At 61.8% G+C, this 55,807-nt stretch carries 56 protein-coding genes (2 of these 56 only partly in view); 17 read left to right on the forward strand and 39 right to left on the reverse strand.

All coding sequences use genetic code 11. From position 1 onward, the window contains the following. Both poxB and CWR53_RS15105 read left to right on the forward strand, forming a co-directional pair. A protein-coding gene (poxB, locus tag CWR53_RS15100; protein WP_100851973.1) for a ubiquinone-dependent pyruvate dehydrogenase crosses the window boundary here: on the forward strand, window positions 1-37 show its final stretch. It extends 1,688 nt beyond the left edge of the window; the window shows 37 of its 1,725 coding nt (coding positions 1,689-1,725); its start codon lies off the left edge, out of view; it ends in the stop codon at window positions 35-37. 126 nt (window positions 38-163) lie between these two features. Further along, entirely contained in the window at window positions 164-775 is a 612-nt protein-coding gene (locus CWR53_RS15105) for a TetR/AcrR family transcriptional regulator (protein WP_100851974.1), read from the forward strand. 81 nt (window positions 776-856) lie between these two features. Here the strand turns inward: CWR53_RS15105 and CWR53_RS15110 are convergent, their stop codons facing one another. Further along, window positions 857-1,297 carry a heme-binding protein gene (locus CWR53_RS15110; RefSeq protein ID WP_078478866.1) on the reverse strand — a complete coding sequence of 147 codons (441 nt, stop codon included), beginning with the start codon at window positions 1,295-1,297 and terminating at the stop codon, window positions 857-859. A gap of 246 nt (window positions 1,298-1,543) precedes the next feature. Between CWR53_RS15110 and gcl the strand changes: the two genes are divergently transcribed. The 5 genes from gcl (at window position 1,544) to pyk (ending at window position 7,959) form a co-directional block, all read left to right on the forward strand. Next, on the forward strand, window positions 1,544-3,319 hold the full coding sequence (gene gcl, locus CWR53_RS15115) for a glyoxylate carboligase (RefSeq protein WP_100851975.1): 1,776 nt from the start codon (window positions 1,544-1,546) through the stop codon (window positions 3,317-3,319). Between the two features lie 49 nt (window positions 3,320-3,368). Further along, on the forward strand, window positions 3,369-4,151 hold the full coding sequence (hyi, locus tag CWR53_RS15120) for a hydroxypyruvate isomerase (protein ID WP_058605975.1): 783 nt from the start codon (window positions 3,369-3,371) through the stop codon (window positions 4,149-4,151). 50 nt (window positions 4,152-4,201) lie between these two features. Further along, window positions 4,202-5,095, forward strand: a complete 894-nt coding sequence (locus CWR53_RS15125) for a 2-hydroxy-3-oxopropionate reductase (RefSeq protein WP_058605974.1) — start codon at window positions 4,202-4,204, stop codon at window positions 5,093-5,095. 177 nt (window positions 5,096-5,272) lie between these two features. After that, on the forward strand, window positions 5,273-6,547 hold the full coding sequence (locus tag CWR53_RS15130) for a glycerate kinase (protein WP_100851976.1): 1,275 nt from the start codon (window positions 5,273-5,275) through the stop codon (window positions 6,545-6,547). Beyond that, the gene (gene pyk, locus CWR53_RS15135; protein ID WP_100851977.1) at window positions 6,544-7,959 is read left to right on the forward strand and encodes a pyruvate kinase; all 1,416 of its coding nucleotides are present in this window, start codon (window positions 6,544-6,546) and stop codon (window positions 7,957-7,959) included. Before CWR53_RS15130 ends, pyk begins: the two co-directional genes overlap by 4 nt. 112 nt (window positions 7,960-8,071) lie before the next feature. Here the strand turns inward: pyk and CWR53_RS15140 are convergent. Beyond that, a protein-coding gene (locus CWR53_RS15140; protein WP_375335469.1) for an IS3 family transposase occupies window positions 8,072-9,441 on the reverse strand; the annotation gives its coding sequence in 2 pieces (ribosomal slippage) (window positions 8,072-8,959 and window positions 8,962-9,441; 1,368 coding nt in all). A gap of 178 nt (window positions 9,442-9,619) precedes the next feature. Here CWR53_RS15140 and CWR53_RS15145 point away from each other — a divergent pair. From CWR53_RS15145 to CWR53_RS15155, 3 genes are all read left to right on the forward strand, one after another. After that, window positions 9,620-10,495: an urea transporter gene (locus tag CWR53_RS15145; protein WP_100851978.1), complete on the forward strand. Its 876-nt coding sequence runs from the start codon at window positions 9,620-9,622 to the stop codon at window positions 10,493-10,495. 44 nt (window positions 10,496-10,539) lie between these two features. Then, window positions 10,540-11,364, forward strand: coding sequence for an ion transporter (locus CWR53_RS15150; protein WP_058605970.1), 825 nt, complete (start codon window positions 10,540-10,542; stop codon window positions 11,362-11,364). Window positions 11,365-11,571: 207 nt separating this feature from the next. After that, window positions 11,572-12,570, forward strand: coding sequence for a sulfate ABC transporter substrate-binding protein (locus CWR53_RS15155; protein WP_058605969.1), 999 nt, complete (start codon window positions 11,572-11,574; stop codon window positions 12,568-12,570). Between the two features lie 32 nt (window positions 12,571-12,602). Here the strand turns inward: CWR53_RS15155 and CWR53_RS15160 are convergent, their stop codons facing one another. After that, window positions 12,603-13,565, reverse strand: a complete 963-nt coding sequence (locus CWR53_RS15160; RefSeq protein WP_100851979.1) for a class I SAM-dependent methyltransferase — start codon at window positions 13,563-13,565, stop codon at window positions 12,603-12,605. A 500-nt stretch (window positions 13,566-14,065) separates the two neighbouring features. Between CWR53_RS15160 and CWR53_RS15165 the strand changes: the two genes are divergently transcribed. Together CWR53_RS15165 and CWR53_RS15170 are read left to right on the forward strand one after the other, a co-directional pair. Beyond that, window positions 14,066-15,598 carry an NCS1 family nucleobase:cation symporter-1 gene (locus tag CWR53_RS15165; RefSeq protein ID WP_100851980.1) on the forward strand — a complete coding sequence of 511 codons (1,533 nt, stop codon included), beginning with the start codon at window positions 14,066-14,068 and terminating at the stop codon, window positions 15,596-15,598. A 16-nt stretch (window positions 15,599-15,614) separates the two neighbouring features. Beyond that, window positions 15,615-16,343, forward strand: a complete 729-nt coding sequence (locus CWR53_RS15170; RefSeq protein WP_100851981.1) for an aspartate/glutamate racemase family protein — start codon at window positions 15,615-15,617, stop codon at window positions 16,341-16,343. A 54-nt stretch (window positions 16,344-16,397) separates the two neighbouring features. Here CWR53_RS15170 and CWR53_RS15175 read toward each other — a convergent pair whose 3' ends face one another. From CWR53_RS15175 to ccmA, 15 genes are all read right to left on the reverse strand, one after another. Beyond that, window positions 16,398-17,591 carry a D-amino acid dehydrogenase gene (locus CWR53_RS15175; RefSeq protein ID WP_100851982.1) on the reverse strand — a complete coding sequence of 398 codons (1,194 nt, stop codon included), beginning with the start codon at window positions 17,589-17,591 and terminating at the stop codon, window positions 16,398-16,400. A gap of 43 nt (window positions 17,592-17,634) precedes the next feature. Further along, entirely contained in the window at window positions 17,635-18,297 is a 663-nt protein-coding gene (locus CWR53_RS15180) for a histidine phosphatase family protein (RefSeq protein ID WP_100851983.1), read from the reverse strand. A gap of 176 nt (window positions 18,298-18,473) precedes the next feature. Beyond that, entirely contained in the window at window positions 18,474-18,812 is a 339-nt protein-coding gene (locus CWR53_RS15185; protein ID WP_027915980.1) for an FKBP-type peptidyl-prolyl cis-trans isomerase, read from the reverse strand. Between the two features lie 105 nt (window positions 18,813-18,917). Then, window positions 18,918-19,706, reverse strand: coding sequence for a PhzF family phenazine biosynthesis protein (locus tag CWR53_RS15190; protein ID WP_058639834.1), 789 nt, complete (start codon window positions 19,704-19,706; stop codon window positions 18,918-18,920). A gap of 51 nt (window positions 19,707-19,757) precedes the next feature. Further along, window positions 19,758-20,696, reverse strand: coding sequence for a 2-hydroxyacid dehydrogenase (locus tag CWR53_RS15195; protein WP_100851984.1), 939 nt, complete (start codon window positions 20,694-20,696; stop codon window positions 19,758-19,760). Window positions 20,697-21,435: 739 nt separating this feature from the next. Next, window positions 21,436-21,858 carry a hypothetical protein gene (locus CWR53_RS15200; protein ID WP_058606098.1) on the reverse strand — a complete coding sequence of 141 codons (423 nt, stop codon included), beginning with the start codon at window positions 21,856-21,858 and terminating at the stop codon, window positions 21,436-21,438. An 11-nt stretch (window positions 21,859-21,869) separates the two neighbouring features. After that, on the reverse strand, window positions 21,870-23,060 hold the full coding sequence (gene ccmI / locus CWR53_RS15205; protein WP_100851985.1) for a c-type cytochrome biogenesis protein CcmI: 1,191 nt from the start codon (window positions 23,058-23,060) through the stop codon (window positions 21,870-21,872). Further along, window positions 23,053-23,529 carry a cytochrome c-type biogenesis protein gene (locus CWR53_RS15210; protein WP_058606096.1) on the reverse strand — a complete coding sequence of 159 codons (477 nt, stop codon included), beginning with the start codon at window positions 23,527-23,529 and terminating at the stop codon, window positions 23,053-23,055. The genes ccmI and CWR53_RS15210 overlap by 8 nt, the downstream gene beginning before the upstream one ends. Continuing rightward, window positions 23,526-24,062, reverse strand: a complete 537-nt coding sequence (locus CWR53_RS15215) for a DsbE family thiol:disulfide interchange protein (RefSeq protein WP_023533963.1) — start codon at window positions 24,060-24,062, stop codon at window positions 23,526-23,528. The genes CWR53_RS15210 and CWR53_RS15215 overlap by 4 nt, the downstream gene beginning before the upstream one ends. Beyond that, window positions 24,059-26,032 carry a heme lyase CcmF/NrfE family subunit gene (locus CWR53_RS15220; RefSeq protein ID WP_181405493.1) on the reverse strand — a complete coding sequence of 658 codons (1,974 nt, stop codon included), beginning with the start codon at window positions 26,030-26,032 and terminating at the stop codon, window positions 24,059-24,061. Before CWR53_RS15220 ends, CWR53_RS15215 begins: the two co-directional genes overlap by 4 nt. Before the next feature lie 11 nt (window positions 26,033-26,043). Further along, on the reverse strand, window positions 26,044-26,499 hold the full coding sequence (gene ccmE / locus CWR53_RS15225) for a cytochrome c maturation protein CcmE (protein ID WP_058606094.1): 456 nt from the start codon (window positions 26,497-26,499) through the stop codon (window positions 26,044-26,046). Next, window positions 26,496-26,672: a heme exporter protein CcmD gene (gene ccmD / locus CWR53_RS15230; protein ID WP_023533952.1), complete on the reverse strand. Its 177-nt coding sequence runs from the start codon at window positions 26,670-26,672 to the stop codon at window positions 26,496-26,498. The genes ccmE and ccmD overlap by 4 nt, the downstream gene beginning before the upstream one ends. Then, window positions 26,669-27,436: a heme ABC transporter permease gene (locus CWR53_RS15235; protein ID WP_058606093.1), complete on the reverse strand. Its 768-nt coding sequence runs from the start codon at window positions 27,434-27,436 to the stop codon at window positions 26,669-26,671. The genes ccmD and CWR53_RS15235 overlap by 4 nt, the downstream gene beginning before the upstream one ends. 45 nt (window positions 27,437-27,481) lie before the next feature. Further along, window positions 27,482-28,150 carry a heme exporter protein CcmB gene (gene ccmB / locus CWR53_RS15240; protein WP_058606092.1) on the reverse strand — a complete coding sequence of 223 codons (669 nt, stop codon included), beginning with the start codon at window positions 28,148-28,150 and terminating at the stop codon, window positions 27,482-27,484. Continuing rightward, window positions 28,147-28,779: a cytochrome c biogenesis heme-transporting ATPase CcmA gene (gene ccmA, locus CWR53_RS15245; RefSeq protein ID WP_058606091.1), complete on the reverse strand. Its 633-nt coding sequence runs from the start codon at window positions 28,777-28,779 to the stop codon at window positions 28,147-28,149. The genes ccmB and ccmA overlap by 4 nt, the downstream gene beginning before the upstream one ends. 161 nt (window positions 28,780-28,940) lie before the next feature. Here ccmA and CWR53_RS15250 point away from each other — a divergent pair, with 161 nt between their 5' ends. From CWR53_RS15250 to CWR53_RS15260, 3 genes are all read left to right on the forward strand, one after another. Beyond that, on the forward strand, window positions 28,941-30,491 hold the full coding sequence (locus CWR53_RS15250) for a flagellar hook-length control protein FliK (RefSeq protein WP_058606090.1): 1,551 nt from the start codon (window positions 28,941-28,943) through the stop codon (window positions 30,489-30,491). After that, the gene (locus CWR53_RS15255) at window positions 30,488-30,820 is read left to right on the forward strand and encodes an EscU/YscU/HrcU family type III secretion system export apparatus switch protein (RefSeq protein ID WP_058606089.1); all 333 of its coding nucleotides are present in this window, start codon (window positions 30,488-30,490) and stop codon (window positions 30,818-30,820) included. Before CWR53_RS15250 ends, CWR53_RS15255 begins: the two co-directional genes overlap by 4 nt. A 73-nt stretch (window positions 30,821-30,893) precedes the next feature. Then, window positions 30,894-33,602, forward strand: coding sequence for a dermonecrotic toxin domain-containing protein (locus CWR53_RS15260; protein WP_058606088.1), 2,709 nt, complete (start codon window positions 30,894-30,896; stop codon window positions 33,600-33,602). A gap of 32 nt (window positions 33,603-33,634) precedes the next feature. On the opposite strand, the gene CWR53_RS15265 is transcribed toward CWR53_RS15260, so the two are convergent. From CWR53_RS15265 to flhA, 14 genes are all read right to left on the reverse strand, one after another. Then, window positions 33,635-34,030, reverse strand: coding sequence for a DUF2802 domain-containing protein (locus CWR53_RS15265; protein WP_058606087.1), 396 nt, complete (start codon window positions 34,028-34,030; stop codon window positions 33,635-33,637). Between the two features lies 1 nt (window position 34,031). Then, window positions 34,032-34,511: a chemotaxis protein CheW gene (locus tag CWR53_RS15270; protein WP_003254393.1), complete on the reverse strand. Its 480-nt coding sequence runs from the start codon at window positions 34,509-34,511 to the stop codon at window positions 34,032-34,034. 4 nt (window positions 34,512-34,515) lie between these two features. Continuing rightward, window positions 34,516-35,448, reverse strand: coding sequence for a CheW domain-containing protein (locus CWR53_RS15275; RefSeq protein ID WP_058606086.1), 933 nt, complete (start codon window positions 35,446-35,448; stop codon window positions 34,516-34,518). Further along, window positions 35,448-36,236 (reverse strand): ParA family protein, encoded by a 789-nt coding sequence (locus tag CWR53_RS15280; RefSeq protein WP_023533944.1) that lies wholly within the window; start codon window positions 36,234-36,236, stop codon window positions 35,448-35,450. Before CWR53_RS15280 ends, CWR53_RS15275 begins: the two co-directional genes overlap by 1 nt. Before the next feature lie 136 nt (window positions 36,237-36,372). After that, a complete protein-coding gene (gene motD, locus CWR53_RS15285) occupies window positions 36,373-37,230 on the reverse strand; it encodes a flagellar motor protein MotD (protein WP_058606085.1) in 858 nt (285 codons plus the stop codon). A 2-nt stretch (window positions 37,231-37,232) separates the two neighbouring features. Beyond that, window positions 37,233-37,973, reverse strand: a complete 741-nt coding sequence (locus tag CWR53_RS15290) for a flagellar motor protein (protein ID WP_023533970.1) — start codon at window positions 37,971-37,973, stop codon at window positions 37,233-37,235. Further along, window positions 37,973-39,091, reverse strand: a complete 1,119-nt coding sequence (locus CWR53_RS15295) for a chemotaxis response regulator protein-glutamate methylesterase (protein WP_100851987.1) — start codon at window positions 39,089-39,091, stop codon at window positions 37,973-37,975. Before CWR53_RS15295 ends, CWR53_RS15290 begins: the two co-directional genes overlap by 1 nt. A 47-nt stretch (window positions 39,092-39,138) precedes the next feature. Then, window positions 39,139-41,367, reverse strand: coding sequence for a chemotaxis protein CheA (locus CWR53_RS15300; RefSeq protein ID WP_100851988.1), 2,229 nt, complete (start codon window positions 41,365-41,367; stop codon window positions 39,139-39,141). A 12-nt stretch (window positions 41,368-41,379) separates the two neighbouring features. After that, window positions 41,380-42,168 carry a protein phosphatase CheZ gene (locus CWR53_RS15305; protein ID WP_023533920.1) on the reverse strand — a complete coding sequence of 263 codons (789 nt, stop codon included), beginning with the start codon at window positions 42,166-42,168 and terminating at the stop codon, window positions 41,380-41,382. Window positions 42,169-42,188: 20 nt separating this feature from the next. Then, on the reverse strand, window positions 42,189-42,563 hold the full coding sequence (locus CWR53_RS15310; RefSeq protein ID WP_167339335.1) for a chemotaxis response regulator CheY: 375 nt from the start codon (window positions 42,561-42,563) through the stop codon (window positions 42,189-42,191). Window positions 42,564-42,668: 105 nt separating this feature from the next. Then, on the reverse strand, window positions 42,669-43,409 hold the full coding sequence (fliA, locus tag CWR53_RS15315) for an RNA polymerase sigma factor FliA (RefSeq protein ID WP_023533945.1): 741 nt from the start codon (window positions 43,407-43,409) through the stop codon (window positions 42,669-42,671). Continuing rightward, window positions 43,406-44,239: a flagellar synthesis regulator FleN gene (gene fleN, locus CWR53_RS15320; RefSeq protein ID WP_023533996.1), complete on the reverse strand. Its 834-nt coding sequence runs from the start codon at window positions 44,237-44,239 to the stop codon at window positions 43,406-43,408. The genes fliA and fleN overlap by 4 nt, the downstream gene beginning before the upstream one ends. 93 nt (window positions 44,240-44,332) lie before the next feature. Then, on the reverse strand, window positions 44,333-45,643 hold the full coding sequence (flhF, locus tag CWR53_RS15325) for a flagellar biosynthesis protein FlhF (protein WP_058606081.1): 1,311 nt from the start codon (window positions 45,641-45,643) through the stop codon (window positions 44,333-44,335). An 11-nt stretch (window positions 45,644-45,654) separates the two neighbouring features. After that, window positions 45,655-47,784: a flagellar biosynthesis protein FlhA gene (gene flhA / locus CWR53_RS15330; RefSeq protein WP_058606080.1), complete on the reverse strand. Its 2,130-nt coding sequence runs from the start codon at window positions 47,782-47,784 to the stop codon at window positions 45,655-45,657. A 678-nt stretch (window positions 47,785-48,462) separates the two neighbouring features. Here flhA and CWR53_RS15335 point away from each other — a divergent pair. Next, on the forward strand, window positions 48,463-49,137 hold the full coding sequence (locus CWR53_RS15335; RefSeq protein ID WP_181405435.1) for a GntR family transcriptional regulator: 675 nt from the start codon (window positions 48,463-48,465) through the stop codon (window positions 49,135-49,137). A 20-nt stretch (window positions 49,138-49,157) separates the two neighbouring features. Here CWR53_RS15335 and CWR53_RS15340 read toward each other — a convergent pair whose 3' ends face one another. Then, window positions 49,158-50,210: a D-alanine--D-alanine ligase family protein gene (locus CWR53_RS15340; protein WP_100851990.1), complete on the reverse strand. Its 1,053-nt coding sequence runs from the start codon at window positions 50,208-50,210 to the stop codon at window positions 49,158-49,160. Window positions 50,211-50,307: 97 nt separating this feature from the next. Here CWR53_RS15340 and CWR53_RS15345 point away from each other — a divergent pair, with 97 nt between their 5' ends. Then, a complete protein-coding gene (locus CWR53_RS15345; RefSeq protein WP_138031829.1) occupies window positions 50,308-51,555 on the forward strand; it encodes a B12-binding domain/radical SAM domain-containing protein in 1,248 nt (415 codons plus the stop codon). Between the two features lie 458 nt (window positions 51,556-52,013). Here CWR53_RS15345 and flhB read toward each other — a convergent pair whose 3' ends face one another. The 6 genes in view from flhB to fliN are tightly spaced (at most 21 nt apart) and all read right to left on the reverse strand, a layout consistent with a single transcriptional unit that may run on beyond the window. Next, complete coding sequence (flhB, locus tag CWR53_RS15350) at window positions 52,014-53,156, reverse strand: flagellar biosynthesis protein FlhB (protein WP_100851992.1); 1,143 nt, start codon at window positions 53,154-53,156, stop codon at window positions 52,014-52,016. Then, on the reverse strand, window positions 53,157-53,933 hold the full coding sequence (gene fliR, locus CWR53_RS15355) for a flagellar biosynthetic protein FliR (RefSeq protein WP_058606076.1): 777 nt from the start codon (window positions 53,931-53,933) through the stop codon (window positions 53,157-53,159). Between the two features lie 7 nt (window positions 53,934-53,940). Then, window positions 53,941-54,210: a flagellar biosynthesis protein FliQ gene (fliQ, locus tag CWR53_RS15360; RefSeq protein WP_023533926.1), complete on the reverse strand. Its 270-nt coding sequence runs from the start codon at window positions 54,208-54,210 to the stop codon at window positions 53,941-53,943. Window positions 54,211-54,231: 21 nt separating this feature from the next. Further along, entirely contained in the window at window positions 54,232-54,987 is a 756-nt protein-coding gene (fliP, locus tag CWR53_RS15365; protein WP_023533994.1) for a flagellar type III secretion system pore protein FliP, read from the reverse strand. Further along, window positions 54,984-55,433 (reverse strand): flagellar biosynthetic protein FliO, encoded by a 450-nt coding sequence (gene fliO, locus CWR53_RS15370; RefSeq protein WP_058639121.1) that lies wholly within the window; start codon window positions 55,431-55,433, stop codon window positions 54,984-54,986. The genes fliP and fliO overlap by 4 nt, the downstream gene beginning before the upstream one ends. Further along, on the reverse strand, window positions 55,433-55,807 hold the 3' portion of the coding sequence (fliN, locus tag CWR53_RS15375) for a flagellar motor switch protein FliN (protein ID WP_023533974.1). Its footprint extends 90 nt past the window's final position; the window shows 375 of its 465 coding nt (coding positions 91-465); its start codon lies off the right edge, out of view; its stop codon occupies window positions 55,433-55,435. Before fliN ends, fliO begins: the two co-directional genes overlap by 1 nt.

Below are 55,807 nucleotides of genomic sequence, written 5' to 3' on the forward strand. Positions count from 1 at the left end.
GGTGCTGGACCTGGCGAAGACCAACCTGCTGCGCTAGCGCCCACGTGCGCGACTGGATGCAAAGGCCCTGCCCAAAGCCGCTGCCTTGAGCCGCCATTGGGCACGGTGCTACCATGCCGGCTGCCTCTTCAGAGGTGGCCTGACACGAGGAAAATCCCTGACCATGAGCACCATTCGCGAGCGCAACAAGGAATTGATCCTACGCGCGGCCAGCGAGGAATTCGCCGACAAGGGCTTCGCAGCCACCAAAACCAGCGATATTGCCGCCAAGGCTGGCCTGCCCAAGCCCAACGTCTACTACTACTTCAAGTCCAAAGACAACCTGTACCGCGAGGTGCTGGAAAGCATCATCGCACCGATCATGCAGGCCTCCACCCCGTTCAACGCCGATGGCGATCCTCGCGAGGTGCTGAGCGCCTACATTCGTTCCAAGATCCGCATCTCCCGCGACCTGCCCCATGCTTCGAAGGTGTTCGCCAGCGAAATCATGCATGGCGCCCCGCATTTGTCGCCCAGCCAGGTCGAACAGCTCAACGAGCAGGCGCGGCACAACATCGAGTGCATCCAGCACTGGATAGAGCGCGGCCAGATCGCCCACGTCGATGCGCATCACCTGATGTTCAGCATCTGGGCGGCAACCCAGACGTACGCTGATTTCGACTGGCAGATCTCGGCAGTGACCGGCAAGGCCAAGCTGGCCGACAGCGACTACGACGCGGCGGCCGAAACCATCATCCGCATGGTGCTCAAAGGCTGCGAACCCGAGCCGGCCTGAGCAGTACCGCCTTGCCGTTTGCCCTGCCCCGTCCCAGGTCCTCTGGGGACTGGGGCATCGAGCAACGGCAGTTGATGCGGGTCAGGCCACCGCGCCCGCATCGGCGCGCAGCCCCAGCGCCTCGATGGCACTGATCGCACACTGCTCGTCGATATCCGATGTGTCCCCGCTGATCCCCACCGCCCCCAGCACCCGCCCATCCTGATCACGCACCAGCACACCGCCTGGCGCCGGCACGACCGCCCGTTCGCCCAACCCGTTGAGCGCGGCGAAGAAGGCCGGCCGTTGCTGCGCATCCAGCGCCAGCAGACGCGAGCCCTTGCCCAGTGCTATCGCACCCCAGGCTTTGCCCGTGGCGACCTCGGGTCGGATCAGGCTCGCCCCGTCTTCACGCTGCAAGGCAAGCAAGTGCCCACCGGCATCGAGCACCGCCACCGTCAGCGGCGCCGCCTGGATGGTACGCCCGGCAGCCAATGCGGCGTTTACCAGGCTCAGCGCCAGGTTCAGGTTCAAAGCATTCATGGGAAGGTCCTCTTTTTATTGTGAGAAGCCCTGAGGGCAGTTGAAAACCGATACCGCAATAGAACACAACCGAAAATATTTTTGTATACAATATTTAGATTCAATCGTATTCGATAGCGCAAACACCCTATTTCGCGGCCGCTTCGACTTGCCCGATCAAAACCCATTGACCAGATCACCTGAGCGTGAATACACTGAATCGCAACGCAGGTTGTATACAATTACAAAATCGATGAGGCACAAATCATGAGCAAAATGAGAGCAATCGATGCAGCCGTACTGGTCATGCGCCGTGAAGGCGTGGTGACTGCGTTCGGCATCCCAGGGGCTGCCATCAACCCGTTTTATTCGGCCCTGAAAAAAGTGGGTGGCATCGATCACGTCCTCGCTCGCCACGTCGAAGGCGCCTCGCACATGGCAGAGGGCTACACCCGTGCCAACCCCGGCAACATCGGTGTGTGCATCGGCACCTCCGGCCCGGCGGGCACGGACATGGTCACCGGCCTTTACAGCGCCAGTGCCGACTCCATTCCGATCCTGTGCATCACTGGCCAGGCGCCACGCGCCCGCCTGCACAAGGAGGACTTCCAGGCCGTGGACATCACCAGCATTGTCAAGCCCGTCACCAAGTGGGCAACCACCGTGCTGGAGCCTGGCCAGGTGCCGTATGCGTTCCAGAAAGCGTTCTTCGAAATGCGCAGCGGCCGGCCCGGCCCGGTACTGATCGACCTGCCATTCGACGTGCAGATGGCTGAAATCGAGTTCGACATCGACGCCTATGAACCGCTGCCCGTGCACAAGCCTTCCGCCACGCGCGTCCAGGCGGAAAAGGCCCTTGCCATGCTCAACGAGGCCGAACGGCCCTTGCTGGTGGCAGGCGGCGGCATCATCAACGCCGACGCCAGCGACAAACTGGTCGAATTCGCCGAATTGACCGGTGTGCCAGTGATCCCGACGCTCATGGGCTGGGGCACCATCCCGGATGACCACCCGCTGATGGTCGGAATGGTCGGCCTGCAAACCTCCCACCGCTATGGCAACGCCACCCTGCTCAAATCCGACCTGGTACTGGGCATCGGCAACCGCTGGGCCAACCGCCATACCGGTTCCGTGGACGTGTACACCGAAGGCCGGAAATTCGTGCATGTGGATATCGAGCCGACCCAGATCGGCCGCGTGTTCACCCCAGACCTGGGCATCGTTTCCGATGCCGGCAAGGCCCTGGACGTGTTCCTGGAAGTCGCCAGAGAATGGCAAGCCGCCGGCAAACTCAAGTGCCGCCAGGCCTGGCTTGAAGACTGCCAGCAGCGCAAGGCCAGCCTGCAGCGCAAGACCCATTTCGACAACGTGCCGGTCAAGCCCCAGCGCGTGTACCAGGAGATGAACCAGGTGTTCGGCAAGGACACCTGCTATGTCAGCACCATTGGTCTGTCGCAGATCGCCGGTGCGCAGTTCCTGCACGTGTACAAGCCACGGCACTGGATCAACTGCGGCCAAGCCGGCCCACTGGGCTGGACCATCCCTGCGGCACTGGGTGTGGTCAAGGCCGACCCCACGCGCCAGGTCGTGGCCTTGTCGGGCGACTACGACTTCCAGTTCATGATCGAGGAACTGGCCGTCGGGGCGCAGTTCAACCTGCCCTACGTCCACGTGCTGGTGAATAACGCCTATCTGGGGCTGATTCGCCAGGCCCAGCGTGGTTTCGACATGGACTACTGTGTACAACTGGCGTTCGAGAACATCAACGCCACCGACGCTGCCAGCTATGGCGTCGATCACGTCGCCGTGGTCGAAGGCCTGGGCTGCAAGGCCCTGCGGATATTCGAGCCGGCCGACATCGCCCCTGCCCTGCTAAAAGCACGGCAAATGGCCGAGCAGTTCCGCGTGCCGGTCGTGGTCGAGATCATTCTTGAACGGGTTACCAACATTTCCATGGGCACCGAGATCAACGCGGTCAACGAGTTCGAAGACCTCGCCCTGGTCGGCAACGATGCGCCGACCGCCATCTCGCTGCTGGACTGATCGCCTGACGCCCCGGCTGGCCCGGGGCTCTCAACGCAAGGAGACAACCATGCCTCGCTTCGCTGCCAACCTGTCCATGCTGTTCACCGAGCAGGACTTCCTGGCCCGCTTCAAGGCCGCCGCCGACGCCGGTTTCAGGGGTGTCGAATACCTGTTCCCCTACGATTTCAGCGCTGCCGAAATCCAGGCGCAGCTCAAGGCTCACGGCCTGACCCAGGTGCTGTTCAATCTTCCCGCGGGGGATTGGTCCAAGGGTGAGCGTGGCATCACCTGCCACCCGGACCGCGTCGAAGAATTCCGTGCAGGTGTCGACAAGGCCATCGAGTACGCCAAGGTGCTGGGCAACACCCAGGTCAACGCCCTGGCTGGGATTCGCCCAGACGGCCCGGACTGCGCCACCGTGCGCAAGACCTTTGTGGAAAACCTGCGCTATGCCGCCGACAAGCTCCAGGCCGCCGGTATTCGCCTGGTCATGGAAATGATCAACACCCGCGACATTCCGGGCTTCTACCTCAACACCACCGAGCAGGCATTGGCCATCCAGGCCGAAGTGGGCAGCGACAACCTGTTCCTGCAATACGACATCTACCACATGCAGATCATGGAAGGTGACCTGGCGCGCACCATGGAAACCAACTTGCAACTGATCAACCACATCCAGCTGGCCGACAACCCGGGCCGTCACGAGCCGGGTACTGGCGAGATCAACTACCGCTTCCTGTTCGAGCACCTGGACCGCATCGGCTACCAGGGCTGGGTGGGCGCGGAATACAAGCCCAAGACCACCACCGAAGCGGGCCTGGGCTGGCTGAAAACGCACAACGCGATCTGAATCACTGCTCCCATCGGGACCGCGAACAACTATAAAAGAGGTAATTTCTCATGGCTAAAATCGGTTTTCTCGGCACTGGCATCATGGGCAAACCCATGGCGCAGAATCTGCAAAAAGCAGGTCACAGCCTCTTCGTTTCCACCCACCACGACGCAGCACCAGCCGACCTGATCGCCGCCGGTGCCGTGGCCCTGGCCAACCCGAAGGAAGTGGCCCAGGAAGCCGAGTTCATCATCGTCATGGTGCCGGACACCCCACAGGTCGAAAGCGTCCTGTTCGGTGAAAACGGCGTCGCCGAAGGCGTGGGCCCGAACAAGGTAGTGATCGACATGAGCTCGATCTCCCCTACCGCCACCAAAGCCTTTGCCGAGAAGATCAAGGCCACTGGCGCTGCCTATCTGGACGCCCCGGTGTCTGGCGGTGAAGTCGGCGCCAAGGCCGCGACCCTGAGCATCATGGTCGGCGGCTGCCCAAAAGCCTTCGAGCGCGCCCTGCCGCTGTTCCAGAGCATGGGCAAGAACATCACCCTGGTAGGCGGCAATGGTGACGGTCAGACCGCGAAGGTGGCCAACCAGATCATCGTCGCCCTGAACATCCAGGCCGTCAGCGAGGCGTTGCTGTTTGCCGCGAAGAACGGCGCCGACCCGGCCAAGGTGCGCGAGGCGCTGATGGGCGGCTTCGCATCGTCGAAAATTCTGGAAGTGCACGCCGAGCGCATGATCAAAGGCACCTTCGACCCAGGCTTCCGCATCAACCTGCACCAGAAGGACCTTAACCTGGCCCTGCAAGGCGCCAAGGAACTGGGCATCAACCTGCCTAACACTTCCAATGCCCAGCAAGTGTTCAACACCTGCCAGGCCCTGGGTGGCGGCAACTGGGACCACTCGGCGCTGATCAAGGGCCTGGAGCACATGGCCAATTTCTCGATCCGCGACGACCGCTGATCCGAGCGCCGGGCCTGCCTTGCAGCCCTGCTGCCGGTAACCCGGCACACCTGTTACGCCCCTTGGCTGAGCACAGCCAGGGGTGAACCCGAGCAACACCGCCCCTGGTTCGGCCTGCACGGAGGCCGTTCCAGGGGCGTTCTCGATTGTGCAGAACAACAATAAAGGGAGCCTGCCATGTCGGTCGATCCACAGAAACTGCTGCGTGAGCTGTTCGACACAGCCATCGCCGCCGCCCACCCCAGCCACGTGCTCGAACCCTACCTGCCCGCCGACCGCAGCGGTCGGGTGATCGTCATCGGCGCAGGCAAGGCTGCCGCCGCCATGGCCGAGGTGGTCGAGAAGCACTGGCAAGGCGAGGTCAGCGGCCTGGTCGTGACCCGCTACGGCCATGGTGCCAACTGCCGACACATCGAAGTGGTCGAAGCCGCCCACCCGGTGCCTGATGCGGCCGGCCTGGCGGTTGCCAGGCGCGTGCTGGAACTGGTCGGCAACCTCAGCGAGCAGGATCGGGTGATATTCCTGCTGTCCGGCGGCGGCTCTGCCTTGCTGGCGCTGCCCGCCGCCAACCTGACCCTGGCGGACAAACAGCACATCAACAAGGCCCTGCTCAAATCCGGCGCCACCATCGGCGAGATGAACTGCGTGCGCAAGCACCTCTCGGCGATCAAGGGTGGGCGCCTGGCCAAGGCCTGCTGGCCGGCCACGGTCTACACCTACGCGATCTCGGACGTGCCGGGCGACCTGGCCACGGTCATCGCTTCAGGCCCCACCGTGGCCGACCCGAGCACCTCGGCCGAGGCACTGGCGATCCTCAAGCGCTACGCCATCGACGCCCCACAGGCTGTCATCGACTGGCTCAACGACCCGGCCTCGGAAACCCTCAAGGCTGGCGACCCAGCCCTGGCCCGCAGCCATTTCCAGCTGATCGCCAAGCCTCAACAGTCGCTCGAAGCTGCGGCGGTCAAGGCGCGCCAGGCAGGTTTCAGCCCGTTGATATTGGGCGACCTGGAAGGTGAGTCACGGGAAGTGGCCAAGGTGCATGCAGGCATTGCCCGGCAAATCGTCCAGCATGGCCAGCCGCTCAAGGCCCCTTGCGTGATTCTGTCCGGCGGCGAGACCACCGTCACCGTGCGCGGTAATGGCCGCGGCGGGCGCAACGCGGAATTTCTGCTCAGCCTCACCGAAAGCCTCAAGGGCCTGCCGGGCGTCTACGCACTGGCAGGCGACACCGACGGCATCGACGGCTCGGAAGAAAACGCCGGCGCTGTCATGACGCCTAGCAGCTACGCACGCGCCCAAGCCTTGGGCCTTTCGGCCAGCGACGAGCTGGACGACAACAACGGCTACGGCTATTTCGCCGCACTCGATGCGCTGATCGTCACCGAACCCACGCGCACCAACGTCAATGACTTTCGCGCCATCCTGATTCTCGAGACCGACCCCTCATGACGCCTGACAAGAAAGTGAAAATCCTCGCCACCCTGGGCCCGGCTACGGGTGGCATCGACGATGTGCGGCAACTGGTGGAAGCAGGCGTGAACATTTTTCGTCTCAATTTCAGCCATGGCGAGCACGCCGACCATGCGCTGCGCTATCAGTGGATCCGCGAGGTGGAGCAGCAGCTGAACTATCCACTGGGCATTCTCATGGACCTGCAAGGCCCCAAGCTGCGGGTGGGTCGTTTTGCCGAAGGCAAGGTGCACTTGCAACGCGGTCAAGCCTTGCGCCTGGACCTGGACAAGACTCCAGGCGACAGCAGCAGGGTCAACCTGCCGCACCCGGAAATCATCGCGGCGCTGGAACCTGGCATGGACCTGCTGCTGGACGACGGCAAGTTGCGCCTGCGTGTTACCGCCAAACACAGCGATGCGATCGACACCGAAGTGCTGAACGGTGGCGAGCTGTCCGACCGCAAGGGCGTCAACGTGCCGCAAGCGGTGCTCGACCTCTCCCCGCTCACCGAAAAAGACCGCCGCGACCTGGCTTTCGGCCTGGAGCTGGGCGTGGATTGGGTGGCCCTGTCATTTGTACAGCGCCCCGAGGACATCCTTGAAGCGCGACAGCTGATTGGCGAACGCGCCTACCTGATGGCCAAGATCGAGAAGCCCTCGGCGGTTGAACAACTGCAAGCCATCGCCGAACTGGCAGACGCGATCATGGTGGCCCGTGGCGACCTGGGCGTGGAAGTACCGGCCGAGAGCGTGCCGCAGATTCAGAAGCGCATCATCGGCACCTGCCGGCAGCTGGGTAAACCGGTGGTAGTGGCTACGCAGATGCTCGAATCGATGCGTTTCTCGCCAGCACCGACCCGTGCCGAAGTCACCGACGTGGCCAACGCCGTGGCCGAAGGTGCGGACGCTGTGATGTTGTCGGCGGAGACGGCCTCGGGTGACTACCCGCTCGAAGCCGTGCAGATGATGAGCAAGATTATCCGCCAGGTGGAGAACGGCCCGGACTACCAGGCCCAGCTCGACGTCGGCCGGCCGAAAGCCGAGGCCACCGTATCGGACGCCATCAGCTGCGCCATCCGCCGCATCAGCGGCATCCTGCCGGTGGCGGTGCTGGTCAACTACAGCGAGTCGGGCGCCTCGACTCTGCGTGCTGCGCGCGAGCGGCCACGGGCACCGATCCTCAACCTGACGCCGAACCTGAACACCGCTCGCCGCCTGAGCGTAGCCTGGGGCGTGCATTCGGTAGTGAATGACCGCCTACGCCAAGTGGACGAAGTGGTTTCCACTGCGCTGGAAATTGCCCAGGCCCAAGGCATGGCTAACCGTGGCGACACGCTTCTGATCACTGCCGGTGTGCCTTTCGGCAAGCCAGGCTCGACCAACACGCTGCGGATCGAGACGTTGAACTGAGATCCCCGGTGGCGCTCTGCGCCCCAGTCGCGGGGCAAGCCCCCTTCCACAGGATGCGCGCCGCTCCATGGCACAGCGCAGATGAGCTGCGCCCCAAATGTTGGACAGTTGGTTAGCCTATCTCAGCCTGAGTCCTGTAAGCCACAGGGCTCAGGCCGTTGAGCTTCATTTTGATTCGATCATGGTTGTAATAATGGATGTATTCAGCCAACCCCGCCTTAAGCTCAGCCACGCTTGCGAAGCGCTCACGGTGGAAGTACTCCGATTTGAGCGTCCCAAAAAAGCTTTCCATCGCCGCGTTGTCCAGGCAGTTGCCCTTGCGTGACATGCTCTGTTCAAGCCCTGCTTCTTTCAACCGCTTGCAGTAGTCAGGGTATCGATAATGCCAGCCTTGATCTGAGTGCAAGAGCGGCCGGCTGTTAGCTGGTAGCCTATTGATTGCTGTCTCCAACATTTCGCCTACCAAGGTAAATCGGGGTCGGGAGTCGGTACGATAGGCAACGATCTCGCCGTTATAAAGATCCATGATCGGAGAAAGGTATAGCTTCTCACCTGCCACTTTGAACTCGGTAACATCCGTTACCCACTTTTGATTTGGCTGGTCTGCGCGGAAGTCGCGCTTAAGGATGTTGGGGGCGGCTTCGCCCATTAGCCCCCGATAAGATTTGTACTTCTTGGGGCGCACTGTACATTTCAGGTCCAGTTCGGCCATCAGACGGCGTACCTTCTTACTGTTAACCGATTGCCCTTCGCTACGCAGCGTAGAGGTGACTCGCCGATACCCGTAGCGGCCGCGGTGCCGGTGGCTGATGTCTTGTATCAACGTTTTGAGCGAGGCACACCGATCCCCAGCCTCGAGCACGCCGAGCTGGTAATAATAAGTGCTGCGCGACAAATGAGCTGCTTTGAGCAGCCAGGCAAGCGGGTAAAGCTTACGTAGCGCCGCGACTAGCCGGGTTTTTTCCTGGCTATCTTCTTCTTCGCCTTCTCCTCGTCTAGCTCCTCGAGCTTTTTTAGATAGGCGTTCTCCGCTTCGAGCTGGGCTAGCCTTGTCAGCAACTGCTCGCGAGTGAGTTGCTCAGTAGGCGTGGATGAAACGTCTTCAGACTTGCGGGGTGCTTTAGGCATCGCGGTAATCACTGGCTTCTTACGGGGCGGTCGGGGTTGATGTCCGCCACTGTAATACTGTTCCTCCCAACTGCGAACCAGTGTGGAATTGCCGAGGTTGTAAAGCGCTGACGTGGCACGCAACGAAAGGTCTTCGCGCCATTTATGATGAAGAACGGCGAGCTTGAACTCGGCGCTGTAATGGCGGCCTGTTTTCTCCAGACTGGCCTGACCGTGCGTACGGTAGGCCACGACCCAGCGACGAAGGAGCGTCGGATCCATTTGGAACTGTGCGGCAACATGGCGAAAGCCATACCCGCGATCAAGAAAGGCCTGAATGGCTGACAGCTTGAACTGCTTTGAATACCTGCGCATAAAAACCCCAAAAGTGGACGGATGTCCAACATTTGGGGCGCAGCTCAAGACCTTGTGGGAGCGGGCTTGCCCCGCGAATGGAGGGCGCAGCCCTCCCCGAACACCGATGTACCAGACCTGCGGAAAATCGAGGCCCAAAGAGGCCCACCGCCCTCCCATCCACCTCACTGACTGCCCCATGTACACCAAAAATTTCGTAAACCCGTGCCCCGACTGGGCCACGGCGCTGCTAAACGGCTTCAGCCAGGTGCTGTTGCTGCGTAACCCCTTGTGCGGGCTATGCTGCCTGCTGGCGATCTTGTTGACCGCACCGGCGCTGCTGGGCGGCGCGCTGCTTGGCGCGCTGGCAGGCCTGCTGGCGGCACAGGCCCGCGGCTACGACCGCGCCGATCGACAGGCTGGGCTGTACAGCTACAACGGCGTGCTCATCGGTTTGTTGATCAGCGCGGTGCTGCCCTGGTCGATCATTCAGCCACCGCTGGTAATCGCTGCCGCCGGCCTGTCCAGCATCATCACCCACCAATGGCGCAAGCGGGGGGGCAAGCTGCTGGTCGCCTACACGGCGCCCTTCGTACTGCTGGGCTGGGGCACGTTGCTATTCGTGCAGACGGCTACAGCACCTGTGGTGGTCGAGGCCGACCTGGCGAGTGCCCTGGCAAGAGGGGTCGGGCAGATTTTCCTGCTCGATCAACCCCTGGCCGGGCTGCTGATCATCGTCGGCCTATTGATCGCCAACCCGTATGCTTGTCTCTGGGCGGTCATAGGCTCTGCCGCGGGTGCAGGTCTGGCACTGCTCGTGGGTGATGCGCAGTCAGCATGGATGGGGCTGTATGGATTCAACGCAGCCCTGGCAGCCCTGGCTTTCAGCCGACAAGGGGAAAAACCCTGGGTCACGCTGCTGGCCATCGGCCTGGCGCTGGCGTTGCAGCCGCTTTTGAGCAGGCTGCCGGTCCCGGCGCTCACGGCACCCTTCGTCGCCGCCTGCTGGCTCATCCACTTCGGTCGTCACCTGAAGCTTGGCAAACGCCAGACCCCGGGGCGCTTGCATAGCTGAAAGGCACCCCATAGGCTCAGCCGACTTCACGATGGACAGAGCCAATGAACAAACCTGCAAGCCTGCGCGAGCGGCTTTACGTGATCGTCTTCCAGAGCGATACCGTGGCCGGAAGACGCTTCGACAAGACCCTGTTGCTGATCATCCTGGCCAGCCTGGTCACGGTCATCCTGGACAGCATCGACGAGGTGCATCGCGGGTACGGGGGCCTGCTGGCCGCGATCGAATGGGGCTTTACCGCCATTTTCCTGTGCGAATACCTGACACGGTTGTACTGCTCGCCCCGGCCCTTGCGCTACGCGTTCAGCTTCTACGGCCTGGTGGATCTGCTGGCGATCGTGCCGGGCATCATCGCGCTGTACTACAGCGACGCGCAGTACCTGCTGATCGTGAGGGTCATCCGCATGTTGCGGATCTTCCGTGTGCTCAAGCTCAGCCCGTACCTCAAGCAGGCCAATTACCTGCTCGATGCCCTGCGCGGCAGCAAGCAGAAGATCATCGTGTTTCTGGTCAGCGTCTCGACGCTGGTCACCGTGTTCGGCACCCTCATGTATGTGATCGAAGGCCCGGAACATGGCTTCACGAGCATTCCCAAGGGGATCTACTGGGCCATCGTCACGCTGACCACGGTCGGGTTCGGCGATATCGTGCCCAGAACGCCATTGGGCCAGGTACTGTCTTCACTGGTGATGATCATCGGCTACTCGATCATCGCGGTGCCGACCGGGATCTTTACGGCCGAGCTCGCCAATGCCATGCGGGGAGAACAACTGCAGCACGCTTGCCCGACCTGCAGCAAGAAATCCCATGAGAGTGGCGCGGCGTTTTGTGCCCGGTGTGGAAACGCGTTGTTCCCGAAATCCGGTTGAATGAGGCGCCCCTGACGAGACCTGAAGGGCTCGCTCACCTTGAAGGCTGAGCGAGTAATCAGGTGGGCAAAGCCCCGGGACAACTGCCAGGACCGCCAATCGGCCAGCGCATATAAGCAAAGACGCATTGATTCTTTAATACCTGAAGAACAAGACGCTATAGTCGCTGGCACATTGCCCAACATTCATACCCATAAGGAATGCGTCGTGAAAAAGTTCTTCACCGTCTCGCTGGCCGCCGCCAGCCTGGCCTTCGGCACCCTGGCCCACGCTGCCCCGACCTTGCTGAACGTTTCCTACGACGTGATGCGTGACTTCTACAAGGATTACAACCCCGCCTTCCAGAAGCACTGGGAGGCCGAGCATAACGAGAAGGTCAATGTGCAGATGTCCTTCGGTGGCTCGAGCAAACAGGCGCGCGCGGTGATCGATGGCCTGCCGGCCGACGTGATCACCATGAACATGGCAACCGACATCAATGCCTTGGTCGACAACGGCAAACTGATCCCTGACAACTGGGTCACGCGCCTGCCGAACAACAGTGCGCCGTTCACCTCTGCCACGGTGTTCATCGTGCGCAAAGGCAACCCCAAGGCATTGAAAGACTGGCCCGACCTGCTCAAGGATGGCGTACAGGTCATCGTACCCAACCCCAAGACCTCGGGTAACGGCCGCTACACCTACCTGTCGGCGTGGGGCTATGTGCTCAAGCAAGGCGGTGACGAGAACAAGGCGCGCGCGTTCGTCGGCAAGCTGTTCAAGCAGGCGCCGGTGCTCGACACCGGTGGTCGCGCCGCCACCACCACGTTCATGACCAACCAGATTGGCGATGTGCTGGTGACGTTCGAGAACGAAGCCGAAATGATCGCCCGCGAATTCGGTCGCGATCAGTTCGAGGTGGTTTACCCAAGCGTGTCGGCCGAAGCCGAGCCGCCGGTGAGCGTGGTCGATAAAGTCGTCGCCCGCAAAGGCACTCAGGCGGTGGCCGAGGAATACCTGAAATACCTGTGGTCCCCGGCGGCCCAGGAACTCGCCGCCCAGAACTACCTGCGCCCACGCGATGCGACTGTGTTGGCCAAGTACACCGACCGTTTCCCCAAGGTTGAATTCCTCTCGGTCGAGAAGACCTTTGGTGACTGGCGCACCGTGCAGAAAACGCATTTCAACGATGGGGGCGTGTTCGATCAGATTTATACCGGTCAGTGAAGCGGGCTGAGCGGGGTCAGCCGCGCACGCGCCTAGGGGCTTGAGCTTCGCCGCGTGGGCCCGCCCCATCCACCCAACCGAAACACCAACGCCTTCAACCCCCCAGCCGGATCCACATCCGGAAACTCGGGCGGGTTCTGCAGGCGTTCGACGAAGGCAAGGCCGGGCGCGTGCTCGGCCATGCCCTCGATCAAGAACTCAGGCCCGATGCCCGGGTCGTTCACACAGGCCAACACCGTCCCACCTTCATTCAACAGCTCAGGCAAGCGCCGCAGTATCTTCGCGTAGTCCTGGGTCAGCACGAAGCTACCGCGCTGGAAGGTAGGCGGATCGATGATGATCAGATCGTAAGGCCCGTATTTGCGCACCTTGCCCCACGACTTGAACAGCTCATGGCCCAGGTAGGCCACCCGGGACGGGTCGTGCTGGTTAAGGCGGTGGTTATCGCGCCCTCGGGACAGTGCCGATTTGGCCATGTCCAGGTTCACCACCTGCTCGGCGCCACCTGCAATCGCCGCCACCGAAAAACCACAGGTGTAGGCAAACAGGTTCAGCACGCGCTGCCCCTTGGCCTGGGCGCGCACCCACCGGCGACCAAGGCGCATGTCCAGGAACAAGCCATTGTTCTGGCGTACCCCCAGGTCCAGCAGGTAGGTCAGACCGTCCTCGATCACTTCACGTTGCTGACACGGCTCGCCCACCAGCCATTGACCGGGGCTGTCGGGCAGGTAACGGTGTTGCAGCAGGATCGCCTGGCCTGTCCACTGCTCAAGGCGCGACAGCCGCAACAGCATCGCCTCAAGCGCTGCCAATTGTCCTTCCGGGGGCTCACGGAACAAGGCGACCGACAACACGCCTTGAAGCCAGTCCACCGTGATTTGCTCAAGACCAGGCCAGCAACGGCCACGACCGTGGAAAAGACGACGGGTTTCTTCAGGGGCGGGGTTCAGGGCGGCAAGCAGATGCTGCTCGAGGGCGGCAATCGGAGAGGTCATGTCAGGTCACATCGGTAAGCGGAGTCGTATTTTACATGGCAAGGCCACGAAGGGACGCCATCTCGGATTGTCTATTTTTTGTACACACTAATGTCACCTTAAGTGCCATTTTTGTGTGCACTTGCACCGATTAAGCCCCGATGTGTTACATGAAGCGCTCATTGAATGCTGACTAACTGATCAACTAAGCCCATGAATTCAAACAATTATTGACTTTATGGTCAGTTTAAAAACCTGATTTTTCAGCTTGTTACCGCAATATACCCGCTTTCCGAATGAACACCTTGGTGGTCGCTTACCCAAGCTGGCATGGAAATGGCTTTACTGTGCTTGTGTTTTGTATACAAGTTTCAACGAACATAAATACACAAGAACCCGCGACGCCGATTGACCGTCGGCCGCCGCGCCCAGAACCCGAGATGCCAAAGCTGCACCGACGAGATGGCGAGCCCGTGCGCTGCCCGCTCATCGCAGTCAACGTGCATCAGGAGCCCGCCGGAATGAGTAGCAGCCTCAACCTTGCCCCTGAACTATCCGTCGCCAGCACCCCGACCCACCCAACCCCGGCCGACACGATGCCGGACATGGCACTGAGCCCTCGCCTGCACAACCGGGACCTGGCCCCCACGCGCATCGCCGGACGCCGCTGGGGCCGTTACAGCATCTTCGCGCTGTGGACCAACGATGTGCACAACATCGCCAACTATTCATTTGCCATGGGCCTGTTCGCCCTGGGCCTGGGCGGCTGGCAGATATTGCTGTCGTTGGCCATTGGCGCGGCCCTGGTGTACTTCTTCATGAACCTGTCGGGCTACATGGGGCAGAAAACCGGCGTACCCTTCCCGGTCATCAGCCGCATCGCCTTCGGCATTCACGGCGCGCAGATCCCGGCGCTGATACGTGCGGTCATCGCCATCGCCTGGTTTGGCATCCAGACCTACCTGGCCTCAGTGGTCCTGCGCGTGCTGCTCAGCGCCGTCTGGCCGCAAATGGCAGCCTATGACCACGACAGCATCCTTGGCCTTTCCAGCCTGGGCTGGGCCTGTTTCGTGGCCATCTGGCTGGTGCAGCTGGTGATCCTCGCCTACGGCATGGAGATGGTGCGTCGCTACGAAGCCTTCGCAGGCCCTGTCATCCTGGTAACGGTCGCGGCGCTGGCGGTGTTCATGTACTTCAAGGCCGACACCCGCATCGCCTGGTCGGTGGCAGAGCCCCTGAGCGGCTACGAGATGTGGCGTAACATCTTTGCCGGCGGTGCCTTGTGGCTGGCCATCTACGGCACGCTGGTGCTCAACTTCTGCGACTTCGCCCGCTCCTCGCCGTGCCGCAAGACCATTCGCGTCGGCAATTTCTGGGGCCTGCCGGTGAACATCCTGGTGTTTGCCGTGATTACCGTCGTGCTGTGCGGCGCTCAATTCAAGATCAACGGCCAGATCATCGACAGCCCCACCCAGATCGTCGCAGCCATTCCTAACACCACCTTCCTGGTGCTGGGCTGCCTGTCGTTCCTGATCGTCACGGTCGCGGTCAATATCATGGCCAACTTCGTGGCGCCGGCCTTCGTGCTCAGCAACCTGGCACCGCGTCACCTCAACTTCCGCCGCGCGGGGCTGATCAGCGCCACGCTGGCGGTGCTGATCCTGCCGTGGAACCTGTACAACAGCCCCTTGGTGATCGTCTACTTCCTCTCCGGCCTGGGTGCATTGCTGGGCCCGTTGTACGGGGTGATCATGTCCGACTACTGGCTGCTGCGCAAAGGCTGCATCAACGTCCCGCAGCTCTACAGCGAAGACCCGGCCGGCGCGTATCACTACACCAAGGGCATCAACCTGCGCGCGGTCGCGGCGTTCGTGCCGGCGGCCCTGCTGGCCATCGTGCTGGCCCTGGTACCCAACTTCCACAGCGTCGCGCCCTTCTCGTGGCTGATCGGGGCTGGCATCGCCGCCGCCCTGTACCTGTTGATCGCGCCGCGCAACCGTCATTACCACGACGTCAGCGGCGAATGCATCGCCGTCGACCACAGCAGCCACTGAACAAGGAGGACTGCCCATGCGAATCCTGATTGCCAACGTCAACACCACCGAAGCCATCACCGAGGCCATCGCCGAGCAGGCCCGCGCCGTGGCGGCGCCGGGCACCGAGATCATCGGCCTAACGCCGTGGTTCGGCGCAGAATCGGTGGAGGGCAACTTCGAGAGTTACCTGGCCGCTATCGCCGTGATGGATCGGGTACTGGCCTATGAGGGTCCCTATGATGCCGTGATCCAGGCCGGTTATGGCGAGCACGGCCGTGAAGGCTTGCAGGAGCTGCTGAACGTGCCGGTGGTGGACATCACCGATGCCGCCGCCAGTACCGCCATGTACCTGGGCCACGCTTACTCGGTGGTCACCACCCTGGACCGTACCGTGCCCTTGATCGAGGACCGCCTCAAACTCTCCGGGCTCTACGATCGGTGCGCCTCGGTACGCGCCAGCGGCCTGGCGGTGCTGGAGCTCGAGGCCGATCCGCAGCGCGCTGTCGAGGCCATCGTCGAGCAGGCCGAACGGGCCGTACGCGATGACAGGGCCGAGGTCATCTGCCTGGGATGCGGAGGCATGGCTGGGCTGGACGAGCAGATCCGCCAGCGCACCGGGGTACCGGTGGTCGATGGGGTCAGCGCGGCGGTGACCATCGCCGAGTCGCTGGTGCGCCTGGGTCTGAGTACGTCCAAGGTCCGCACCTACGCGACCCCTCGGGTAAAGAAGGTCATAGGCTGGCCGATGCGGCTCGGCCGCTAGGGCACCACGGCGCAACCTGCGCGGGATCGGCAACCGACCCTGCGCAGGGCCTGCTCAACCGATCATTCTGGCCAGCCGCTGGCCACTGCCGCAGGCCAGGGTGAAGCCCAGCGCGCCATGGCCAAGGTTGAGCCAAAGGTTGCGATAAGGCGTTGCGCCGATGATCGGCACACCGGTGGGCGTCGCCGGTCGCATGCCGGCCCACTCCACCGCGTGGGCATAATCGGCGGCGTGGGGCAGTGTCTCCAGGGCCAGGCGTCGCATGCTCTGCAACCGGCGCTTGTCCAGCGCCTCGTCCTGCCCCACGATGTCCACCATGGCCGCAACGCGCAGTTGCCGATCCAGCCGGGCATAGACGATCTTGCGCTCGTAGTCCGTCAGGCTGATTTCAGGCGCACGCTGCCCTGATGCTAGCGGCGCAGTCAGGCTGTACCCTTTGAGTGGATAGATCGGAATGTTCACCCCTGGCAACTTCAACGCAGCGCTGCGGTAACCGGCGCACAGCACCAACTGATCGACTGCCAGTTCTTCGTGGCCAAGGCGCAGCGCTACCACCTGATGCCCACGGTGAAGCAGCTGGGTCACCGGCTGACCGAGCCGGAACCGGCATTGGCCGGAGGCTTGCAGCGCGGCGGCCAGGCGCAGGCAGAAGGCATGGCAGTCGCCCACCTCTTCGTCCGGGGTGAATACGCCACCCACGAAGGGCGACTCTTGCAGCGCAGGTTCCAGAGCCCGCAGCTCAGCAGCGCCCAGTACCTGCTGCTGATCAGGATCGGTCAGTTGCAGACGGCTGCGCTTGAACTGGGACTCGCTGCGAAACGCTACAAGCTTGCCATTGCGGCGCCAGGCAAAGTCGCCGAGGTCCTGGGCTTGGCGCCACTGGGCCAACACCGCCTGGCTGTGCAGGGCAAGGTCAAGCAAGACGGCGGCGTTGCGCCGATTGACGCCGCGTCGACATGCCAGGGTAAAGGCCAACAGCCAGCGCCACTGCGCCGGGTCCAGACGCAGGCGCAGGCGCAGCGGGGAATCGCCCTGCAGCAACCACCCCAGCGCCTGCCACGGCACGCCCGCATCAGCCAGTGGCGCGACGTAGCGGTAGGACAATTGACCGCCATTGGCAAAGCTGGTGGCCGCCCCCAAGGTGTCGTGGGCCTCGATCAATTCTACGCAATGGCCTTCCTGCACCAGCGCATAGGCCGTCGCCAGCCCGACCACGCCACCCCCTATCACCGTCACCTGACGCTTCATCTTTCGTCCCTGTTCAGCATCCTGGCTCAACAGTACCAGCGGATCAGGTCGGGCAGCTATGCTCACCGTCATCGAGCCCCTGACGCACGTTGCGGCTGCGCAGGCTGGCCTTGCCATCGTGCCAGTCCAGGGTCAGGACATAGAGGGTGTCGAAATCCCCATCCTGCCAATCCTCGGTGATGACGTGCTCCTTGCCGACAGCCTTCTGGGCGACGGTATTGATCAGGTCCGGCAGGTAGCCGTGAGACCACGCGGTATAGATGGTCGCGTTACGGTACTTGTTGCTGAGCAGTTCGTCGGCCAGGTCATCGGTGTCGTTGGCGCTGTAGTCGATGTTGACCGGCAGGCCAAGGCGAATGGCACTGGGGCTGATGGTCATGAGCGGACGCAGGTAGCTGTAGCTTTGGTCATCGGCGCCCTCCTCCACGTGCCGGGACGGGTTGGCGGCAAACACGTAATCGGCCTTGCCGAAACGTTCGGGTAAAACCGTGGCCAGGTCCAGCGCACGGTTCAGGCCCTGGCAGTTCAATTGGCCTAAGCCTTCACCGGGTTTTTCGGCATGGCGCAGAAACACCAGGGTCTGGGTGCCATCGACCGGTTGCGCGCGGCTCTCGACGGCGTCCAGCGCCAGCGGTACGCCTACGGCGGTCAGGGCCAGGCCCAGCAACCAATGACGGCGACGATGCAGGTGTGGAATCAACTTCATCAATGCAGGCTCGTGTGACAAACGGGTCACCCGCGCATCGCCCGGACGAGCACAGGGCGCCTTTTGCAGTGAGTGCCTTCCTTGACGACGGGTTCGGTTCAGAGTGCCAAAAACCCGTTTTGTTCCCCGCTGCCACGGTGCCAGGCGTCTGGCACGGGCATTACGGGGCCATCCAGTCAGTCGTCGCGCGTCAGCACCTCAAGCAGCTCGATTTCGAACGCAAGGTCCGAATCAGGTGGAATCGATCCGACGCTACGCGCCCCGTAGCCCAGGTGCGCGGGCACCAACAGCTTGCGCTTGCCGCCAACGCGCATGCCCATGATGCCCTGGTCCCACCCCTTGATAACGCGCCCGGTACCGATCACGCATTGAAACGGCTTGCCGCGTGACCAGGAGGAGTCGAACTCGGTGCCATCGGCCAGCCATCCGGTGTATTGGGTAGTGATCAGGGCACCTTTGACGGCCGCCTTGCCGTCGCCCTCGACCAGGTCGATGATTTGCAGTTCTTGGTTCATGCGCAGGCTCCAGCCGCTACGAAAATGCCGTCCTTTTCGCAGCATTGTCCGGATTTGGCAAGCCTTGGTGTCGGCTCGCGCATTGTCCGTGACGACAGGGCCGTCCTATAGGTAGACGGTACCGCGCATGAACAACGCCGCCCGCCCACTGATGATCACCCGGCCATTGCCCGGTAGCACGCAGCGCAGCTGGCCCTTGCGCGCACCGCCCTGCTCGCACTCAAGCGACTGCTTGCCTAGCCGTTGTGCCCAGATCGGTGCGAGCGAGGTATGGGCCGAGCCGGTCACCGGGTCTTCATTGACCCCCACGCGTGGCCCGAACCAGCGCGTCACGAAATCGAACCCACGCCCCGCCGCCGTCACGGCGATGCCGCGCACGTCAAAGCCGGCCAGCGCGACAAAATCTGGCGTGAGGGTGTCGAGCAATCCAGGGTCATCGACCACCACCACGTAGTCGTCGCTGCGATATACCGCCAGCGCCTGTTGCAGGCCCAACGCCTGCAACAGACCGGCTGGCACGGGCTGGGCCTCTGGTTGGCGAGCGGGGAAATCCATGGCCAGCAGGCCGTCCGCTTGACGAGTTACCCGCAGTTCACCGCTGCGGGTATTGAAGCGCAGCACCTGCGCCGGTTCATTGAGGTGTTCGAACAACACGTAGGCCGAGGCCAGCGTGGCGTGGCCGCACAGGTCCACTTCCACGGTGGGCGTGAACCAGCGCAGGTCGAACGCCTCGCCGTTGCGTACGAAATACGCCGTTTCGGAAAGGTTGTTTTCCTCGGCGATGCGCTGCAGCACGGCATCGGGTAGCCAGTGATCGAGCGGGATGACCGCAGCCGGGTTGCCGCCGAAGGGTTCGGCACTGAAGGCGTCGACCTGGAAGATTTCAAGTTGCATGGATACGCTCCTTGTTGCCTGCCCTTGTGCAGGCATTTGGCAGTATGGGGCTTAATGAAGCACCGGTGTCAGCACTGGCTTGCCGGCGAAAAAAGCATCGAGGTTACGCAGCACCAACGTCACCGTGGCTTCTGCCGCTTCTGGCGATTGTCCGGCGACATGGGGCGTCAATACCGTGTTCGGCAGCGACTTGAGGGTGTCGGGAACGTCAGGTTCCTCATCGAACACGTCCAGGGCCGCACCGGCCAATTGCCCGCCCTGCAGTGCCTGGGTCAGCGCCTGGGTATCGACGACGCTGGCCCGCGCGATGTTGACTAGGTAGCCCTGGGGGCCGAGTGCGTGCAGCACCTGTGCATCCACCAGGTGGCGTGTATCGGCGCCGCCGGGTGTGGCGACCACGAGAATATCGACTGCCTCGGCCAGGGCCAGGACGCTGTCGTAGCCGGTGTAGGGCAATGCCGGACGTGGTGTTCGGTTGTAGTAGCTTACGGGCATGTCGAACCCTTGATGCGCGCGCTTGGCGATGGCTCGGCCAACGGCGCCCATGCCCAGAATGCCCAGGCGTTTGCCAGTGACCGATGGGCTGATCACGCGCTGCCATTGGCCGCGCCGGGTACTGGCGTCGGCTTGTGGGATGTTGCGCAGCAGGGCCAGGAGCATAGCCATGGCGTGATCGGCCACAGCGTCAGCGTTGGCGCCGGCGCCGTTGGTGACGGTGATGTGGCGGGCATGGGCGGCTTGCAGGTCGACCTGCTCATAGCCGGCGCCGATGACGCAGATGATCTGCAGGTTGGGCAGTGCGTCGATTTCCTGGGCGGTCAGGCCGAGGGGGCCGCGGGTGAGGACGGCGTCGATGCGGGGGCCGTTTTGCTCGATGGCTTGGGCGCGCAGGTCGGGGGTTTGGGCGAGGATCAGGTGGTAGCCGGCGTTGGTCAGCAGGGGTAGGTAGGTGTCTACGGTTTCGACCAGGACCAGGATTGTCTTGTGCATGGGGCCTCCGGGTGGGTTGGGGATTATGCGGAGGGGGTGGGTGGTACAGTCAATGGGTATTGTCGGTGGGGACTTTATGGGAGGTGGGAGTGGGGTTTGTGGGCGGGCGCTTAGCTTAGTAGTTACCCGGGTTTTGAATCAAACTCGGCGGGATTTGAACTTTGATGTCCGAACTCTGAGTATCAGTGTGGGCATTTATATTGAGTTGGTATTCAATAGTTAGGGTGGCGCATAATCACCTTTCCGCCCTTACGGCGGCTCACTTTTTGTCTTGTCAAAAAGTAAGCAAAAACCGCCTGCTCCTATCATCCGGCCCCTACGCTGCGCTTCGGGGTTCCCTCGCTCCGGGCTTGCTCCCGGGAGGACCGCGCTGCAGGCCCCATCCTGGGGCCCAGCGCTTGACAGGCATCCATGCCTGTCACCTCCCTCCGCAAGCCCTGCGCTCGGCCTCCTGAAGTCGCGATCTGCGGCGCCTGAACTACCGCGCGCTTAGAAGCAAGATCAAGATTGACGGTCTCGATGGCACTGACGCTCTTTAGCATGAAATGTCTTAAGTACTAAGAATTCATCTTGCTCTTTGCGGTGCAACTGCCTTGCACAACATTCAGGGCTAGCCCATTTCGTGTAGGAGCGGTCTTGTACCGCGATGGGCCGCGCAGCGGCCCCGGTTTTTGGCTGTACCACTTACACAATTAACGCCGTTGTGCGGCCCATCGCGGCCGGTGCGGTGCCGAAAAATCTACTGCCCAAACGCCCGCCCCAGCCCTCCAGGCACACCACTGCTATCGGTCTGCTGCCAAGGCCCATCCGGGCTCACCGACCAGCTCCAGCCGTTGTCGAACCGGTAATACGTCCGTTGGCGGTAGAACGTGTTGGGTTTTTTGTCCAGCACGTACACGCCCAACTTGGGGTCCCAGTGGCTCGCCCCGCCCGGCGGCGGGGCAAAGCTTGCCGAGGTGCGCGGCACTGGTTTGGCTGGGGGTGCAGGCTTGCTCCCAGGTCCAGCAGGCTGTCCACCTGGCAGCGGCTTGACCACCGGCCCCTTGGGCGGCAGCCGTTCGATCGGCGGTTCGGGCTCAGGCTGCGAAGCAGGGCCATGCACCGTACAGGCCGACAAACCCAGTGCCAGGGTGATCAGGGTAAGGCGTACCGTCGCGTGCATAGGGAACTCTCTTACGAATCAGGGCTGTCGATGATCAGGCGCTGCTGGGCCTGGGTCGTGTTGGGCAAAGGCGCGCTCTGGCCAACCCACTCGCCGCGGGTCGGTTGCCCGTCCTTGGAAACGCGCGCAACCAGTTGGACTTCGGCGAAATCGGACAGTTTCATCTGCGCCATCATCGCATCCGCATTTGAAAGCTCGACCTCGATGGGCAACTGCGCCACCGTCACCCGCTTGGCGGCAAGTGGCATGGGCGGGCCGCTGCTGGCGCGGGCAAAAATGAAGACGGTGTCCTGTGCCTTGACCTTGTCCCGCAAAGCCGGCGCCAATTCCACCCGCACCTTCAAACGCACCGCAGCAGGTGCCGGCACCTGAGCTGACTGAGTGCCCAACCGCTCAGCTGCACGGTCAATGCCACCCTGCAATGCCGCGCGCGACGCATCCCCTTGCGGCAACTGCGCCAACAGCCGTTTCCAGTACTCGATAGCCTCCTGATAGCGCTCACCTTCAAATGCCGCAATGCCACGCAGCCCCAAGCTGGTGACCTCATTGGGATCGGCTTTCAGCGCCTCGTCAGTCAATGCCTGCAGTTGCCCACTCCAGCGCTTGTCGGCCGCGAAATACAGGGCCTGGGCCCACTGGCCCAGCAACTCGGGCTGGCGACCGGCCAGGGCTACTGCGCGCTCGAACGTGCGGGCCGCCTCGGCAGGGCGTTGTTCGGCCATGTAGGCACGGCCCAGGAAGTACACCGCCTCGGCCGACTCAGGTTGTGCCTGAACCACTCGCTCCAGGCGTGCCGTCATTTCTTCCATCGACTTAGGCGCCTGGGCAAATTCCTGGGTAAGGGCCACTTTGTCCGCCGCACCGAAGTGCAGGTACAGCCCCAACGCCAGCAGCGGCACCAGAACCGCTGCCAGCAACGGCAAGGCCTTGCCCATTTGACGCTGCCTGGCGGGTTCGGCGCCCTCGGTGTCGGCCAGCAACTCACGGGCGGCTTCGTCACGGCCCTGACTCAATTGCAGGTCATCGAGCACACCCGATGCTTGCTGCGCGGCCAGCGCGGCGATGCGTTCCTGATAGAGCGCCACGTTGAGCGCCGTGCGGTCTTGCTCCTGCTGGTGGCGACGGCCACGCAGGATCGGGATCAGCAGAAAGCTGAGGGCCGCGAGCAGCAACAAGCCCGCGCTAAGCCAGAATTCAGTCATGGGTGCGTTCTTTTTCCAGCAGGTTGGCCAGCCGTGCGCGCTCCTCGGCTGACAATTCATCAGTGCCTTGCACGGCCGCCAGGCGACGACGCCGTACAATCACCGCCAATACGGCGAACCCGCCGACCAGCAGAATGCCCGGGCCAAACCAGAGCAACCAGGTCCGGCCGCTCAGCGCAGGCTTATAGCGCACGAAATCACCGTAACGGTCGACCATGAAGTCGACGATCTGCTGGTTGCTCTTGCCCTCACCCAGCATGCGGAATATTTCCCGGCGCAGGTCAGCCGCAATGGGTGCATTGGAGTCGGCGATATCCTGGTTCTGACACTTGGGGCAGCGCAATTCCTTGGTCAGTTGCTGATAGCGCTCACGCTCGGCCTGGTCACGAAACTGATAGGTATCGATGGCGGCCTTGGCCACCCCACCGACGCACAGGCTCAAGGTCAGGGCTGCGAACCAGCGCTTCATGGCGTCGCCTCGTCGAGCAGCGCCTGGTAGCGTGGCGCCAACTGCTCGCGCCAGACACTGGCGTCGACCACGCCCACATGCTTGTAGCGAATCACGCCATCGCCATCGATCAGGAACGTCTCCGGCGCACCGTAGACACCCAGGTCCAGCCCCAGGCTGCCCTGCTCGTCACTGATGTCCAGCAGGTAGGGGTTGTGGAACTCGGTCAGCCACTTCTGCGCTGCGGCGTTGTCGTCCTTGTAGTTCACCCCATAGATGACCACACCCTGGGAAGCCAGCTGGTTGAGATAAGGATGCTCGACCTTGCACGACGCGCACCAGGTGGCCCAGACGTTGACCAGCGCAGGCCGGCCCTGCAGGTCTGCCTGGGTAAGCGTACGGTCGCCCTGGGTGGAGGCCAGCGAAAAGACCGGGAACGGTTTGCCGATCATGGCCGAGGGCAATTCATCGGGCTTGAGAAACAAACCTTTGTACAGGAACACCGCCACCAGCAGGAACACCGCCAGGGGGACGACCATCAACCAACGTTTCATGCAACTGCTCCAGACACACCCAGGGCCTCGCGCACCCGGGACTTGACCTTGACGCGGTAGCGCCGGTCGAGGGCCGCCAGCAACCCGCCCAGGCCAGTCAACAGACCGCCCAGCCAGATCCAGCGGACAAAGGGCTTGATGTGCACACGCACCGCCCAGGCACCGTTTTCCAAAGGCTCCCCGAGGGCCACGTACAGGTCGCGGGTAAACCCTGCGTCGATCCCGGCCTCGGTCATCATCGACTGCTGCACGGTGTACAGGCGCTTCTCCGGGTGCAGGGTGGCCACCGGGCGACCCTCGCGGCTGACCACCACCGTGCCCTTGTCGGAAATGAAGTTGGGCCCTTCGAAGTGCCTGGCGCCCTGGAACAGGAAATGATATCCGCCCAGCTCCACGCTTTCGCCGGGGGCCATGCGCAGATCACGCTCGGCGCTATTGTTGCTCGACAGCACCACCCCAAGGGCACACACCGCAAGCCCCAGGTGAGCGACCTGCATGCCCCAGTAACTGCGTCCTAGGCCAGGCAGCCCTCTGAGCAGCCCCTTGTGGCGCGTCTTGTCGAGCACATCGCGCAGCCCCCCGAGCACTACCCAGGCGGCCAGGGCGAACGTGGCCAGCACCTGCCAGTCGAAATCGTCGACGATCAGGCCCGCCACCGGCGCCAGCACGGCGCTGCCGACCAGGACCGGCGTCATCATGCCCAGTAGCCACTTGCCAGGCGTATCTTTCCACCGCACCACCACCCCTATTCCCAGCACCAGCATCAGCAGTGCCATAAGCGGCAGGAACAGGGCATCGAAATAGGGCGGGCCTACCGAGAGCTTGGCGCCGGTCAGGGCATCGAGCACCAGCGGGTACAAGGTGCCCAGCAAAATCATCGATGCCGCGACCACCAACACCAGATTGTTCGCCAGCAGCAGGGTTTCGCGCGACCACAGGGCAAACCCCACCTGGCTCTTGACCACTGGCGCACGCAAGGCGAACAGGGTCAGTGAGCCGCCGACCACGAACAGCAGGAAGAACAGGATGAAAATGCCGCGCGACGGGTCGGCGGCAAAGGCATGCACGGAGGTGAGCACCCCGGAACGCACCAGGAACGTCCCCAGCAGGCTCAGTGAGAACGCAGCGATGGCCAACAGGACGGTCCAGCTCTTGAACACCCCGCGCTTTTCCGTCACTGCCAGGGAATGGATCAGCGCCGTGCCTACCAGCCAGGGCATGAACGATGCGTTTTCCACCGGGTCCCAGAACCACCAGCCACCCCAGCCCAGTTCGTAATACGCCCACCAGGAACCCAGGGTGATACCCACGCCCAGGAAAGCCCAGGCCACCAGGGTCCAGGGCCGCGACCAGCGGGCCCAGGCGGCATCCAGACGCCCGCCGAGCAGGGCGGCGATGGCGAAGGCAAAGGCGACCGAAAAACCGACGTAGCCCATGTACAGCATTGGCGGATGCACGATCAGGCCAATGTCCTGCAGCAGCGGGTTGAGGTCCCGGCCGTCGACTGGCACCTGCGGCAGCAGGCGCTGGAACGGGTTGGAGGTGATGATCAAAAAGCTCAGAAAGCCCACGCTGATCATGCCCATGACCGCCAGCACGCGGGCGAGCATCACCTGGGGCAATTGCCGCGAGAACACCGACACGGCGAAGGTCCAGCCCCCCAGAATCAGCGCCCAGAGCAGCAGGGAGCCTTCATGCGCCCCCCAGACCGCGCTGAACTTGTAGTACCACGGGAGTGCACTGTTCGAGTTGCTGGCCACATAGGCAACCGAAAAGTTGTCGGTCATGAAGGCATGGGTCAGGCACGCGAACGCGAACGTCAGAAAGGCGAACTGCCCCCAGGCTGCGGGCCGCGCCAGGCTCATCCACAAGCTGTCACCACGCCACGCCCCAAGCAGCGGCAGGCTGGCCTGCACAGCCGCGAAGCAGATGGCCAGAATCATCGACAGTTGGCCGAGTTCGGGTATCACCAAGGCTGCGTTCATGGCCGCGCCCCCGTCTGGGTTGCCGCCTGGCCGCTTTCTTTCAGCGCCTTGCTGACTTCAGGGGGCATGTACTTTTCGTCATGCTTGGCCAGCACTTCGTCGGCCACCACCACGCCGTCGCCGTTGAGCTTGCCCAAGGCCACGATGCCCTGCCCTTCACGGAACAGGTCTGGCAGGATGCCGCGGTAAGTGATGGGTACGGACTTGTTGAAATCGGTGACCACGAAGCGCACGTCCAGCGAGTCGGAGGAGCGTTGCACCGAGCCCTGTTCGACCATGCCGCCGGCGCGTATGCGCGTGTCCAGCGGTGCCTCGCCATTGGCGATCTGGGTGGGGGTGTAGAACAGGTTGATGTTCTGTTGCAAGGCAGTGAGGGCAAAGCCCACGGCAACTCCGACGCCGACCAGCAGACCGACGATGAGCAACAGGCGTTTCTTGCGCTGCGGATTCACTGCGTTTTCTCCCGGCGCAAGCGGCGCGCCTCTTCTTGCAGGTAGCGGCGCCGGGCCAACACCGGCACGGCGACGTTGAGCGCCAGCACCGCGGCGCAGATGCCGTAGGCCGACCACACATAAAGGCCGTGATGACCCATGGCGATGAAATCACCGAAACTGGCGAAACTCATGGCACGACCCTCCCAGCCAGGCTGCCAGATACCTCTTGCTTCACCCAACTGGCGCGTGCCTCGCGCTTGAGCACCTCAAGGCGCATGCGCATCAAGAGCACCGCGCCAAAGAAGCAGTAGAAGCCCAGCGCCGTGCACAACAGTGGCAACCACATGTCGGCGGGCATCGCGGGTTTTTCGGTCAGGGTGAAGGTGGCGCCCTGGTGCAGCGTGTTCCACCATTCGACCGAATACTTGATGATGGGGATATTCACTACCCCAACGATGGCCAGCACGGCGCAGGCTTTCGCCGAGCTGTCACGATTACTGATTGCCTGGCCCAGCGCAATGATGCCGAAGTACAGGAACAACAGGATGAGCATAGAGGTAAGGCGCGCATCCCACACCCACCAGCTGCCCCAGGTTGGCTTACCCCAGATGGCCCCGGTCACCAGCGCAACAGTGGTCATCCAGGCGCCGATTGGGGCAGCGCATTGCAGGGCGACATCGGCCAGCTTCATCTTCCACACCAGCCCCACCACACCGGCCACCGCCAGCAGAACGTAACAGGACTGGGCCAGCATCGCGGCCGGGACATGGATGTAGATGATGCGAAAGCTGTTGCCCTGCTGGTAGTCCTGGGGCGCGAAGACCAGCCCCCAGACCACGCCGACCACCAACAAGAGCCCGGCAGCGATGGACAGCCACGGCAACATGCGCCCGCTAATGGCATAGAACCATTTCGGAGAGCCCAGCTTGTGAAACCACGTCCAGCTCATTTTCATCAGGGTGCATCCAGGGTATTGGCCAGGCTTCAAAGCCCAGGCTCGTTATTCGCCGACGCTGATTTTCAGGCCGGCGGCGATCGCAAAGGGTGCCAGGGTCACGGCCAGGGCCGTCAGGCTGGCGAGCCAGAGCAGGTGGCCGGTGGCGGGCATATTCTGCAACGCCGCCTGCAATGCACCACTGCCCAGGATCAATACAGGGATATACAACGGCAGAATCAGCAACGCCAGCAACAAACCGCCGCGCTTGAGGCCGACCGTCAGCGCAGCGCCCACCGCGCCCAGCAGGCTCAACACCGGCGTGCCCAGCAGCAGCGAGCCCAGCAGCACCGGCAGGCAGTGCCCTGGCAGGCCGAGCATCAGCGCCAGCAACGGTGCCAGCAACACCAGCGCAAGCCCGGAGAACAGCCAATGCGCCAGCACTTTGGCCAACACCATCAGTGCCAGCGGATGCGGCGAGAGCACCCACTGCTCCAGGGAACCGTCTTCGAAATCGCTGCGAAACAGCCCGTCCAGGGACAACAGCACCGCCAGCAGTGCAGCCACCCATACAAGCCCCGGGGACAGGTTCTGCAGCATCTGGGTCTGCGCCCCGACGGCCAAGGGGAACAAGGCCACCACGATGGCGAAGAACACCAGCGGGTTGGCAAGCTCCGCAGGCCGGCGAAACAGCAACCGCGCCTCGCGTCGCAACAACAGGGTAAAGACGCTCATGCTGCCCACTGCCCCAGGTTGAGTTCTCGGTAGCCCGCAGGCGTGTGGGTCAGGGTGTGGTGGGTGGTCAGCACCACGGTGCCACCGTGCTCGCAATGGGCGGCCAGATGGGCCTCCAGGTCCGCGACCCCCTGTTTGTCCAGGGCAGTGAACGGCTCGTCCAGAATCCACAACGGTGCGGCTGCCAGATGCAGGCGCGCCAGGGCCACGCGGCGTTGCTGCCCGGCCGACAAGGTATGGCAAGGCACGTCCTCGAAACCGCGCAGCCCGACGGCAGCCAGGGCCTGCCAGATCTGTTCGCGGCTGGCTGGACGGTGCAGTGCGCACAGCCAGGTCAGGTTCTCTTCGGCTGTGAGCAGTTCCTTGATGCCCGCGGCATGGCCAATCCACACCAGGATGCTGGCCAACGTATGCCGCTGTTCGTCCAACGGACGTCCACCGAGCAGGATCTGACCGGCGGTCGGCTGCATCAGGCCAGCCAGCAGGCGCAACAGGCTGGTCTTGCCGCTGCCGTTGGGGCCGCTGATCTGTAGCATGTCGCCTGGCCGAAGTTCGAAGGCAAGGTGCTCGAACAGCAGGCGCCAGTCGCGCTCGCAGGCCAGGCCCACGGCTTGAAGATGAAGAGTCACGGTTCTGCCTTATCGTTCTAGGGTTCGGATGACGCTACCCGAAGCCCTGCCACTCAAGTCGCCCGGTGCGCTGCCGTTATACTGGCAATCACGGGCGGGCGGCATTATTACATGCACAGCCAGGCTGCCAAGAGGCTGGGTACCTAAGGTTGTATACAATCATGACTGAAATCAATAGCCTCGGCCTGCAAACCCTGAACGGCGCCCAGGCAATCAAGGCGGCGATGACCGGTGAACTGCTGCGCCTTACCCAGGCCCAGCCCGGTTTGCTTGGCCCTGGCGAGACCGCGCAGGCTGAAGTGGTTGCCATGCGCCAGACCGGCCAGGAGTTTCAGCTGGTTTTGCGTCTGCTGCAAGCCAACGGCCTGCAGACCCAACTGCAAGCCAGCGCCAGCCAGCCTTTGCCTCAGGGCAGTCAGGTGACCGTGAGCCAGCCCGAAGCCGGCCGGCTGGCCATTTTGCTGCAGCAGGCAAGTACCAGCCAGGTCTCGACCCTGACGCGCCTGGACACCGCCCGGGTACCGGTCGGTAGCCTGTTGCAGGGCAAGGTGTTGACCAATCAGGTGCTTCCCGGAACCCCTGGCCAGCCGGCCAGCTACCGGGCGCTGGTAAGCCTTCTGAATACGGCCCAGGCCGGTGCCGTGCTGGCCGTGGACAGCCCCAGGCCGTTGGCGATCGGCAGCCTGCTCAGTGCACGCGTGCAGGGTGACCAGTCCTTGCAGTTCGTCCCCTTGGCCGGCAGGCAGGACCAACTGGGTATCGCCCAGCATCTGGGCAGCCAGCAAAATCGCCAGGCCTCGCTCCCGAGCCTGTTGGCCGGCTTGCAACAGTTGGCGCGCGACCCGGAGGCTGACAGCCCGCTGCGCACGACGATCGAGCGCCTGCTTGGCGCGCTGCCGACGGCCCAGCAACTGGGTGATGCAAAAGCCGTTGCGCAGGCGCTGCTCAACAGCGGCGCCTTTCTGGAGGCAAAATTGATGACCGGGGCCACGGCAGGGCTGGGCGCCGACCTCAAGGCCAACATGCTTCAACTCATTACTCAGATCAGCACCAACGCTGCCCTCGGCCCACCACCGGCCAGCCTGGCAGCGGCCATGCCGGCGCTGGTTCGAAACGCGCTGGGCACGCTCGAACGGGTAAGTCCCAAGCCTCAGCCTGGCGCGTTCCCGCTGCCCTCGAGACTGTTGCAGGCCTTGGAAGACGAAGGTGACCTGGAGCAATTGCTGCGCTTGGCTGCAGCTGCCGTTTCGCGCCTGCAGAGCCACGCCATGAGCAGCCTGCAGCAAAGCGGCACACTGGAAAACGGCAACCTGCAGACCACTTGGCAGACCGAAGTGCCCATTCGCCACGGGCAGGAATTCGTGCCCCTGCAGATCAAGCTTCAGCGCGAAGAAACCCCTCAACAGCAGGCCGACCGCGAGCATCAGGCCCCTGATGCGTTGCAACCGTTGTGGCGGATCGAACTGGCTTTCGATCTGGCGCCGCTCGGCCCGCTGCAGGTCCAGGCCCAATTGACTCAGGGCCGTCTCAACGGCCAACTGTGGGCTGAGCGCGAATCGACCGCTCGCCTGATCGAACAGCAGCTCGGCGCACTGCGCGAACGCCTGCTGGCGCGCGGCCTCGAGGTCGATGACCTGCACTGCTACCCCGGCGCCCCGGCGCAGGGCCTCCGGACACGCGTCGAACAACGCTGGGTGGACGAAAACGCATGAGTACCCCTACCCCCCGCCAGGCCGTGGCACTGAGCTACGATGGACAACAGGCGCCCACCCTCAGCGCCAAGGGCGACGATGAACTGGCCGAAGCCATCCTGGCCCTGGCGCGCGAACACGAAGTGCCCATCTACGAAAACCCGGAGCTGGTGCGCCTGCTGGCACGCCTGGAACTGGGCGAGCAGATTCCCGAGGCGCTGTACCTGACTATTGCCGAAATCATCGCTTTCGCCTGGCAGTTACGCGGCAAAGTGCCACCGGGCTTCGACGATGGTCCGGCTCAACCACGCGACGTTACGCCTAGACACTTGCGCCTGCCCGAAGGGTAGTAATCGGCTAAGGCCCCATGCGACGGTGGGGCCGACACTGTATCGGCTCTTTTTACTGCATGAGTCGATGACAATGGCTGATACACATGTCAATTCGGTTGGCCTGCGCTACGTGCGCGGCCATCTGCAACACATCCCCCGCCCCGACCGCCAGGCCGCCTGCGCCATACGTGACTGGGCCTGCGGCCAAGGCCATGACCTGGACCCGGATCAGACCGACGTGGTCACCCTGCACTACAGAGGCGATCAGGCCGTCGTGGTTCAGCGCCTGTCCTTGACCGAAGCGGTGCTGTCCAATTGGCAAGGCGAAACCAGCAAGGATCTGATCGGCCAGCTATTTCCTGGTGGCTGGGCAGGCCATCTTCCGCCTCACCCCCTGCACATCGTCGAGCGGCTGCCCGAGCAGGGTGCACTGGATGAGGGTGCTGCCTATTCCGTATTCAACGGACTGTTTCGCCGCACCGAACCAAGGCGCTATGACATCACCACCCACTTGCCCATCGACGTCGAAGCCATGCAGCGCTTCGTCTGGGACCTGGATTTCCATTCCCGCTTCCTCGCCATGCTTGACGCGTATTGGCAAGAGGCCAACGACAGCCATCGGCAATCGCTGCAGATCGGCTTCGTTGCAGCCTGCAACAAGCAAGTCCAGGAAGGTTCGCTCAGCGAGGCAGGGCGACAGATGCTCTGGGAAGCCGCAGGCCTGGCTTCGCGCGCTGACAGCCTGAGGATCAGAGTGCTGAATGTCTATGGCTACGCGGCCACCGACCTGATCGGCATTGCCGACCAGAAGCGGCGCAAGGTCCTGCTCTATCTGCCAGGCAATGCTTCGCCCTTCCATGAGTTCGGCAGCCTGGGCGCCATGAAGGACTGGTTCGGTGAACAGTGCCGCGATCCGGAAAAACGTCAGGCCCTGCGCCGCTACTTTCGGCTGGCCGACACGCCGGATGGGCTCGACTTCAGCGGTTTGGACACTGCGCTTGAAGGGTTGGGCGCCTATCCTGCGACCCATTACCGGTCGCCCAACCGACCGGGTTTCACAACCGACGGCCCCTGGCCGCCGAGGGAATACGTGTACTACAACACCAAAAAATACAGCCCTTTGATCGAAGGCGACCTGTTCACGGCGCTTACCGAGCGCCAACGCAAACGCAGCTATGCCGATGCCGACTTCATCATTACCAGTGACCAGGCCGTAACCAAGGCAAAATGGCGCGGCTATCTGGTTGCCTCGATCAATTTGCTGGCGCCCTTGGCAATCGTGGTCCCGGCAGTGGCACCCATGCTCGCCCTGGCAGGCGTGGCGCAGTTCGGGCTTGGCCTGGACCAGGCCATCGATGGCAAAACGCTGGAGGACAAGGCCGAGGGTGTTTCCAACACGGTGTTCGGTTTGCTCAACGCCCTGCCTCTGGCTGCCGAAGCGGCGACACGCGCGACCGAGGTGTTCTCCCCCCAGCGCGTGCGATTCTTCACGCCAATACGTTTGAACGATCAGCTGGGTTACCCACTGAGCCCGATCAATCCACCCCATTTTGCAGAGCCCGAGATCGGTGCGTTCTTCGATAACGCCATCGAGCCAATCCGGGCTGACGACAGCCCTGTGGCGCGTTCAGTCATCCGCATACCGGCCAGCGAGGACGGGCCTGCGGAGCTGCAGACCGAAGTGGGCGGCTACAACATGACGGTGCTTTACGACAGCGAGCATGACGCTTTCATCGCCGAACAGACCCTCAACGATCTTAACCCGGCCTACTACCAGGCTATGCCTGGGCGGCGCAGCTTGGCCCGGATCGATATCACGACACGTCCAGTGACCGATCAGATGCGCTCGGCGACTTTAAAGGGGCTTGGTATCGATCTGCCGTTACCGATTGAAATGCCCGCCGTGGCCCAGGACGCCGTGCACCCAATTCCAAAAACCATCTCCAGCCTTTGGGTCGGCAACAAAGTCATAGCGCCTGAACTGGTGGATAACCTGGCGGCCAACGCCGAGCGCCTGAGCAACAGCTCGTTCAGTTACCGCTTGTACCTGTCCAAGGCAGACCCCGAGGCATTCGAGGCCAACCGCCAAGTGCTCGGTCAGCGCGCGCCCTATCTGCAGGTGCTGCCATTAGAGGACCAGCCCTTCTATGCCCGTTTCAGTGAAAGCCCCCACTTCGAGCAATACCGGGATGCCGTAAACGCCCCCGGGGCCAATTTCTCCTCGGCATCGGACATTTTGCGCTACCCGATGCTACATGCGCAGGGTGGGATCTACATGGATGTGGACGATACGTTGCTTGCCCATCCCGAGGCGCCGGAGGATCCCGCGCGTGCAGCCATAGAGGCTGTGGACCTGGCCACGACCCCGGACGGTTTCATACTGGGGGACCCGGCAAACAACGACACCCTTGGTATGCATTGCCACTACAACAGCAACATGATTGGCAGCCATCCAGGCAACCCCAACCTGCAAGCGATCAGCGAGGCCATGCATGCACGCTACCAGGCCAATGGGGACTTCTATCAGCATCGGCCGACGACCGACATGCCAGGTTTCAAGGCATACGCCAGACGCCTGAACCACCTCACGGGCCCAGGGGTGCTCAACGACGTGGTCGATCAACACCTCCCCAGGCTTCAGCGCTTGCGCCAGCTCAGCAATCTGCAGACCTTGCCGCAGAGCAAGCCATTGTTTTTGCTTGAAGGCAAAGAAGCGCAAATCAAATCAGCCGTAGAACACGATCAGGCCCTGAACCGTGTTGCCCGCGTGGGCAACTACCATTCCTGGGGCAAACCCTGAAATGCACAGGGCGACTTGCGTCGCCCTGATATTCAGTTGTTGCGGTGCAGTTTGCTCATCAGCTCAGCCTCGGCCTGGGTCAGGCCGCAGGTTTCGGTAAGCTCCGACACGCTGGCACCCATGCCGACCAGCCGTGCAGCCTGGGTGAAGGTGACGCTGCTCGGGTCACGCTGCTCAAGCCGCTCCAACCGGTCGGGCAGCGTGGCCACTGCACCGCGCAGTTCATGGATGGCCTCGCCCATGCGCACGGTGACGTTCTGGTAATCATCGAGCCGCTTGCCGAGGTCCTTGATACGCTGGTCGCGCAGGGCATCGCCAATGGCCTGCTGAGCAGCCAGCTCGCGCTGACGCTTGGCGTAGTTCAGGAAGAACCACAGGCTCAAGGCCCACAGCAGGGCCAGTAAGATGACGCCGACCTCGAAAATCAAGTCAGATGTTCTCCAGTTCCGACCACTCTTCCTCGGTCATCATCTTGTCCAGTTCGACCAGAATCAGCAGTTCGCCGTTCTTGTTGCACACGCCCTGGATGAACTTGGCCGATTCTTCGTTGCCCACGTTGGGCGCGGTTTCGATCTCGGACTGGCGCAGGTACACCACCTCGGCAACGCTATCGACCAGAATGCCGACCACTTGCTTGTCAGCTTCGATGATGACGATGCGGGTGTTGTCGGTGACCTCGGTTGGCATCAGCCCGAAGCGCTGGCGCGTGTCGATCACGGTCACCACGTTGCCGCGCAGGTTGATGATACCCAGCACATAGCTGGGCGCACCCGGCACCGGGGCGATTTCCGTGTAGCGCAGCACTTCCTGCACCTGCATCACGTTGATGCCGTAGGACTCGTTGTCCAGACGGAAGGTAACCCACTGCAGGATCGGATCTTCAGAACCTTGTGCGGACGACTTTTTCATTCCCCTACCCCTTGAAATCCGCCTTTGGCGGTGTGTTCGGTGTGATGTGCGGTTTGGCGTGCAGCTGCTTGACGGCGCCGCTGGCAATCAGCTCGGCCAGCTCCGCCACGTCCAGCAGTGCACACATGTGTTCAATGACCGTGCCGGCCAGCCACGGCCGCTGGCCCCGCTGGCTGCGCCACTTGATCTCGGACGGGTCCAGGCGCAGCGAGCGGCTGACCTGATGCACAGCCAGCCCCCATTCATAGCCCTGGACAGAAATGACGTATTGCAGGCCCTGCCGGAAATCGTCGCGGTAGCGGTCGGGCATGACCCAGCGCGCGGTGTCGAGCACCTTGAGGTTGCCAGCCTGGCAGGTGAGGATGCCCAGGAACCACTCGGGCTGCCCGAACAGCGGCGTCAGCTCGCGATCGGCCAAGGTATAGATCGAGCCCAGGCACACCAGCGGCACGGCCAGGGTCAGGCCGGCCACATCGAACAGCAGGCACTCGAACGGCTCGGCAGCCCAGGCCGGACGCCCATCGACGGTGGCCGGCGGTACGGGCACGTCCGGTGCGGGCAGGTGGACGTCCACCAGAGGCATTGCCGGCGCTACAGTCGGCGTATCGATCAGGACCGGGATGCTGGCCTCTGCCACCACTGCCTGTTCTACTACCGCCACCACCGGCGGCTGCACCGGTATCACGCTAGGCAATACCGCCAGCCTGGGCTCGGCGAACGGCCGTTCAGGTGCGGCAGGTGCCGGTTTTGCCTGGGTGGCCTGGCCTGGCTCGCGTCCATCGCGGGCCTGCTCCTGGCGCACCGCCTGGGCGAAGTCATCTGCCGTGTCTGACGCTGGCAGCGCCTCCAGGGGCTCGGTGGCTTCCTGGAGCAGGCCGTCAAGATACGACTGCAGCGCCAACTGAGGCTTGCTGCTCACTTGCCGTGTTTGTGTCATCAGGCCACCTGCGCCGCGGGCTTGTAGGTCAACAAGTGCTTGAGCAGCGCCCGATAGGCCACCAGCCCACGGCTCTTGTTGTCGAATTGCGACGGCGTGACGCCCTGGCGGCTCGCATCGCGCAGCCGCGTGTCCACGGGAATATAGCCCTGCCATACCTGTTCGCCGTAGGCATCTCGCAGCAACTTGAGCGTTCCCAGGGATGCCTGGGTACGCCGGTCGAACAACGTCGGCACAATCTGGTACGGCAGCGCCTGGCGCCGGGAGCGGTTGATCATGGCCAGCGTGCCGACCATGCGCTCAAGCCCCTTGACGGCCAAAAACTCTGTCTGCACCGGGATGACCAGTTGCTGACTGGCCGCCAGCGCATTGACCATCAACACCCCCAGCAAAGGGGGGCTGTCGATCAGTGCGAAGTCGAAGTCCTGCCACAGCTGCGCCAGACTCTTGGCGATGACCAGCCCCAAACCGTTCTGGCCGGGCGATTGCCGCTCCAGTACGGCAAGGGCGGTGCTGGAGGGGAGCAATGAAATGCGCTCGTCACTGGTGGGCAACAGCAACTGCCCCGGCAGCCCATCCGGAACGCTGCCCTTGTGCAGGAACAGGTCGTAGCAGCTATGTTCCAGCGCATCGGGGTTATGCCCGAAATAGCTGGTCATCGACCCATGTGGATCAAGATCGACGACGATCACGCGCTTGCCGGCGTCGGCCAGCAGGCCAGCCAGGGCGATGGTGGTGGTGGTCTTGCCGACGCCACCTTTTTGATTGGCTACTGCCCAGACTCTCATCAGGCAAACTCTATCCGTGGGTGAGGCAGGGAGCATGGTGTGCCCGCTGCCTTGCTGGAAAATGAAGGGCTTGGATGGCTGTCGGTCAAGCGCCGCGCGTGTACATCCGCCAATGGGGCGACAGAGAATTGACGAGTCACTGCCCTGCCACCGCTGCTGGGCTTGCCGGTGCACTTTGTGTGCCAGCCCGGCGCAGTGCGGCATCGGGCGTGGCATTGGCAGCACCGGTGCTGGTCAAGCTGCGGCGCACCTCGAGGTTGCGGGATATCACCAGGACCACGCGCCGGTTGCGGGCCCGCCCTTCTGGGGTATCGTTGCCCGTCACAGGCTGATACTCGCCATAGCCCACCGATGCCATGCGCCCGGGGTTCACGCCGCCCATGGCCAACAGCCGGACGATACTGGCAGCGCGGGCCGAGGAAAGCTCCCAGTTGGTCGGGTACTGCGCGGTACGGATAGGCTGGTTATCAGTGAAGCCTTCGACGTGCACCGGATTGGCGAACGGCTTGAGTATGGCCGCGACCTTGTCGATGATGGCAAACGCATTGTCACTGGGCATGGCATCGCCACTGCCGAACAGCAACGAGGAATTGAGCTCGATCTCGATCCACAGCTCGTTACCCCGGATCGTCATCTGATCACCCTTGATGAGGTCGCCAAAAGCGTCGCGCACCTCATCGGCGATGGTCTTGAGCGGGTCGTTGCTGGCGGTCGACACGCCAGCGTCAGGCTGCTCGCTGTCCTTGACCAAAGGCTGGGCAGGTCGCACGGTCAACGGGCGCTCATCCCCGATGGGAATGGGCCTCATGCTGCGCTCAGGGTCATTGAACACGCCCAGCAGGGCTTGGGACACCACCTTGTACTTACCCTCGTTGACCGAGGAAATCGAATACATCACCACGAAAAAGGCGAACAGCAAGGTGATGAAGTCCGCGTAGGACACAAGCCAGCGCTCGTGGTTTTCCGGCTCCTCGGCATGACGGCGACGACGCATGGCTACTCCATGAAGCCTTGCAGCTTCAGCTCGATCGAGCGCGGGTTCTCGCCTTCGGCAATGGACAAGAGGCCTTCGAGGAGCATTTCCCGGTAGCGCGACTGGCGCAGTACCAGCGCCTTGAGCTTGTTGGCAATGGGCAACAGGATCAGGTTGGCACTGGCAACGCCGTAGATGGTCGCCACGAACGCAACGGCAATGCCGTTGCCCAGTTGCGCCGGGTCGGCCAGGTTGCCCATGACGTGGATCAGGCCCATCACCGCGCCGATGATCCCGATGGTCGGCGCGTAGCCGCCCATGCTCTCGAAGACTTTGGCGGCCTGCAGGTCACGGCTTTCCTGGGTCAGGAAATCCACTTCAAGGATACTGCGAATGGCTTCGGGCTCGGCACCGTCGACCAGCAACTGCAAGCCCTTGCGCGCGTAGGGATCGGGCTCGCCATCGGCCACCCCTTCAAGCCCGAGCAGGCCTTCCTTGCGCGCCGTCAGGCTCCAGTTCACGACCCGATCGACCCCACCCGGCAGATCGACCCGCGGTGGAAACAGGATCCAGCGCAGGATCTGCAAGGCGCGCTTGAACGAGGAGAGCGGCGATTGCAGCAAGGCAGCCGCCAGGGTACCGCCCAATACGATCAGCGCTGCCGGCCCGTTGATCAGGGCGCCCACGTGGCCGCCTTCGAGGAAATTGCCGCCCACGATAGCGACAAAAGCCAGGATCAGGCCGATCAGGCTGAGCACGTCCATCAGACGCACGCCTCCACCAGGTGCCGGCCAATATCGTCCAGGCTGTACACCGCATCGGCCAAGTTGGCCTTGACGATCGCCATGGGCATGCCATAGATCACGCAGCTGGCTTCATCCTGTGCCCACACCGTGCTGCCCGCCTGCTTGAGCAAGCGCGCCCCTTCCCGGCCGTCCGCGCCCATGCCGGTCAGCACCACGGACAGCACCTTGTCGCCATAGGACTTGGCTGCCGAGCCGAAGGTGATATCCACGCAGGGCTTGTAGTTGAGCCGCTCGTCACCGGGCAGAATCTTCACGGTGCCACGGCCATCGATCATCATCTGCTTGCCGCCGGGCGCCAACAGCGCAAGCCCGGGACGCAGGATGTCGCCATCTTCGGCTTCCTTGACGCTGATGCGGCACAGCTTGTCCAGGCGTTCTGCAAAGGCTTTGGTGAAGGCTGCCGGCATGTGCTGAATGAGCACGATCGGCGCCGGGAAATTGCCTGGCAACTGCGTCAGCACTCGCTGCAAGGCCACCGGCCCCCCAGTCGAGGTGCCAATGGCCACCAGCTTGTACGGCTTGCGCTTGGGCGCTGGTGAATGCGCACCGGCTGGCCTGACGGGCGCGGCGGCGCTTCGCACCGGGGCCGGCCCTGCAGCGCTCGTGGCCGGTGTGGGTGTCGGCGCGTGGGCCGCAGCGGGCGCGGGCGCCGGGCGGGCGTAACTCGTCATGCGGCGGTTGCTACGCGACAGGGTATGCACCTTCTCGCACAGCATCTGCTTGACCTTCTCCGGGTTGCGCGAAATGTCTTCGAAATTCTTCGGCAGGTAGTCCACCGCCCCGGCATCGAGCGCATCGAGCGTGACCCGAGCACCTTCATGGGTGAGCGACGAGAACATCAGCACAGGCGTCGGGCACCGTTGCATGATGTGCCGCACCGCTGTGATGCCATCCATCATGGGCATCTCGTAGTCCATGGTGATCACATCGGGCTTGAGCGCAAGCGCCTGGTCGATCGCTTCCTTGCCGTTGGTTGCAGTGCCCACTACCTGGATCGTCGAGTCCCCCGAGAGGATTTCCGAGACGCGGCGGCGGAAGAAACCGGAATCATCCACCACCAGGACCTTGACTGCCATAAACACTCCGTTAGGTGACGCCCCCGGCCAGGGGGACGCCACCGAGATCAAATACGCCGCGCGGCGTAACGCTTGAGCATGCTCGGGACGTCGAGAATCAGCGCAATGCGACCGTCGCCGGTGATGGTGGCCCCGGACATGCCCGGGGTGCCTTGCAACATCTTGCCCAGTGGCTTGATTACCACTTCTTCCTGGCCCACCAGTTGATCGACGACAAAGCCGATGCGTTGGGTGCCGACCGACAGGATCACCACGTGACCTTCGTGCTGTTCTTCATGCACCTGGCCCTGGACCAGCCAGCGCTTGAGGTAGAACAGCGGTAACGCCTTGTCCCGTACGATCACCACTTCCTGACCATCGACCACGTTGGTGCGCGACAAGTCCAGGTGGAAGATCTCGTTGACGTTGACCAGCGGGAAGGCGAACGCCTGGTTGCCCAGCATCACCATCAAGGTCGGCATGATCGCCAGGGTCAGCGGGACCTTGATGACGATCTTCGAGCCCTGCCCCTTGGCCGAGTAGATGTTGATCGAGCCGTTGAGCTGGGAAATCTTGGTCTTGACCACGTCCATGCCCACGCCCCGCCCGGAAACGTCGGAAATCTCGGTCTTGGTGGAAAAGCCTGGGGCGAAGATCAGGTTGTAGCAGTCCGACTCGCTCAGGCGGTCGGCGGCGTCCTTGTCCATCAGGCCCTTTTCCACGGCCTTGGCACGCAGCACGTTCGGGTCCATGCCTTTGCCGTCGTCGGAAATCGACAGCAGGATATGGTCACCCTCCTGCTCGGCAGACAATACGACGCGCCCTGTGCGCGCCTTGCCCGCAGCCTCGCGCTCATCGGGCATTTCCACCCCATGGTCCACGGCATTGCGCACCAAGTGCACCAGCGGGTCGGCCAGCGCCTCGACCAGGTTCTTGTCCAGGTCGGTTTCTTCGCCCACCAGTTCAAGGTTGATCTCTTTCTTCAACTGCCGCGCCAGGTCACGCACCAGGCGCGGGAAGCGGCCGAACACTTTCTTGATCGGCTGCATGCGCGTCTTCATCACCGCCGTCTGCAAGTCGGCGGTGACCACATCGAGGTTCGACACGGCCTTGGACATGGCTTCATCGCCGCTGTTCAGGCCCAGGCGGACCAGCCGGTTACGCACCAGCACCAGTTCGCCGACCATGTTCATGATCTCGTCCAGGCGCGCGGTGTCGACCCTGACGGTCGTTTCCGCTTCGCTGACCGCGTGCTTGTCGGCGCTCGCCGCCGGCGCCCGTGGGGCAGCAGCAGGCTTGGGCGCTGCAGCAGGTGCCGCCGCGCCAGCAGGACGGCTGACTGCCGGTGCCTCGACCTTGGCTGGGGCTGCGGCCTGAACACTGGCAGGTGCTTGGACGCCAGCCACGTCGCCATTGAACTTGCCCTTGCCATGCAGCTGGTCCAGCAACGCCTCGAACTCGTGTTCGCTGATGTCGTCGCCCGTGGTGGCAGGCGCTGGCTCGACAGACGTCGCAGCCTTGGCTGCGGGCAAGGCATCAGCCTGGAACGTGCCTTTGCCATGCAACTGGTCCAGCAGCGACTCGAACTCGGCGTCGGTGATTTCGTCACTGACCGGCTCGGCCGCGGCAGCCACCGGCTGGGCGGTGACTTCGGCACTGAACTGGCCTTTGCCATGCAACTGGTCGAGCAGCGACTCGAATTCGGCATCGGTGATGTCGTCACCCTGGCCGCTGACGGGCTCGGCAGGCATCTGCTCGGCCGCTGCGGCCTGGGCCTTTACCGCGTCGAGCGAATCGAGCAGCTGCTCGAATTCGCTGTCAGTGATGTCCGCCTCGGTCGCTTGCGGTGCCTGCTGCACAGACGCGGGCTCAACCGGCACGGGCGCCGCCGGGGCCGCGTCGGCGCTGCCAGGCTCTGCCAGACGCGCCAGGGCTGCCAGCAGTTCTGGCGTGGCCGGTGTCACTTCGCTGCGCTCACGCACTTGGGCAAACATGCCATTGACGGCATCCAGTGCTTCGAGCACCACGTCCATCAGCTCTGCATCGACCCGGCGCTCACCTTTGCGCAGCACGTCGAACACGTTCTCGGCGATATGGCAGCACTCCACCAGCTCATTGAGCTGGAGGAAGCCGGCGCCCCCTTTTACAGTGTGGAAACCGCGAAAAATCGCATTGAGCAAGTCGGCATCGTCAGGGCGGCTTTCAAGCTCGACCAGCTGCTCGGACAATTGCTCAAGTATTTCACCGGCTTCTACCAGGAAATCCTGAAGGATTTCTTCATCGGCGCCGAAGCTCATCAAAGGTGCTCCTTAAAAACCCAGGCTGGATAGCAGATCATCGACATCGTCCTGACCGGACACGACGTCTTCACGCTTATCGGCATGAATCTGCGGACCTTCACCCCGAGTCGGATGTTTTTCTCGATCTTTTTCTGCGCGCAATTGATCCTGATCATGCTGGATGCCCGCAAAGCGGTCGACCTGGCTGGCCATCATCACCAGTTTCAGCAGGTTGCTTTCCACCTCGGTCACCAACGCCGTGACGCGCTTGATCACCTGCCCGGTCAGGTCCTGGTAATCCTGGGCCAGCAGGATGTCGTTGAGATGGCCGGCCACCTTGCGGTTACCCTCAGCGCTGTGCGCCAGGAAACCGTCGACGCGCTTGGCCAGGTCGCGAAACTCCGTGGCGTTCACTTCGCGGCGCATGAAGCGCTGCCAATCGGCACTCAGCGCTTTGGCCTCGCTGGCCAGGTCGTTGAGCACAGGCGTGCTTTCCTCGACCAGGTCCATGGTGCGGTTTGCCGCCCCTTCGGTGAGCTTGACCACATAGGACAGGCGTTCGGTGGCGTCGGTAATCTGCGACACCTCCTCGGCCTGGGGTATGGTCGGGTCGATCTGAAAACTGACGATGGCGCTGTGCAGTTCGCGGGTCAGCTTGCCCACTTCCTGGTACAGCCCCCGATCGCGGGTCTGGTTCAACTCGTGAATGAGTTGCACCGCCTCGCCGAACCGTCCGCGCTCCAGGCTTTCGACCAACTCCTGGGCATGCTTCTTGAGGGTCGATTCGAACTCGCCCAATGACGTGTGTGATGAACTCATGGCGCGCCCCCTGACGTGACTCAGCCGTTGACGCGTTCGAAGATCTTCTCGATCTTTTCTTTGAGCACCTGGGCGGTGAACGGCTTGACCACATAGCCATTCACGCCTGCCTGGGCGGCCTCGATGATCTGGTCGCGCTTGGCTTCAGCGGTCACCATCAACACCGGCAAGGTCTTGAGCTTGTCGCTGGCGCGGACTTTGCGCAGCAGGTCGATACCGGACATGCCCGGCATGTTCCAGTCGGTTACCAGGAAATCGTAATGGCCACTTTCGAGCATCGGCAGCGCCGTCGTGCCGTCATCGGCTTCGTCGGTGTTGGCGAAGCCCAGGTCACGCAGCAGGTTCTTGATGATGCGCCGCATCGTCGAAAAGTCGTCGACGATGAGGATTTTCATGTTCTTGTCCAATTAGACCTCCAAGCAGTCTCAAACGCGCTCGGCCCCGAGCGCGCACTCAATCGATTCGGTACAACGTGGAAAACGGCAACGACGACGGCGGGCTCAACGGGCCCGCCATTCCCCCAGGCGGCTGCGCAGGCGCGCGGCGCATTGGCTGTGCAACTGGCTGACCCGCGACTCGCTGACCCCCAAGACCTCACCGATCTCCTTGAGGTTCAGTTCCTCGTCGTAGTACAGCGCCAGCACCAGGCGCTCACGCTCCGGCAGGTTGGCGATGGCCTCGGTCAACGCGACCTGGAACCGCTCTTCCTCCAACCCACGGGCAGGTTCGGCCTGGCCGCTGACGCCGTCCTCATGCAAGCCTTCGTGCTCGCCGTCCTGCAACAGGTCGTCGAAGCTGAACAGGCGGCTGCCCAGTGTGTCGTTGAGAATCCCGTAATAATCATCGAGGCTCAACTTGAGTTCGGCAGCAACTTCATGATCTTTAGCGTCGCGGCCAGTTTTGGCTTCGACCGCACGCATGGCATCGCTGACCATGCGAGTATTGCGGTGCACCGAACGCGGTGCCCAATCGCCTTTGCGCACCTCGTCGAGCATGGCCCCGCGAATGCGGATGCCGGCATAGGTCTCGAAACTGGCGCCCTTGCTGGCGTCATACTTGTTGGCAACCTCGAGCAGACCGATCATGCCCGCCTGGATCAGGTCCTCGACCTGCACGTTGGCCGGCAGTCGCGCCAACAGGTGATAGGCGATGCGCTTGACCAGCGGCGCATAACGCTCGATCAGCTCATACTGCGCATCTTTCGAGGCGCGGCTGTACATCTTGAAGCCGCTGGCGCTCATGACATCGAACCTGCACTGGTCGGCTGCACCAGGCGTTCGACGAAGAACTCCAGATGGCCACGGGGGTTGGCGGGCAGCGGCCAGCTGTCGACCTTCTGCGCGATGGCCTTGAAGGCCAGGGCGCATTTGGAGCGCGGGAACGCTTCGTACACGGCGCGTTGCTTCTGGACCGCCTTGCGCACGCACTCGTCGTAAGGCACGGCGCCCACGTACTGAAGCGCCACATCCAGGAAGCGGTCGGTGACCTTGGTCAGCTTGGCGAACAGGTTACGCCCCTCCTGAGGGCTCTGGGCCATATTGGCCAGCACCCGGAAGCGGTTCATGCCGTAATCACGGTTAAGCAGCTTGATCAGCGCATAAGCGTCGGTGATCGAGGTCGGCTCATCGCAGACCACCAGCAGCACTTCCTGGGCCGCACGCACGAAGCTGACCACCGAATCGCCGATGCCGGCAGCGGTATCGATCACCAGCACGTCGAGGTTGTCGCCGACTTCGCTGAACGCCTGGATCAAGCCCGCATGCTGGGCAGGCGCCAGGTGCACCATGCTCTGGGTGCCCGAAGCGGCCGGGACGATGCGCACACCGCCTGGGCCCTGCAGCATCACATCGCGCAGTTCGCAACGCCCTTCGATGACATCGGCCAGCGTGCGCTTGGGCGCAAGGCCCAGCAACACATCGACATTGGCCAGCCCCAGGTCGGCGTCGAGCAGCATGACCCTGCGGCCCAGCTCGGCAAGCGCAAGAGACAGGTTCACTGAAACATTTGTTTTGCCGACGCCACCTTTGCCACCGGTCACGGCGATTACCTGTACGGGATGCATGCTACCCATGTCTGTTCTTTACCTTGTCTCGCTGGGACTCAGGCCACACGAAGGGCAATGCTGCGTATCCCTCGGTATAGCTACCTTGCACACATTTCATTTTCAACCCGCTCGCCGTGGGTTGTGGTAGAGATCAGCGAACATGTCGGCCATGGCCTCCTCGCTGGGCTCGTCCTGCTGCTGCACATTGACCGCGCGGGTGACCAGCTGGTGCCCACGGGGCAGGTGCAGATCGTCCGGGATACGCGGCCCATCGGTAAGGTAGGCCACGGGCAGTCGGAAACTGATGGCAAGGCTCAGGACATCGCCCAGGCTTGCCGACTCGTCGAGTTTGGTCAGGATGCAGCCGGCCAGCCCGCAGCGCTTGTAGCTGTGGTAGGCCGCGGTCAGCACCTGCTTCTGGCTGGTGGTGGCCAGGACCAGGTAATTCTTCGCCGCGATGCCGCGACCGGCCAGGGTGTCGAGCTGCATGCGCAACGCCGGGTCGCTGGCTTGCAGGCCCGCCGTATCGATCAGCACCACGCGCTTGCGCAGCAGAGGCTCGAGCGCCGCCGCCAACGACTGGCCGGGGTCGACATAGGTCACCGGCACATTCAGGATTCGGCCCAGGGTCTTGAGCTGCTCCTGTGCCCCGATACGGAAACTGTCCATGCTCACCAGCGCCAGGTTGTGGGCGCCGTACTTGAGCACATAGCGCGCCGCAAGCTTGGCCAGGGTGGTGGTCTTGCCCATGCCGGCCGGGCCGACGACGGCAATCACACCGCCGTCCTCGATCGGTTCCACGTCGGGCGTACGGATCATGCGCGCCAGGTGCGCCAGCAGCATACGCCAGGCGTGGCGAGGCTCCTCGATGTCCTTGGTCAGCTCGAGCAATTCACGGGCGATGGGGCCAGACAGGCCAATGCGCTGCAGCCGGCGCCACAACGTGGCCTGCTGCGGCTTGCTACCTTGCAGCTGGGTCCAGGCCAGCGACCCCAGTTGCACTTCCAGCAGCTCGCGCAAGCCGGACAGCTCAGAGCGCATGGCATCGAACAGGCGCGGGTCCACCGAGGCCTGGCTGCTTGCGGTGGTGGCCGGCTGCGGGGCGTCAACGTGCGGCTCCACCAGAGGCTCGGCCGCCGTGAGCGACTGACCGGCGAACAATTGGCGATTGCTGTCGCTGCTGTCCGGGCGCTGTTCGAGCTCGGCCTTGGCCGTGGCAATGCGCGTGTGGGTCTTGCGCAGCTCTTCTTCGAGTTCGACGTTCGGTACCCGAGGCGCCAGGGCGGACAGCTTGTAGTCCAGCGCGGCGGTCAGTTCAACGCCGCCTGCGATACGGCGATTGCCGATGATGGCCGCATCAGCGCCCAGCTCATCGCGGACCAGCTTCATGGCCTGACGCATATCAGCGGCGAAGAATCGCTTAACTTGCATTATCCACTACCTCAGCCATTAGGGCCCACGGTGGCAACGATGGTGACTTGCTTGTTGTCCGGTATTTCCTGATACGCCAGTACATGCAAATTCGGTACGGCCAGCCGACCGAAACGCGACAGCATGGCGCGGATCGGGCCGGCCACCAGGAGGATGGCCGGCTGGCCTTGCATCTCCTGGCGCTGTGCGGCTTCGATCAGTGAACGCTGCAGCTTTTCGGCCATGCTTGGTTCAAGAAGCACTCCGTCTTCCTGACCTTGCCCGGCCCTCTGTAGACTATTTAGCAAGATCTGTTCCAACCTGGGCTCCAAGGTGATCACAGGGAGCTCGGACTCAACGCCAACAATGCTTTGCACGATGGCGCGACACAATCCGACGCGCACCGCCGCGACCAGAGCGGCGGTATCTTGACTCTTTGCCGCGTTGTTGGCGATGGATTCGGCAATGCTACGAATATCGCGCACTGGCACCTGTTCTGACAACAAAGCCTGTAGGACTTTGAGAAGGCCTGACAGCGAAATGACACCCGGCACCAACTCTTCTGCCAGCTTAGGCGACGCCTTGGACAAGACTTGCAACAGTTGCTGCACTTCTTCGTGACCGATCAGCTCGTGGCAATGCTTCTGCAGGATCTGGTTGAGGTGAGTGGCTACCACCGTACTGGCGTCTACGACCGTATAGCCCAGCGACTGCGCCTGCGAGCGCTGACCGACGTCGATCCACACAGCCTCCAGGCCAAAGGCCGGGTCGCGGGCCGCGATGCCGTTGAGGCTGCCGAACACCTGCCCGGGGTTGATGGCAAGCTCGCGGTCCGGATAGATCTCTGCTTCAGCCAGGATTACCCCCATCAACGTCAGGCGATAAGCACTGGGCTGCAGGTCGAGATTGTCGCGGATATGCACGGTGGGCATGAGAAAGCCCAAGTCCTGGGACAGCTTTTTGCGCACGCCCTTGATCCGCGCCAGCAGCTGCCCGCCCTGGTTGCGATCGACCAATGGGATCAAGCGATAACCGACTTCCAGGCCGATCATGTCGATCGGGGTGACATCGTCCCAGCCCAGCTCCTTGGTTTCGGCCGCCCGCTGCGGCGACGGCAGCAGCTCTTGCTGGCGCTGCGCTTCCTGCTGGGCCTGTACCTTGGTCTTTTGCTGTTTCTTCCATACCAGGTAGGCGCCGCCGCCCGCCATCAGGCCCAGGCTCAGGAACGCCAGGTGCGGCATGCCCGGCACCAGCCCCATGACGATCATGATGGCGCCGGACACGGCCAGGGCCCGGGGCGAGTCGAACATCTGACGGTTGATCAGCTTGCCCATGTCCTCCGAGCCCGAGGCACGGGTGACCATGATGGCTGCGGCGGTGGAGAGCAGCAGCGAGGGCAGCTGCGCCACCAGACCGTCACCAATGGTCAACAGGGCATACACCTTGCCGGCGTCGCCGAAGCTCATGCCATGCTGCAACATACCGATCAGCATGCCACCGATCAGGTTGATGAACAGGATCAGCAGGCCAGCGATGGCGTCACCGCGCACGAACTTGCTGGCACCGTCCATCGAACCGTAGAACTCAGCCTCCTGGGCGACTTCGCTGCGGCGCGCCTTGGCTTGCGCCTGGTCGATCAGGCCGGCGTTCAGGTCGGCGTCGATGGCCATCTGCTTGCCCGGCATTGCATCGAGGGTGAAGCGTGCGCTGACCTCGGAGATACGGCCCGCACCCTTGGTCACCACCACGAAGTTGATGATCATGAGGATGGCGAAGACCACCGCACCGACCACGTAGTTGCCACCGATGACCACATCGCCGAAGGCCTGGATCACCATGCCCGCGGCGCCGTGACCTTCCTGGCCATGCAGCATGACCACACGGGTGGACGCCACGTTCAGCGCCAGTCGCAGCAAGGTCGCCACCAGCAGGATGGTGGGGAATGCGGCAAAGTCCAACGGGCGCAACGCGTACACGCTGACCAGCAGCACCACGATGGACAAGGCAATGTTGAAGGTGAAGAACACATCGAGCAGGAACGGCGGTATTGGCAACATCATCATTGCCAGCATCACCAGCAGCAACAGCGGCACGCCGAGGTTGCCCCGTCCGAGACCGGCCAGGTTATGGCGAGCGTTGCTGATTAACTGAGTGCGATCCACCGCGAGTCCTCTTCTTGCAAAACTTTGACGCCAGAGCAGCGCTTGGGCGTGGCTCTGCAAAAAGCTTTCCAACTTTGAAGGCGGTGGTTGAATAAAATGCAGCCGCCACGCACTGGCGTTGAACGGCGACCCACGTTGCGGATTCATCACAGTACCAAGGCTCTGCATGAGAAATCCTGAGACGACGTCGGGACGAAAAATGAGCCGGTGCCAGCGTGGCGGTTCAGGCGCGGATGCCGTCAGAATCTCATTCAAGCCAATCGGTTGTGATAGGACCGCTGCAATCAGATAGCCCAGGCTGAGTTAAGATCACACGAAACGTCTTTAATAGAGTATCGATAACTAATTAGCCCCCTGTCGATTGCAGACAAAGGCCTCTCATACAAGGCGACAAACCCGGATCTCCATCCTAGATGTGCGGCGAGCACAGAGGCGACTCGGGGGCGACCACTGTACCGGCTTCACTCAATCACGCTACTGGATGCGCCTTGTCGCCAATTTCCGACGCACAAAATGTAAAAGCTAACGATAAAGAGCATCAGCGACATGGAGCAGCTTATCTGCACCTACCCTGCATTCAGTCACTTCGAGGCTCTGTGCAAAGCCGTCAGGCTCTATGGCTGGGATAGCAGCGATATGCTACCTTCGGCAGCCTCGTAAACGCCCCTGGAGATGAGTATGCCTCCGCTTCCCGACAGCTTTATCGTGCCAACAGGTTATCAGCAAAAAACCGCCATGGCGTTTGTCGCTGACTCAATACGCAGCGGAATTCTCTCGGGCATGATTCCAGAAGGAACGCAACTACGCCAAGATGAGTTAGCGGCTAAATTCGGTGTCAGTCGCATGCCTGTTCGCGATGCGATCAGACAGCTTGAAGCGGAAGGGCTTGTTACCTCCGAACCCCATAAAGGTGCGTTTGTATCTATCATGACGATTGACGATGTCGTGGAGATTTATGACATGCGCATCATGGCAGAAACGACAGCGTTGGACTTGGGTTTTAGTGACATTTCGAATGACGACATTCTGGAGATGGAACAGCGTATCCATGCAATCAACACGGCTCGAAATCAACACGCGCTAGGTGAGCTAAACGAGCAATTTCACTATTTTCTTTATGCACGATCAAGTCGTCCTCGCTTGCTGGCCCTTATCAAATCGCTTCATCGAGCAGTCGACAGACACCTCCGTTTTTTACTGACCAACTTGGATTATCATCAGAAATCTCAGGACGATCATATTGCTATTCTCGCGGCTTGCCGTGCAGGTGACCGTGAGCTAGCAAAACGGATTCTACGCCTTCACCTGGAAGCAGGGAGAGATGAGATCGTAAAATTCTTGAGACGTAAGTAGAAGTCACATCCCGCCAATAATCACGGCTGCGGCGAAGTCCCTAGTACCACTGTCTTGACCAGCTCATCTGCAATGAAAGCAAGTGAAAACCCTGCGGCTTCAAACATCTTGGGGTACATGCTGGCACCTGTAAAACCGGGCAATGTGTTCACTTCATTCAGAATGACTTCATCATCCAGAAGGAAAAAATCAATCCTGGCCAGCCCTTGAAGTCCCAAACACCTAAACACTTCAAGAGACAGGCTTTGGATACGCGCAGACAAAGTAGATGAGACGGGACTAGGCACAAGAAGTGTTGAGGGCTGATGGGTAGAGTACTTAGCATCATAATTATAAAAATCGTATCCGCTGGCGGGTAGAATTTCACCTGGCGGTGATGCTACGGTTCGCCCATCGCTCTCCAGAATTCCGCACTCAATTTCTCTCCCTTTGATTTCCTTTTCAACGATCACCTTCGGATCGAGGCGCTGAGCTGCCGCATAAGCTTCAAGGTATTCTGCCTCGCACGTGACCCCTGCCACACCAATGGAAGATCCACAGGTAGCAGGTTTCACGTACAGCACTTCCCCGCCTAGTGACTCTACAAGATACCTCCAAGGCAACATCTTATGACCTGCAACCCAAGGGGCAACCTTGATTCCCGCCGCACTTACGAGTCGCTTGGTCATGTCTTTATCAATGGCGACGGCAGAGCCGAGTATTCCAGAACCTACGCACGGAATGCCACACATTGCACCCAGCCCTTGGATCGCACCGTCTTCCCCATACCGCCCATGAAGGGCGGGAAACATCAGGTCAATAGCAATCTCCTTCAAAGCGGATCCGGCGTCTGAATAAATCAATACCGGCCTACCTGGCTGAAGCGTCAGGACCGGTGCGGCAGCGTCGACTTCGTCAGGAAATTCGCGCGGCTGGCCTTGGTAATGCCAGACACCGGCGGTGTCGATCCCTACGCAATGAACCCGGTAACCCGATGAAGTCAAGGCTTCGTACAGGCTGCGAGCAGACATAAGGGAGACGGCGTGCTCAGCACTTTTGCCACCAAATATTAGCGCAATAACATTTTGTTTCATTTTAAGCCTCCCACCAAGTTTTTGTTCGGCTACTGTATCCAATATCCAAAAAAAATAGCAATGGCATGGACGCCCTTCCCGATGAAAAGGACGCCCTATGCCTTCCTCTACTCAGCATGGCTTCGCTTACAGCGGCTCTCTCACCCATCATTCAGGCCACGGCTACAACCGCCAGATCCGAGCCGTCGCGGTTTCGGCTCCGGAGTGCCTCACGGGCGCAAAATCCAGCCGGGCTTTGAACAGTTGCGATCCTGTGAGCCTCTTTAACGCCTGCAGGCATGCTGCGTATCTCGCTCAGATTGAAGGAAGTGCTTGGGCAAACAGCACTTGGGCAAACGGATGCTACGAAGCAAGAGATTGCTTCATGCTTATGTACTCTTTAGACGACATGCCCGCGTTTGAAACGCTCCTGCTCGCGCAAAAACCCAATCTAGTCCTGATTGGAGCTATGACGCTGTGCATGCCGGGGGCGGTGCACTGCGCTCAGCTAGTTCGGAAGCTTTTAGGTGACGGCCCCGTCATAATTCTAGGGGGACGCCATGTGAATGAAACGCTCTATTTAGACAACGAAAGAAAGAGAAATCCATGTGATGTCAAACACCACAAAGCTTCTCCGGGCCGGCTAATCAGAGAGCACAAGATCCCTCCCCTCTTCGATATAGTTATCTCAGGGGAAGCTGAAATCATTATCAGTGCTATTGGGGAAGCATTGGCGCGGGCAGATAGGCTCAGCATCGAAACTATTGCAGGTCTTTTAAGCGTTGACATTCCAGGCTTGTGGATCGTCGATTTTCCGAAAATTGGCATAACGCAAGTGAGCCGCGGCGTGCGACTGGACCAAAATCGACTGCCATCAGCAATCGAAATTTTTGGGGTTAAAAGCTCATTTGGTGTATTTGGAAATCGCCTGACGTCTCACGCTTTCAGCTATACCGGAAGGGGTTGTTTCTACGACTGTTCGTTCTGTAGTGAGCGTCGAAGCGTTGCAGGCGGCATTTATGATGCCGCGGGCGCTCCATTGAGAATATATAAGCAGTTTCAGAAAACCCTCTTAGCTAGCCAAAATGATCCGCGCGGACGCAAAGCAAGTGCATTCGTTGAAGACTCTATATTCCTAAACGGCAGCCCTACCCAAATCAACGCCCTGTGTGAACTCATGGAGCTAAAACCTCTGGATCTTATATTTGGAGGGCAGTTTACAATCGATTTAATCATTGAGCGTCGCACGCTAATCGAACGACTTTCGAACAACGGACTTCGCTATGTCTTCTTGGGGTTAGAGACATTGTCCCTTGACAATCTCATTCTTTACCTCAACAACCTCACCCCCGCAAAGAGGGTGTAAAGATTGCCGGCACTTTGCAATGATAAGCTGAAACCGCTCTTCGTCTCCGTATCTCAGCCGGGGGTTCGCCGCGTGCACACTGGAATTTTTACGAAAAGCCTGGTGAGTGCACGCGGTGAATAAAGGTTCCAAATACTCATGGAGTATTCCGCCTATTCGTTTCAGCATTTACCGGTTATCGCACGGCCAGGCCATCGGCTTGAAAACATCCTACAGACTTTAGAAAGCAGTGCTCAAAGCGGCGAGCCCACCGAGAACTTACACTAAATGGCAAGGTAATTGGCCATAGCTCAGCATGCCGCGCGAGACTTGGCCGCTTCTTCGATCCGAACCGGAAGAAAGCGCTTTTAAGCTCAGCCTCACCTTCACGAAAGCTCAGAAGCTTCGGACAACGCAACTTCTTTACTTGAACTCAATCCGATGCGTGTTTATTCAAGCCCAACGGACAAGCCTCGCGGCTATGCATCTCGCTGTAAATCCGACGGAATTGGCAAGTCGGGCTTCAGCGGATCTGGCCGCTTGCCCTTCCCTGCGTGGTACTGACGTATCTGAAAGACGTACGCCAACACCTGGGCCACCGCCAGGTACAGCCCGGCAGGAATTTCATGCTCCACCTCGGTGGAGTAGTAAACTGCCCGAGCCAGGGCGGCGGATTCAAGAATCTGGATGTTGTGCTCAGCGCCAATCTCGCGAATCTTCAAGGCCATGAAGTCGCTGCCCTTGGCCAGCAGCAAGGGGGCCGAATTCCCGTTCTCCGGATCGTACTGCAGGGCGACGGCGTAGTGGGTCGGGTTGGTGATGATCACATCCGCCTGGGGCACAGCCGCCATCATTCGCCGCTGCGACACCTCGCGTTGCAACTGCCGGATACGCTGCTTGACCTCGGGCTTGCCCTCGCTGTCCTTGTACTCGTCGCGCACTTCCTGCTTGGTCATCTTCATTTTCTTGTGCGTTTGCCACAGCTGGAAAGGGGCGTCGGCGGCGGCGATCAGCAACAGCCCGGCCGACATCCACAGGGCGCTCCACCCCACCACTTGCAAGCTGTGGATGATCGCCTGCTCCAGCGGTTCGTTGGCGATTGACAGCAGGGCTTGACGGTCGCTGGCGAGCACCGCCACGGCCACCACCAGGATCACGAAGAACTTGGCCAGCGCCTTGAGCAACTCGGTCAGGGCATGCATCGAGAACATGCGCTTGATGCCAGAAAGCGGGTTCATTCGGCTGAATTTAGGTTGCAGCAAGCTGCCGGAGAAGACGAAACCGCCCAGTACGATCGGTGCAACGAAAGACATCACGAAAAGAAGGATCAGAATCGGCTGTACGGCCCAGATGGCCATTTTACCGGAGGTGAGCAAGAACGCCCCCATGGACCGCTCATCGACGATGATTTCGCGGGTCAGGCTGAAGTTCATGCGCATCATTTCCAGCAGGGTCTCGGCCAGATACCCGCCGAAGGCTAGGACGCCACCGGCACCGGCCAGGGTTACCGACACAGTGTTCAGCTCCTTGGAGCGCGCGATCTCCCCTTTTTCCCGCGCATCGCGCTTGCGCTTCTCGGTGGGTTCCTCTGTCTTGTCCTGACCGCTTTCGCTTTCCGCCATTCAACCGGCCCTCGCCAAATCGCGTAGCCACAGCAGCGTTTCGCTGGCCAACGCCTGGTAATGGGACAACACATCGGCAAGGCCGATCCAGAAAATGAGCATGCCCATGACCAAGGTCAGTGGGAAACCAATGGAAAAAATATTCAACTGCGGCGCTGCACGGGTCATCACGCCAAAGGCAATATTGACGACCAACAAGGCTGCGATCACCGGCAGGATCAATATCAGCCCGGCGCCGAACACCCACGCCATGCGCCCCACCAACTCCCAAAAATGAGTGACCACCAGGGCATTGCCCACCGGGAGCGTGGTAAAGCTCTCGGTCAACACTTCGAACACCACCAGATGGCCGTTCATCAGCAGAAACAGCACGCTCACCAGCATGGTCATGAACTGACTGATCACCGTGACGTTGACCCCGTTGCCAGGGTCGACCATCGAGGCGAATGCCATCCCCATCTGTACCGCCACGATCTGCCCGGCGATCACGAAGGCCTGGAACAGCAACTGCAACGCCAGACCGAACATAGTGCCGACGATGATCTGCTCGGCACACAGCAGCGCCCCTTTGAGGCTCAACGGATCGAACGGCGGCAGTGGCGGGAGCGCCGGCACAATGACCACGGTGATCGCCACGGCAACGTACAGGCGCACCCGCGCCGGCAACATGCGCGTGCCGAAGATGGGCATGGTCATCAGCACCGCCGTCACCCTGAACAGCGGCAGGATGAAGGTGGCCACCCAGGTGCCGATTTGCGTGTCGGTCAGCTCAAGCATCGGCGCATCAACCGATGAGCTGGGGGATGTTGGTGTACAGGGTAGTGATGTACTCCATGAACTTCTGCACCAGCCACGGCCCGGCCACGATCAGCGTGATCAGCATCACCAGCAGGCGCGGCAGAAAGCTCAGGGTCTGCTCGTTGATCTGGGTGGCGGCCTGGAACATGGCCACGATGAGGCCCACCAGCAGGCTGGGGACCACCAGCACGGCGACCATCAGTGTGGTCAGCCACAGGGCGTCGCGGAACAGGTCGACGGCTACTTCAGGCGTCATGCACGGCCCTCCCAGGCAAAGTCACACACCACCGAAACTGCTGGCCAGCGTGCCCATGATCAAGGCCCAGCCATCGACCAGCACGAACAGCATGATCTTGAACGGCAACGAGATGATCAGCGGCGACAGCATCATCATGCCCATGGCCATGAGCACGCTGGCCACCACCATGTCGATGATCAGAAACGGAATGAAGATCATGAAGCCGATCTGAAAGGCCGTCTTGAGCTCCGAGGTGACGAAGGACGGCACCAGGATACTCAGCGGCACCTGGTCGGGGCTGGCGATGTCGGTGCGCTTGGACAGGCGCATGAACAGGTCCAGATCGCTCTGCCGGGTCTGGGCCAGCATGAAGTCCTTGAGCGGGCCCTGCGCACGGTCGATGGCCTGCTGGGCGGTCAACTGCTCGTTCAGGTAAGGCTGCAAGGCCGTCTGGTTGATGCGGTCGAACACCGGCGCCATGATGAACAGGGTCAGGAACAGCGCCATGCCGGTCAGAATCTGGTTCGACGGCGTCTGCTGCAGCCCCAGCGCCTGGCGCAGGATGGAAAAGACGATGATGATCCGGGTGAAGCTGGTCATCAGGATGACGAACGCTGGAATGAAGCTCAGCGCCGTCATGATCAACAGGATCTGCAGGCTGACCGAATACTCCTGCTGCCCATCGGTACCGTTGGACAGGGTGATGGCTGGAATCGACAGCGGGTCGGCAGCCAGTGCCAACGGCGCCGCCAACAGCAGCGCCAGGGTGAACAACAGTCGCAGCGCTGCGCTCATCGGGTCTTGTCCTTAGGGTCCTTGCCCATCAGTTCCATTAGCCGCTGGGCGAACTCAGGCGTCGCCTGGCGAGCCCCCTGGGGTACATCCACAGGCTCGGCCAGCACGTGCAACGCTTCGATGCTCCCGGGTGTATGACCAATGAGGATCTGTTCCTTGCCCACCTGCACCAATAGCAGCCGATCACGCGGCCCGATAGCGCGGCTGCCGATGATGTCGATCACCTGACTGCCCTTGACCGCCGAGCCTTGCATCCGGCGCAGCAGCCAGGCGAGCAGGAAGATCAGCCCGACCACCAGCAGCAGGCCGAAGACCATCTGGGCCAGTTGCCCGCCCAGGCTTCCTGGCGGGTTGGCCGGCGTCGCGGCAGGCGTGGCGGCGGCCAGGCATACCTGGCTGGCCAGTGCCGCGGCCGCCGCTGCGATGACGCGCACCCTGGCCTTCATCAACGCAGCTTCTTGATGCGTTCGCTGGGGCTGATCACGTCCGTCAGGCGGATGCCGAACTTCTCGTTGACCACCACCACTTCGCCATGGGCGATCAGCGTGCCATTGACCAGCACATCCAGGGGCTCGCCTGCCAGGCGGTCCAGCTCGATCACCGAACCCTGGTTGAGCTGCAGCAGGTTGCGGATGTTGATTTCGGTGCTGCCCACTTCCATCGAGATGCTCACCGGGATGTCGAGAATCACATCCAGGTTCGGGCCTTCGAGGCTGACATTGGCATTGGGCTTGGGCGAGCTGGCGAACTCTTCCATCGGCAAGCGACCGGGCCCCTGATTCTGGCTGGTATCGCCCAGCAGCGCATCGATGTCGGCCTG

Source organism: Pseudomonas sp. SGAir0191 (assembly GCF_002812565.2).
GTDB classification, from domain to species: Bacteria; Pseudomonadota; Gammaproteobacteria; order Pseudomonadales; family Pseudomonadaceae; genus Aquipseudomonas; species Aquipseudomonas parafulva_B.

What these genes read in the sequence shown, in the direction of transcription:
- CWR53_RS15145 (WP_100851978.1), top strand. Translation starts at nt 9,620, where the DNA reads ATGTACACCAAAAATTTCGTAAACCCGTGCCCCGACTGGGCCACGGCG.
- gcl (WP_100851975.1), top strand. Translation starts at nt 1,544, where the DNA reads ATGAGCAAAATGAGAGCAATCGATGCAGCCGTACTGGTCATGCGCCGT.
- fleN (WP_023533996.1), bottom strand. Translation starts at nt 44,239, where the DNA reads ATGGGTAGCATGCATCCCGTACAGGTAATCGCCGTGACCGGTGGCAAA.
- CWR53_RS15300 (WP_100851988.1), bottom strand. Translation starts at nt 41,367, where the DNA reads ATGAGCTTCGGCGCCGATGAAGAAATCCTTCAGGATTTCCTGGTAGAA.
- CWR53_RS15235 (WP_058606093.1), bottom strand. Translation starts at nt 27,436, where the DNA reads ATGAAAATGAGCTGGACGTGGTTTCACAAGCTGGGCTCTCCGAAATGG.
- CWR53_RS15130 (WP_100851976.1), top strand. Translation starts at nt 5,273, where the DNA reads ATGTCGGTCGATCCACAGAAACTGCTGCGTGAGCTGTTCGACACAGCC.
- CWR53_RS15340 (WP_100851990.1), bottom strand. Translation starts at nt 50,210, where the DNA reads ATGAAACAAAATGTTATTGCGCTAATATTTGGTGGCAAAAGTGCTGAG.
- CWR53_RS15125 (WP_058605974.1), top strand. Translation starts at nt 4,202, where the DNA reads ATGGCTAAAATCGGTTTTCTCGGCACTGGCATCATGGGCAAACCCATG.
- CWR53_RS15175 (WP_100851982.1), bottom strand. Translation starts at nt 17,591, where the DNA reads ATGAAGCGTCAGGTGACGGTGATAGGGGGTGGCGTGGTCGGGCTGGCG.
- CWR53_RS15290 (WP_023533970.1), bottom strand. Translation starts at nt 37,973, where the DNA reads ATGGACGTGCTCAGCCTGATCGGCCTGATCCTGGCTTTTGTCGCTATC.
- CWR53_RS15345 (WP_138031829.1), top strand. Translation starts at nt 50,308, where the DNA reads ATGCCTTCCTCTACTCAGCATGGCTTCGCTTACAGCGGCTCTCTCACC.
- CWR53_RS15335 (WP_181405435.1), top strand. Translation starts at nt 48,463, where the DNA reads ATGCCTCCGCTTCCCGACAGCTTTATCGTGCCAACAGGTTATCAGCAA.
- flhB (WP_100851992.1), bottom strand. Translation starts at nt 53,156, where the DNA reads ATGGCGGAAAGCGAAAGCGGTCAGGACAAGACAGAGGAACCCACCGAG.
- flhF (WP_058606081.1), bottom strand. Translation starts at nt 45,643, where the DNA reads ATGCAAGTTAAGCGATTCTTCGCCGCTGATATGCGTCAGGCCATGAAG.
- CWR53_RS15210 (WP_058606096.1), bottom strand. Translation starts at nt 23,529, where the DNA reads ATGAAGCGCTGGTTCGCAGCCCTGACCTTGAGCCTGTGCGTCGGTGGG.
- motD (WP_058606085.1), bottom strand. Translation starts at nt 37,230, where the DNA reads ATGCGTCGTCGCCGTCATGCCGAGGAGCCGGAAAACCACGAGCGCTGG.
- CWR53_RS15275 (WP_058606086.1), bottom strand. Translation starts at nt 35,448, where the DNA reads ATGACACAAACACGGCAAGTGAGCAGCAAGCCTCAGTTGGCGCTGCAG.
- hyi (WP_058605975.1), top strand. Translation starts at nt 3,369, where the DNA reads ATGCCTCGCTTCGCTGCCAACCTGTCCATGCTGTTCACCGAGCAGGAC.
- CWR53_RS15195 (WP_100851984.1), bottom strand. Translation starts at nt 20,696, where the DNA reads ATGCACAAGACAATCCTGGTCCTGGTCGAAACCGTAGACACCTACCTA.
- fliA (WP_023533945.1), bottom strand. Translation starts at nt 43,409, where the DNA reads ATGAGCGCCAGCGGCTTCAAGATGTACAGCCGCGCCTCGAAAGATGCG.
- CWR53_RS15200 (WP_058606098.1), bottom strand. Translation starts at nt 21,858, where the DNA reads ATGCACGCGACGGTACGCCTTACCCTGATCACCCTGGCACTGGGTTTG.
- CWR53_RS15160 (WP_100851979.1), bottom strand. Translation starts at nt 13,565, where the DNA reads ATGACCTCTCCGATTGCCGCCCTCGAGCAGCATCTGCTTGCCGCCCTG.
- CWR53_RS15165 (WP_100851980.1), top strand. Translation starts at nt 14,066, where the DNA reads ATGAGTAGCAGCCTCAACCTTGCCCCTGAACTATCCGTCGCCAGCACC.
- CWR53_RS15185 (WP_027915980.1), bottom strand. Translation starts at nt 18,812, where the DNA reads ATGAACCAAGAACTGCAAATCATCGACCTGGTCGAGGGCGACGGCAAG.
- fliO (WP_058639121.1), bottom strand. Translation starts at nt 55,433, where the DNA reads ATGAAGGCCAGGGTGCGCGTCATCGCAGCGGCGGCCGCGGCACTGGCC.
- CWR53_RS15255 (WP_058606089.1), top strand. Translation starts at nt 30,488, where the DNA reads ATGAGTACCCCTACCCCCCGCCAGGCCGTGGCACTGAGCTACGATGGA.
- CWR53_RS15270 (WP_003254393.1), bottom strand. Translation starts at nt 34,511, where the DNA reads ATGAAAAAGTCGTCCGCACAAGGTTCTGAAGATCCGATCCTGCAGTGG.
- CWR53_RS15180 (WP_100851983.1), bottom strand. Translation starts at nt 18,297, where the DNA reads ATGAAGTTGATTCCACACCTGCATCGTCGCCGTCATTGGTTGCTGGGC.
- ccmD (WP_023533952.1), bottom strand. Translation starts at nt 26,672, where the DNA reads ATGAGTTTCGCCAGTTTCGGTGATTTCATCGCCATGGGTCATCACGGC.
- CWR53_RS15310 (WP_167339335.1), bottom strand. Translation starts at nt 42,563, where the DNA reads ATGAAAATCCTCATCGTCGACGACTTTTCGACGATGCGGCGCATCATC.
- CWR53_RS15215 (WP_023533963.1), bottom strand. Translation starts at nt 24,062, where the DNA reads ATGAAACGTTGGTTGATGGTCGTCCCCCTGGCGGTGTTCCTGCTGGTG.
- pyk (WP_100851977.1), top strand. Translation starts at nt 6,544, where the DNA reads ATGACGCCTGACAAGAAAGTGAAAATCCTCGCCACCCTGGGCCCGGCT.
- CWR53_RS15305 (WP_023533920.1), bottom strand. Translation starts at nt 42,168, where the DNA reads ATGAGTTCATCACACACGTCATTGGGCGAGTTCGAATCGACCCTCAAG.
- CWR53_RS15105 (WP_100851974.1), top strand. Translation starts at nt 164, where the DNA reads ATGAGCACCATTCGCGAGCGCAACAAGGAATTGATCCTACGCGCGGCC.
- CWR53_RS15170 (WP_100851981.1), top strand. Translation starts at nt 15,615, where the DNA reads ATGCGAATCCTGATTGCCAACGTCAACACCACCGAAGCCATCACCGAG.
- ccmI (WP_100851985.1), bottom strand. Translation starts at nt 23,060, where the DNA reads ATGACTGAATTCTGGCTTAGCGCGGGCTTGTTGCTGCTCGCGGCCCTC.
- CWR53_RS15190 (WP_058639834.1), bottom strand. Translation starts at nt 19,706, where the DNA reads ATGCAACTTGAAATCTTCCAGGTCGACGCCTTCAGTGCCGAACCCTTC.
- CWR53_RS15295 (WP_100851987.1), bottom strand. Translation starts at nt 39,091, where the DNA reads ATGGCAGTCAAGGTCCTGGTGGTGGATGATTCCGGTTTCTTCCGCCGC.
- CWR53_RS15250 (WP_058606090.1), top strand. Translation starts at nt 28,941, where the DNA reads ATGACTGAAATCAATAGCCTCGGCCTGCAAACCCTGAACGGCGCCCAG.
- CWR53_RS15260 (WP_058606088.1), top strand. Translation starts at nt 30,894, where the DNA reads ATGGCTGATACACATGTCAATTCGGTTGGCCTGCGCTACGTGCGCGGC.
- fliP (WP_023533994.1), bottom strand. Translation starts at nt 54,987, where the DNA reads ATGAGCGCAGCGCTGCGACTGTTGTTCACCCTGGCGCTGCTGTTGGCG.
- CWR53_RS15280 (WP_023533944.1), bottom strand. Translation starts at nt 36,236, where the DNA reads ATGAGAGTCTGGGCAGTAGCCAATCAAAAAGGTGGCGTCGGCAAGACC.
- fliR (WP_058606076.1), bottom strand. Translation starts at nt 53,933, where the DNA reads ATGCTTGAGCTGACCGACACGCAAATCGGCACCTGGGTGGCCACCTTC.
- CWR53_RS15150 (WP_058605970.1), top strand. Translation starts at nt 10,540, where the DNA reads ATGAACAAACCTGCAAGCCTGCGCGAGCGGCTTTACGTGATCGTCTTC.
- ccmB (WP_058606092.1), bottom strand. Translation starts at nt 28,150, where the DNA reads ATGAGCGTCTTTACCCTGTTGTTGCGACGCGAGGCGCGGTTGCTGTTT.
- fliQ (WP_023533926.1), bottom strand. Translation starts at nt 54,210, where the DNA reads ATGACGCCTGAAGTAGCCGTCGACCTGTTCCGCGACGCCCTGTGGCTG.
- CWR53_RS15110 (WP_078478866.1), bottom strand. Translation starts at nt 1,297, where the DNA reads ATGAATGCTTTGAACCTGAACCTGGCGCTGAGCCTGGTAAACGCCGCA.